The organism is Thermogemmatispora sp. (assembly GCF_019683635.1).
In the GTDB taxonomy this organism is placed as follows: domain Bacteria; phylum Chloroflexota; class Ktedonobacteria; order Ktedonobacterales; family Ktedonobacteraceae; genus Thermogemmatispora.
Genome location: NZ_JADGIA010000002.1, coordinates 1 through 57671, shown reverse-complemented (window position 1 = coordinate 57671; position 57671 = coordinate 1). Strand labels below are relative to the sequence as shown.

The window sequence follows — 57671 nt, the reverse complement described above, 5'->3', positions numbered from 1 at the left end:
AGCGATCTCGCCCCCGCTCAGCAGCAGGCCCTTTTGGCAGCCTTGCGAGCAGCCTGGCAATCTGCCGCCTGGAGTACCACCATCGAACCGGGCGAGCGCTATATTGATCTCAGCCAGCCTGGCTATAGAGGGGTTGCCCAACCCGGTCAGCCATTGCAGGCCACGCTCCAGCTGCAGCTGATGCTGGACCTGAGCGGACGACGGGCCAGCTACCTGGCCTGCCAGACAGGCACTCCTGATGGCGAGAGCGGCGATTGCCCAATCCGTGAGGAGAACTGCTTGCAGCTCTGTGCACTCCCTCCCTGGCAGTGGCAGCCCTCTTCTCCGTCGGGAGCACCCTTCCTACTGAATGGCTGGCATCTTGTGGCTTTGACTACTCTTTCTTGGGATATCGTCCGCCGCGACGGCCAGCCGATCGCCTTGCATCAGCCCCTGGGCCTCTACAGCTTCGCGCCCGAGGCGATTCCGCTCGCCTTCAATATCACCTGGACCGGCTCCCGGTGGCAGGTGCAGCTCTTAACCGGCCCAGCGCTTAGTTCGGCGCTCTTCATTGATGGCCAGCAAGTTACGCTTGATCCAGCCTGTGTAGATGCCCAGCATAGCTTTGCTGAGTTTGATCAGCGGGTTGTTGGTGAGGTCGAGCAGGTTCATTTTTTCTCGTCCAGCAACCCGGCTGAAGGCTGCTTGATGATCTTCAAAGCAGGAGGCCAGACGGTAGCATTCCTGGAGCGCTGCGGCCTCCTGCTGGCTGTCAATCCTCCGGCCCACCACCTGCAACCCGATTGGCCAGTGGCTAACGTCGCCGAGCAAGCCCTGGCGGCCCGCCTGAGCCATCTAGCCGGCTGGAGCTGGTGGCTGAAGCTGCCGCCGCAGTAGCGCCTCAGCATCGGTCGCTGCCGGGCGGTCTATTCGGACCACAGTGATCGGAAACCGCCCGAAGGCAACGCTGCCCGGCAGGCCCCGGCAAGACCAGTAGAGCCGGTCAAACCAGGCTAAGTGGAGCCGGGAGTATCCTGCCCTCGTTCAAACGAGGCGAGAATGGCCCGCCAGGTCCCTTCCCCTCCGATGTGCTGCACCTGGACGCCAGGCATCTTTGTCGCTGGTAACTGGACCTGGCCGATACAGAGGATACAGACAGGATGACCACTACGCTGAAAGCCCTGCAGAGCTGAGATCAGAGCCTCATTGATTGTGCTGGTCACCAGGACCACCGTGGCCCCAAAGGGCAGGCGTGAGCGTTCGGCGCCCATAACGGCCTCAATAGGCTCGCCGTAGCACGGCTCAGCCCGCGCCAGGGCCTCTAAAATGCGCTGACGCTGCCTGGCGCCACTCGCCGGAGGGAGGCGAATCATGCTTGACCGCGGCTCTAGGTCGTCATGCGATTGCCCCGAAGGCAGAGACTCGGGGCCAGCCCCACTACCCGCCAGGCCAGAGAGCATGCCATTACAGTAGAGACCAACGGCGTAGCCTGCCTGCAGTCCCCAGTCGGCCACTGAGGCCGCCGTGCAGATGGCCAGTTCCTTGAGCTCCTGGCTCACCCCCAGCTCCAGCAGTGAGAGAGGCGGCGGCATATTCAGGAACAGCGCCAGCATATAAGTGGCGCTGGCTTCGTAGACCTTGCTCTGCAGGCGCATGGCTCGCGCCGAGGCTTTCCAGTGCACGCGCCTGAGTTCATCGCCCTGGCGATAGTCGCGGATGCCGCTGACGCGCGCAGGATCTTCCAGCAGGCGCTGGGGCATGCGCCGCTCACCAAAAGGATGGCGCGCCGGTAATCCCAGCCGGGTGAGCGGGACAAGTGGAGGGTAGACAAGGATCTGCTCCCGATTGTCCAGTTCCTGGCTCCGGCTGACAAAGCCGAAGAGATCCCCACTCCACAAGACAGTGGGGCCAAAGGTGTGCACTCCGCGCGCCAGACAACGCAGCCGATAGCTGCGCGAGATACGCTCGTACCAGCGCGGACTAAAGAGGCTTTCAATGATGGCCCTCCTGCCGTCCGGAATGAGATGGGGACTCAAGCCGCGGAAGACCAGCGCCAGCGGCACGCGATCGCTCACTCTGACCCAGGAGAGCGGCAGCAGCTTGGCATTCTCCAGTAGCTGGGTCAGAACGATCTCCTCTCCAAAGCTAGCCCGCTGCTGGCTGAAAGAGCGTTGATAGCGCAGGTTCACCAGACAAAAGGTGCCCCAGATATCGATCAAGAAGAGAATAAGGAAGAGCAGCAGCCCACTGATCAATAGCAGTAGCTGATGGATCAGGACACTGACCAGTAAGATGCCGAGTGAAAGAAAGTACCAGCTACGTTTCATGACTCAACAGGCACCGGCACGCTTGCGATGATCGAGGTCATGAGCCTCACCAAGGATTGGCCACGGAGGCTCGTTTGACCCGTGGGGATCAGGCGATGAGCCAGAACAGGTATCGCCAGGCGCTTGATATCATCGGGCAGCACGTAGCCACGCCCTTCGATAGCCGCTAGAGCCTGGGCAGCGCGATAGAGGGCCAGGGTACCACGCGGACTGACCCCTAGCTCGATGGCCTCGTGCTGTCTGGTGGTCCGTACCAGCTCAATCAGATAACCCTCAACGCTCTCTTCAATCTCTACCGTACGAATGATTTGCTGGAAGCGCGTGAGCTGCTCAACACTAAGCACAGGCTGCAGCTCGGCCAGCGGCTGCCGCTGGCGAAAACGGCGCAGAATCTGGCGTTCCTCCTCCGCCGTGGGATAGTCCAGGCGCAGGCGCATAAAGAAGCGATCGAGCTGGGCCTCCGGCAGGGGGAAGGTGCCCTCCAGTTCAATGGGGTTCTGGGTAGCAATCACCATAAAGGGCCGGGGTAGAGCAATGGTCTCGCGCTCGACGCTGATCTGGCGCTCTTCCATCGCTTCTAGCAAGGCGGATTGAGTGCGTGGCGTCGCTCGGTTGATTTCGTCGGCCAGGACGATCTGAGCCAGCAGTGGGCCGGGGCGGAATTCGAACGTACCCTGCTTCTGGTTGAAAAAGGTGATCCCGGTGATGTCGGAGGGTAACAAGTCAGGCGTGAACTGGATGCGCTGGAAAGAGCAAGCCAGCGAGCGAGCCAGAGATCTGGCTAAGGTAGTTTTGCCGGTCCCCGGGACATCTTCAAAGAGTACGTGCCCTTCGCACAGGAGCGCCACTAGCAAGAGATCGATAACTTCTTCCTTACCGACTATGACCTGTCCAATGTTGTGGCGCAGCGTTCTGGCCGCTTCACTTACTTGAATAAGCTCTTCTGATCGAATCATCCTCTTGGTCCTCGGGCTGGCAGTAGGGCCTGCCTTCAGGTTGTCGCAGGCTCGACAGGACCGCCAGCCGAAGAGAAGGTAGCTTCCCCAACAGCTACAAGCGAGGAGCGTCAGCCTGATCTTGGTCCTGCCTTCCTCGACGCTGCCTCGTGCTCCCTATGCGAGCCTTTCCTTCTGGAGATACGCCTGAGCGACGGTAGCTTTCACACATCAGGTGCATCGGGCCAGGCTCCGTCTTGGGTTTGCTTGCTGGCCAGAGGCAAAGTGGCCAGGAAGGCGGGCCAGCGATACGATTCGATTGTAACAGCGCCGCTGGCAGATGCCTGCCCCATCTCACAAAGATGCCAGCAGTCGCAGGCTCCCGCATTTCGGCCTGGAAATACTTGAGGAGGAGCGCTTGTGCTTCGCTGTCTGCTGGCAGCGCTGGCTATCCCTCTGCCACGAGAAGAAGCCGCTAGGAGTGATTGCAGGCGAATCTCTTCCTCCTATTCCACCAGGAAAAGAGCAGAACGGTTATAAGCTTGCTACTACAAGATAGCATATTCAGCAGCAATCGTGAAGCAGGTAAACAGTATTAGATTTTCACTAGCGAGGCGGGCAACAGCAAGATCGGAGCCGCAGGAGCAGGCCAGGTGGAACAGGCAAGAACGAAGACTGTCGACCAGGCTTCGGCTATCTTACTTACGTTAAAGAAGAAAAACGGCTGGCAGAGCGCACTCGCCATCCAAAAGCCAGGCGAGCGAGAGAGCCGCCGGGGGCTGGCGAGAGATGATGGAGAGCAACCTTCTACTCGCCGTTGCGCAGATCACTGCTTGCTCCAGATAGGGACTGGCCTGGCTCACGGCTCGCTCACCCTTTCGGCCTCCGCCGCATCCATCGGGAGCGTGCTCTACCCAGCGTGGCAGGCAAAATTGACCGCTGTGCTCTTCAGGCAACGGCACGGTACGGCAAAGCAGGACAGGCCCCTGGCGGCAAAGCGATCAGTCAGGAGCGAGCAGGTGCCAGAGCTGGGCCTGGCTAATCGGCAGGGGAAAAAGCGCCAGTTGTAATGCGTACCGTCACAGTATTCGAGCTAGCCGCGCCATTGGAGCCGAAAACAGTGGCATGGACACGGGCCTGAGCGCGTCTGCTCACAGAGAAAACCTGCACGTGCCAGGTCAGTGTAGCCATACCGGAAGCATCGGTATTACCATTAACCACAGCAACAAAAGGCGCCACATTATAGGTCACCTGGAGCTGGACGAAGCTGTTCGGCTGATTCGTAATGACAGTGACCGTCACATCGCTATTGTTAGGTACGCTGCCGGGGAGACCAGAAATCTGCACCGCTCCGTTATTGGCGCCGTTATCAGCAGTACGGGTCGGCTTCAGCGCGGGTGTGCTCTGCATGGGGGGCTGGCTGCTCTCATTGCTTCCCTGTCCGCCTGGCGTAGGAAAGGTCGGACGCAGGTCTACTGTGCCCGTCGGTGCCACGCCTGGTGGTGGCGTCAAAGGCACACGAGCCTCCATGCTAGAGTTGCTCTGAATCAGGGTACCACCGATAATGACCGAGAAAATTATCCCCGCGATCAGCACCAACACGCTGGCGAGCATCAGAACCTTGTAGGCCGGGTCCTTCTGCCAGAAATAACTGATCTTCCCCAGTAGCGTCGGCGGCGCGCTCTGCCGCGGACGCCGGATCAGCATCTCTGGAGCGATGTAGGTCGTCTGCTGTTGCGGATCAGCAGCCCACTCTCCCGGCTTCGCACCGGGCGCTGCCGGCAGGATCAGCTTGCCGGAGGGCGGTTGGCCTCTCACTCCTTGTTCATCTCGTTGCTCTTGATCTAGCATCGCGCGTTATCCTCAATTTCAACATTTCAGTATAATCGTGCAGATCGACATCCCTGCGACCGCCGCCGGCAGGGGAGACTACGGGATATTACTCCTTATTTGATAACGATCAAAGCCCTGTTTCTGGCACCGAAGTACCTCGTTTTTGCTCCTCCTCACCCCCAAAAATCTTCCGTAGGGGTCCTCGCCAGCTGCTCGATGTGTTGTACAACTACCTCAACCGCCAGTTGATCCAGTGGCTGGCTTCGCACGGTCACCACCGCAGGCCCGAGAGGACGCCAGACCGCCGGGTCCGTGGGACCAAAGAGCGCAACGGTCGGCACACCGAGCAGGCCGGCCAGATGGCTGAGACCGCTATCATTGCCCAGATAGCAGCGCGCACGTTGGATCTGGGCCGCGACCCGCAGCAGTGGTAGATCGATCAGTACTTTTATCCTATCCGGCGGTGGGGTGGGCAGCACACGCACCAGCGCCGCCAGCTGCTCATGATCGGCAGGCCCGGCCAACACCAGCACTGGCCAATCACGCGCCCAGGCCCAGCGCACCACAGCAGCAAAGTGGGAAGCTGGCCAACATTTGGCCGCAGAGCCACTGCCCGGATGAATGACCAGGGGCGCCTCGCTGAAGAGCGGCGGCTCCTGCTCAAGCACAGCAGAAGGCAGCCGATAGCGACAGCTCTCTGCCTTGGCCAGATCAAAGGCCAGTCCCAGCGTCTGCGCCAGATAGGACGTCGCATGTAGATGGGTCCCCGCCGGCGGGCGGCCAGGGCGGACCGTTGCCGCGCTCACCCCAGCCTCGCGCAAATTGCGCTCTACGAGGCCCTCGGGATCGGCCAGCCAGCATACCACCCGCTCCGCCCGGCGCAGGCGTGCACCCAGTCCAGCCTGGTCCAGACCCCCTGCGGCAAAGAGCGCACTCCAGCCCAGGTCAGCATAGTCCTCAACAGCATCGGCCACCCCAAGCCAGCGCGCCAGCGGCAGCACCCGGGCGTTTCCCACCAGCGTTAGACTGGCGGACGGCGAGGCCGCCCGTAAGGCAGACAAGACCGGAAACGTCAGTAGCGTATCGCCAATCGCCCCGGGGCGAATCACCAGCAGCTCCCCAGGCTGCTCATCTGCCCTGCTCATACTCATGGCTTACCACTTCTTCGCCAGCGAGAGGATCTCAACAAGAACCGCGGCGGCCACAATGGCGAGAGCCGCCATGATGCTCCAGCTATGTAAGGCGCGCAGGATCAAATTGAGCACAATGCAGAGCGATAAGAGAGTCCCCTGACGCAGCGCATGCCGGATCGTCGCCCGGTAGAGACGCGAAGAGATGAAGAGCAAGCCGAAGAGGTAGGCGAGCGGGGCGAAAGTGCAGATGAGCGCCCCCAAAAGGAGCACAAAAAAAGCCACGAAGGCCAGCAACCCTTGTGGTGGAACAAAATAAGTAAAGAGGAGAAAAGCCGCCCAGACCGGCAGGGCCAGCCCACCCAGGAGAGAGAGCGCGGCACGATTGGAGATGCGATAGCGTAGGTGTTGCTTAGCCATAGCTTATTTCAACAGGCTGAACCCCTGGTTGTTCCCCAGCGGGGCCTCCTGGAGGCGGCGGCTCTCGCGAGCCTCCGAGCTGAAATACTTCTGCCAGATATCTGGGGCATCCTTGCTTTCGCCTCCGTGCCGGGTCAGGCGCTGGCGAACACGGCAGATCACCGGCGTATTGACAGCAGCTCCCGCCACAATCACCTGGCCCTTCGAGAGAGCAGGCAGATTATCCAGCAGATCACGACCAACCCCTTCAATAGCAGCGGCAACACTCTTCTGATCGATCTCGTTGACAATGCGCATAATGCACTGCGTCTGGCACTGGCTCAACACATCGGCGTCGAGCTTGCCGGGCCGCTGACTGATAATGCCTACGCCGATGCCGAACTTGCGCCCCTCAGCCAACACCTGCTTGAGAATCTGGGTCGAGACCACCTCAGTGCCGCTCGGCGCAAAGTGATGACCCTCCTCTAGCAGCACAAAGACTGGATAGGGCAGATAGGATTCACCAGAGTGCACTTTGCCGCGTTCGGTGTTCATGCGCGCCTGATAGAGGCGGCGCAGGAGCGTGGCGACAATGACCTGCTGATCGCGTTCATCAACTTCGTTAAGCTGCAGTACCGTGCACTGACCGGGCTTGAAGATCTCGCGCAGATCCAGATGCTGGACATCATCGAAGGTGAAGCTATCGACAAAGCGCTGCTCGATACGCCACATCAAGGCATGCATTGTAGTGGAATCGTCAGCCCCCTCGCCGTCTTCATCGTTCTTGTTGCGCGCCACTTTGCGAATAGCCTCCATCAAGTCCTGCGCGCTCCAGGGCGTACCTCGCTTCGTCTCGTTCACTTTGCGCAAAGCCCGGTTCAGCAGATACTGCTGCTTTTCAGTCATTTCAGGCAGGAGGTGACGCATGTCCCCCATGTTCAGGGTTGAGAGACGGACCTTGACCTGATCGGGGCGATAGATACGCACCTGGGCCCGGTAGCCCTCGACGCCCTCCTCGCCACTCTCCTCAGAGAATTCGGGAAGATTGGGCAATTGATCGAGCGTGCCGTATTCGCCATGCGGATCAACGATGAGCACGCAAGCCTTATTGTAGGGCCGCATCAGCTCCTCGATAATCACGCTGGCCAGGTAGCTCTTGCCGGCGCCGGTGCTGGCAATAATAGCCAGATGCGTACTGACAAAATCCTTGACCGAGAGCACAATGGGCACCGCCCCTGGAGTCCGCGTCAGCAGCGAGCCGATGGTTGCCGAGCCAGGCTGGCCGACGCGCTTGCGGCAGAGAATCTGCGAGAGCATCTCATCGTCCGCCAGAAAAATCTGCTTGCCCGACTGGGGTGGTATCCAGGGATTAATGAAGGAGCCGCTTTCGGGATCATAATAGCCCATGATGGCTACGTGCAGTTCGAAGAGTTCGTTGGCCCGCGCATCGTAGCCCACCATCGCCGCGACCTGGGCCGGCGAAACCTCCGGCTCCGCCAGGAAGGTGTCGGGATAGAGCTGCAGCGGGACACGCTTGATGATACGGCCCAGAACGCGCCGCGCCACCGGCTGAGCGCCGTTTTGGCCCCATTCATCAGGCTCATTCAGCTCATAATAGACATACTCGCCGTTCTTGAGCACCTGCTCATCGTCGCGCGAGACAAAGGTATATTCATGGGCCGACTCACCCGGTCCCTTGGTAATGCCCACAGGCTTGCGACCTGTGCGCCCTCGCGAAACAGGTGGCACATTGGCAGAATCACTTACCATAGCCGCTTAACTCCATCTCAGGTGAGAGATTGCCTCTCCAGAACTGCACACGGACGGCAGACCTGCACTGCCCCAGATCCAGATCCGCCCTGGTCTCGCAGCCTCAACCCTTAGCGGGCCAACCGGTCCCAGCCGCCAGCACCGAGCGCGGGGCGACCTGACCCGGCTCGCCCAGTCCTTCCTTGCTTCCGCCACGCACGCTGGCCCCGGCCTAGCCAGTGGTTTCAACCTTGAGACGCCAGGCGAAGTTACGTTTGACAATTGAGAGCAGAGAGAGATTCTGAGGAAATAGGCGTTCGAGCTGATCGATGATGCAGAGCGCTACCATCGGTAGCAAGCTATTGCGCTGGGCAATGATGTGAGGCAGGTAGCCCATATGGAGATAGGGCGGCTCATCCGGCCTGTCGGGGTCGCTGAAGAAATGGAAAGCCCGCACCTGCTCGTCGTCCATTGTTTCAATCTCGCTGCCCAGCTCCAGCGAGAGCAGAGGAACACCATGCATGATGGAGAAGACCTCGGTCTGGCCCTCGGGAGTGGTTCGCTCCTGCATCATGCCGAGCACCATGACATAGATCAGCACGGCGCGCTCGGCAATGTAGTCCGGCGAGAATAGCTCAACCTGAGTCTCGTTAGAGAGGCGCGGCCCCAGCGAGCCGAAGCTCGGATTGAGCAGGATGGTATCATAAATCACGCCGACGGCGTAGGTTCTCGGCTCCGTACTCATACCCAGCACGCGATGCAGCTCCGCCTCGGGATCATCGCCCTGGCGTGCACGCACAGCAATACGCACAAAGCGTCCGAAGGCATAGTCTTCAGGCGCCGGCTCGACCTCGACCTCGCGTGGGCCATAAATCTGACAGACGTAATTGATATGCGAGTCGGATTTGACGATCTTTCCTATGAACATGCCGATGCCTCGTGTGCGGGCATGGAGTAGCACGCCCTGTATCTATTGTACCTGCTACTTCTCTCTCTTGAGAAATGGTCTAGATTCACCCTCTCCTGAAGAGCGTCTCTTACCCCTGGTCATGGCTCCAGCCAGAAGAAAGGGTCAGCTTCTCGGAAGCGACGGGCGGCAGTGGCCCGTCTCACCTGGCGGCCATTATACCATACTGAGTGTCGCGGGAGGAGGCAAGTTGGCCTTCTAGCTCTGCCGGCTCAGGCCAGACTACAGGCTTCTTGGCCAGATGAGGGTATGGTAGGCAATGAGAGGCCAGAGAGAAGACTTCAGGCCGGGCAGATAAGAAAGAAGGGGCACATCGGACAACGGCCCGGGTCAGCGGGAGTCGCGGCGTAATCGTGTTCTTTGAGGCGCTCCAGACTCTCGACCAGCCTGGAGTAGAGAGTCTGCTCGCGCCGCTGTCCAAGCTTGACAGTCTTGATCTCGCCCGTGGTCAGGTTATCGCTGTGAAGCTCGACCTCCTGCCCGGGATAGTGCTCACGATAAGCATGCATATAGAGTAATTCGCGCGTGTCCGGCTCCGGCTCCTGCTTGCGTCGGCCAAAGCGCGTACGCACGAAGCGCACCGGTTGCTCAGGCTGCCGCGGCATCTCGACGCGATCGACATCGACGCGAATCGTTTGCCCGGCGATCTCAATGGTGAAGCCTCGCCAGAGCTGCCAGCGCTGCGTCTCGGCGCTGTCCAGCAGCTTGCGATGGAGCTGCTCAGCTACCTCGCGTCCATGCCGTTCGTACAGCGAGGCAAAAGGGGATTCGTGGCCGCCAAGCTCGCGCCAGTATCGGCTATAAAGTTCATGCACATCTTCACGCGTCGGCGGGGTCGCTGACACCTGCTGTCCCTCGGCGGTGGCCCGCTGCGCTCGTCCAACCCACTCATAGAGCGTCTCCAGCGTTCTACGCGTCGCCTGAACAAAGAGGGAGTAACCTTCTTGAAGAGGCTGGAAACGATAGATATAGTTGTAGAGATACTTACGCGGGCATTGCTGATAGCATTCGACAGCAGAGGCATTGAGGACTTCCGGCTGCATGGCGCGGATAAATTCTTCGTGGGGCCGGGTCAAAAGAGCAGCCTCAGACTCCCCGCGCCTCTCTTCTTCGTCAGCCGCGGCTGGCTCGTTCTGACCTGGTCCTGGTCCGCGCCATTCTATCCTGATGAGGCGCTCAGGTGGCAGACCGGCCAGCAGTGGCTCCAAAAAGACGGAAGGTTTTGCCGCACGCTTGCCTGGGCGACGGCTATAGCTTAGAACGAGATAATCTCGGGCGCGCGTGACGCCGACATAGAAGAGGCAGGCTTCGCCGATCTCATGGAGGGCGGCCTCATCGCTTTCGAGGGAGAGCATGCCGTCGGGGGGCGGCACGGGATTATAGCGTCGCGTGGCAGGAAAGCGCTGCTGATTCAGTCCAGGCAAATAGATCACGGGAAACTCCAGACCTTTGCTGGCGTGGACAGTCATGACCCGCACCACATCCGCCCCATCCCCCTGGCTCTCCTCAAGACTCTGCTGGCGCGTGCTGCTGTCCTGACGCAGCATCAAAAGGACGCGTAAATATTCCAGGAAGCCACGGACCTGCTCATAGAGAGGACCAGTCTGCGCAGCATCCGCTAGTGGGCTGATAGGCTGATTCTCTGCCGGTGCGGGTTCCTCGCGCAGCTGGCGCTGTTGTTGCAGGTCATAGCGTCGTGCCAGCTGGAGCAACAGGGCATAGTCGGCCAGGATGGCCCGCGCCTGGGGATCATTGCGGGCCAGGAGGCGGCGCACCTGATCGGTTTCGACCAAGAGATATTGAGCGAGCAGAGACCAGATATCGGGAGCCGAAGCCAGGCGCTGAAGCAGCTCGCTGAGCAGGCGCAGTGAGCGCCGCCCGGCATCGCTGAGGGTCTCGGGAATATCGCCACGCAGCACGAGCAGGCCCGGGGCAACCTGCTGCTCACGCGCTGCCAACAGGAGGGCCTCAACATCGGTCTGACTCAGGGAGTACTCCGGCCAGCGTGCCGCGCGGAGCAGCCCCATACCGTTCGGTCCTGCCAGCAGCAGGAGGGGGGCCAGCGCATCCTTAACGTGTTCCTGTTCCAGGGTACCCCCGTTCTCTATGACCGGCAGGCCCGCCGTCGCCAGCGCTTGCGAGATGCGCCGGGCCTGAGCGCGCGTGCGGCAGAGCACAACCAGATCGCGGTAGCGATATCCCTGGCGAGCACGCGCCTGGAGATCAGCGACCAGGCCCGCCAGCTCGGCGGCCTCATCCTCGGCCACCGCCAGCGTCACATACGGCTCTGGCAGCGAGGGGCGTACAGCTTCGTTGCGCCGCAGCGCTGCCTCTTCACCGAAGTGTCCAGCCTCCAGACGCTGAAGGCGAAAGGCTTCTGCCAGCGCGACAATATCGGGGCGCGAGCGATAATTGCGGTTCAGCGAGAGGATTGCAGCCCCCGGATAATCTTCACGGAAGCGGGCGATGTTGGCCGGAGAGGCTCCTCGGAAGCCGTAAATGGCCTGATTCGCATCGCCCACCACCCAGACACGGCGGGCCTCCCCTGCTAGTAGGCGCAGCAGAACGCCACTGGCTCGATTGATATCCTGAAATTCATCGACAAGGATATGCTGGTAGCGATGCTGCAGCTGTTGCAGGAGATCAGGATAGCGTTCGAGGAGCTGCACTGTCAGCATGATCAGGCCGCCAAAGTCGATGTCGCCACGCCGCTCCAGTTCCTCTTGATAGAGGGCATAGACCGCCGCAATTTCACGGGCACGCTCCGCCCGCTCGCGCTCTTCAACGGTCTGGGCCTGCTCCAGCATCCGCTCCGCCAGCTGACGATAGCGTTCAGGGGTCACCAGCTCATCTTTGGCCCGCGAGATGGCCTTGAGGATCTCGGGGAAGTAGAGCGTGGGCTGCGTCAGATGGTGATAATAATAGAGGGGAAGGCGAGGCGTCAGGCTGCGCAGTAAGAAATAGCCCTCGGCGTCGTCAACCAGGGTAAAGTCTGGACGGAGGCCCGCCAGCTCGCTATACTGGCGCAGAAACTCGGCGCAGAACGCGTGAAAGGTGCTCACTGCCGGCAGCTCCCAGGCGGCGCTCTTCGGCCCGGTAGAGGCCCGCAGAGCCTGACTCAGACGCTCCTGCATCTCTTCAGCGGCTTTGCGCGAAAAGGTGAGGGCCAGAATAGAGCGCGGCGCGACGCCGCAGGAGCGGATCAGATACTCGGCGCGCCCGATAAGCGTACTGGTTTTACCGCTGCCCGGCCCGGCGATCACCAGGGCTGGGGTGGACGCAGCAATGGCCGCCTGCTGAAACTCATCGTAAGACCGGCCCGCCCTCGTTGGTGCAGGCGCAGATGAAAGAGCAGGCCCTGGGCGCTGCTGAGGCTCTTCTGCGGGTTGCTCTTCTGGCTGGACTTGTGGCTCCATGACAGGAGGATATTCTTTGAGTAGCCCAGCCAGACGGTTAAGCATAGCGGCCTGTGAGACCCCGAAGCGGTTAGCCAGATAGGCCGGCGGGAGGCCATGCTCCACATAGAGGGCACGCACCGCCTCCAGAGGCATCAGCAGCTCGGCAGCAAAGAGATTAGCAGCCAGCTCGCGTTGGCTGCGAGGGCTATAGGACTGACCAGGGCCGAGCAGCTCCTCGACACTCCCCTCATCAGAGAGTGCCCCGATCTCCTCGCGAATCTCCTCCTCTCCGCAGAAAGCGATCTGGTCTTGCTCCTCCTCAGCAAGCACTGCCAGTCTTCGTTCGAGAGGCTCTAAGATCTCTTCAAGTTCGGGTAGCAGAAGGAGCATCGTCTCATTTAGAGGACGATGGAGGATAACATGACCGAGTTCATGCGCGAGCGTAAAGCGCCGCTGAGGCTCTGGCAGATTACGGCAGATCCAGATCAGATTGTCGCCAGGCTCCAGATAGCCGTAGGTACCTGGGGGGTGATCAGCAGGGTGAAAGGTGGCGATCTCCAGCCCAAGCCAGGCAACCAACTCATCCAGCGGAAGGGCCTCGGCCTTCCAGGATGGCCTGACGTAGCGATAGCGCTGGCGCAAATAGCGAGCCGTCAGCGTGGCCAGCGCGCGGGTCTCTTGTTCCATAGATGGCGCCTCCCTCCCCGCAACTCGTTCTTTGCTTCCTGCCCCTCCTGTCGTCCTGCCATCTCGTTGGAGACCACAGGCCGGTCAGAGAGAGGAAGAAAGAGGAGATCCACAGATTCTGCAGCATTATATCATGATATCATGCCCGTCCGCGGTGGCCAACCAGCGACGAGGCAGAGCCGACAGAGCCGGAAAGATGGCAGGCGTCCGCATGAGGGCCAGCGATCGAGGGCCAGGCCCGGCCCAATCAGGGTTGGCAGGCGCAGCGGAGACCGGGCAGAAACCTTCTGTGCAGTGGCCTTGATTTTGCTATAATTGAGGGAGACAGGCAGGCGGCTAGTCCTACCTGGTGCGCGCGGCGGGCGAGACGGCCAGGCGTAGCGCGGCGGCAAGGGAGCGGACACGCCCTCATACCTATGGGAGGTTCCTGGTCATGGAAGCATCCGAAATATTGACTCGCGCCAGAGCGGGGGAAGAAAAGCCAGATGGCTGGATTGTGCTGCCGCTGCAGCGCGGCAGAGTGATCCTCTCGATCATCGGGTGGCTCTTCGGGGCAGCTCTGGGCCTCATCCTATTTGCAGCAATCTTTCCTATCATGGTACCCGAAAACTACCACAGCGCCTTCGGAGCGATTGCCAGCACGATCTTTCTCGGTATTCTCCTCTTCATCGGTCTTGGCAGCATCTGGTGCCTGATCAACGACGTACGTCGTCTCATCAGAGCGCAGGATTATCTGATTGTCATCACGCCCGAGGACTTTGTGCAGCAAAGCGGGAGCAAGGTCATTCACGTTCCCCTGATCAACGTCCGCTATGTGACAGCCAGAGGCCGGGCCAAGCCGGACCGCACGCCACCCACCAACCAGCTTGCGCAACTTGGCAGCGCCAGCGAAAACATGGTGGGCTTTCTCTTTGGGCGTGGTATGACCCAGTCGCCAGAGGAACGGCGCAAGGCGATGAATTCGCGCGCCCCTACCTCGCTCGCATTCATCGACACACGCACCAATAGCGAGGTCGTTGTCACTACGGATACAGCCTACGGCGATCCCTTCCTGATCGCCGCCTTACTGAAACAATACGCCGCCAGAGCGCAGCAGATCGCCTAAGCGGCGGGATCAGGGAACGAGCCGCCATCTCTCTTGCCCGTAGACCGACCGTGCGCATGCACGCATATACCTCCTTTTGTCTTTTCCACGCCATCCTGTGGCCACCGATAGGAGTGCCCTATGCTGCTGGCTATTGATATCAGCAACACCAATATCAAGTTTGGCCTATACAACAGTGAGGCTCTCAAACATCACTGGACCGTCTCCACTGTGCGCCAGCGCACTGCTGACGAGTATGCGATGGTACTGGGCACGCTCATGAACCATAGCGGGCACGCTTTCGGCGACGTGCATGCCGTTATTTTCTCGTGTGTCGTGCCGCCGTTGACGCCAGTTTTCCAGGAACTGGTTCAGCGCTATTTTCATCAGGAAGCCATCATCGTCGATCACACGCTGGATCTGGGACTGCACCTGCTGGTCGATAACCCGTGGGAAGTCGGTTCAGACCGCATTGTAACGGCCATCGCCGCTCATGAGCTGTATGGTGGTCCCGCCATAGTCATCTCTTTCAGCACAGCCGCCACCTTCGATGTGATTTCAACCCAGGGCGACTTCCTCGGTGGCGCCATTGCCCCAGGGCTGATGATCTCAGCCGAGGCCCTCAGCAATGCCGCCGCGCGCCTCTTCCGCGTCGAGCTGACCCCTCCGCGCTCGGCCCTGGGCAAGAACACCACCGAGAACATGCAGTCGGGCATCATCTACGGCCATGTGGGCCTCGTCCAGGGGCTGATCCACCGCCTGCGCGCCGAGATCCCCGAGGTGTCCGATCAGAACGAAGTAAAGATCATCGCCCACGGAGGCCTGGCCAATTTTATGGCTCCGCTCATCCCTGAGATTCAATACGTGAACCAGTTCCTCCCTCTGGAGGGTCTGCGCATCGCCTACGAGCGTCTGCGTAACGGCTATCGCCAGCGGGAGCGCTAGCGAGAGGCCAGAATAAGCCGGTCCTCTTTTTCAACGGGCTGCCCCAGAGGCTGACTGCGCCTGGCCGCTAGCAGCCAGGCCAGATGCTCCGCTCCCAGAGAGTAAGAAAGGCGAAGAGGGTGAACCTCTTCGCCTTTCTTGCTGCTATGGACCCTGTTCCCACACTTTGTTGCTAGGAGACTAGTTCTTCAGCAATTGGGCAATCTGATGCAGATCGCTGGCGGCCTGATGCAAGGCCGTATGAGCTGTTTTCTCGGCGCTGCGCACCTTCGCGAGGTTGCTGGTGTAGGCGGCGTGGTCCTGGTTATAGTTCTCTGGGGTCAGCGTGGGAAGCGTGCTCTGCACAGTGTCAAACTGGGCTTCCGCCGTTGCGAGCTGAGCTTTGAAGTCGTTATAGAGGCTCTGCAACTGGGCCTGCTTGCTGGCGGGAGCAGCGGCGATGGCCTTCTCGATGGCAGCCTTGGCCGTCTCCATTCTGTTGGCCAGCTTCTGCTCGATATCAAAGTGGAGTTGCTGATAGTCGCGTGGCAGTACAACCGCATAGATGCGGAACTGCCAGAAAATGTTTCTGACGTCCTGGCGGGCAGCCTGGGCCGAGGTCTCAGCGTCGAGCTTGCTCTGCAGCGCTTTCAGGCCGTTCTGGTTAGTGGCGATGTCGGCCTGGAGAGCGCTGGCAGCATCAGCAGTGATGTGTCCAGCCTGCTGCTGCTGCGTCACCCGACTGCTGAGTGTATTCAGGGCATTCAGGCGCGCCGTGATGAGCTGGTTTCCAACGTTGATGACGCATTGGACATCGTTGCGGGCGCACTGTCCACCAGAAGCCGGCGCCGCCTGGGCAATGGCCGGCAGAGCCAGATAGCCTACAAAGCCCGCCACCACGAGGCTGACCAGAGTCAAGAGGGTCAGCTGACCGGGTCGCTTTAGCCCCTTGAATAGTTTCATCATCTCTTTGGCCTCTTACACTTTTCTTGAATGATATGTTACAGGAGAATGGTCAGAAGACAGTACCAGATGCCAACCAGCCAGGCCCCTTCCTAGGGGAGAGAAGCATTATCCTGGCCCTGATCACTAGAGTTGGCGTCGTTTTGGGACTGGTCCAGAGATGGCAACGTACCCTGGACCTGCTGGTCAATCGACTGCACCTGCTGCGCCGGACTGCCGCTTCCCGCCGATGGTGTGCTGCTCTGATTGCTCGTGCTCGCTGGTAGCGACTGACTCTGCGAGCTGGCCGGAGCAGTCTGGTTTTGCGAGCGCAGAGCATGCCCTGCGCAGGCCGTCAGGGCCAGCATCGCCACCAGCAGAGTCAGCAGCAAGGCGAGGCTGAGCAGTGGGCGGATAGCGCCCGCGCCGGGCGCTGTTGACTTTTTGCTCATGTTCTCCATAGACTAGCCTATTCTCTATAGCAGTAATAGCCTGATATCTGATCAGTTATGGCTTTGCGCACGGATCAGGAAAACTTCCCGTCAGGCCAGGACCTGTGGTGCCGTCGTAGTGAGATGACCCATCACAGAATGAAGGCACCTGAGCTTTTCACTCCGCAGAGGAGTATAGCAGAAAAACCTCAAGAATAGCTCAAGGTCAACCAAAGATTTGCTCAATGCTGCCGGCGAGCTGCTCTCTGCGCGTCTGCTTCTTCGGCTCGACAGCTCTCCGTTGTCAGGCTATCGGGTGCAGGCCGGAGCGTAGTGTGGCGGATAGCGGTGAATAAAAAAAGAAGCTGCCAGTCGAGAGATCTCGACTGACAGCCTTCCCTTTTGTTCCGCTGCGGGAACAGGGAGCAAGCGCCGTGCCAGACTACTGCTTCTGCTGGCTCAGCCCCTCGGCGTAGCGGCGCTCGATCTCCTCCCAGTTGACCACGTTCCACCAGGCATTCAAGTAATCGGCGCGGCGGTTCTGATACTTCAGGTAGTAAGCATGCTCCCAGACATCGTTGCCCATCACAGGATAGAGGCCATCCATGTAGGGGCTATCCTGGTTAGCGGTCGAGATCACCTGCAGCTTCCCCTGCTTGTCCAGAACCAGCCAGACCCAGCCCGAGCCGAAGCGCTTCAGTCCAGCATCATTGAACTGAGCCTTGAAGTTCTCGAACGAGCCAAAGGTCTGCTCGATCGCCTTCGCCAGATCGCCACTGGGCTGGCCGCCGCCATTAGGCTTCATGATGCGCCAGAACATGCTGTGATTGGCATGTCCGCCACCGTTATTGCGCACCGCGGTGCGCACATTCTCCGGTACCTCGTTGATGCGCCTCAGCACCTCCTCAACCGGCAGGCTGGCAAAGGGATGGCCCTCCAGCGCGCTGTTGAGGTTAGCAACATAGGTACCGTGATGCTTATCATGGTGGATTTGCATCGTTTGCGCATCAATATGTGGCTCCAGAGCGTCGAAGCTATAGGGCAGAGGTGGAAGTTCAAATGCCATAGACCTTCTCCTTTTTTACACCCAAGAGATTGCCAGGATGGCGCTTCAGAGAGCGAGCTAGCCCTGGCCCGACTCGTTCCACTCGCCTGCGCTAGCGCTAGCTGGCGGGCAAAGGAGAGAAAAGCGAACCGGACCCGGCAGCAGGGCAGCAGGTCCGGCAAGCGGGCAGACACAGATACGCATGTACACGAGCATGCGCGCCCGAGCACATGGGGCAGTCGAGGGACTGGCCAGAGCGTCGCGTCGCGTCAGCCAGCACTAGAGCACTCTCCTGTTTAGTTGTATTCGATAAGATATGCGATTGTCAAGCAGATGCATACCTTTCCGTCAGGCCACACAGGAGCGTCGACCGTCCGCCGACTGTGCTTGCCCCGACATCTCCCCACCAGCCAGATGCGACGCCAACGGGCAAGCCAGGTCAAGCTTGCCTCATGTATTAGTATAGCGTAAAGAGCGCTGGCCGCCTCTGAACGAAAGGACAGTGCCTTGACAGGCAGCCAGTCTTACCCTCAGTCCGTCTCCATAGCCAGCGCAACGCCAGCCAGCAGCCAGCGAGCGCGCTCAGTGCCACCAGGGTAGCGTCAGACCTCCGTAAAGGAGAAGGCCGGCCCCAGCGGCCAATAGCAGAATGACAAAGACATGCACGCGCCGACTCAATGCCAGCAGGCAGGCAGCAGATCCAATGACCCAGGCCCGCCAATCGCTGGCGCTATGGCCGATGATTGTCCAGGTATTACCCACAGTGATTCCAACCACTGCCAGCGAGACCCCGCGCATCAGCGCCTCGACCCAGCGCAGTCCCCCAAGGCGCTGATACAGCGTCTCCCAGATCAGCGCCACAAACGGCGGAATCATGATCGCCAGCAGCGCCAGAGCAGCCCCCAGATAGCCATAGGTCAGGTAACCCAGGGCAATGACCCAGAGACCGTTTGGTCCAGGACTCAATTGGCCAATGACCAGGGCCTGGCTAAAGTCGCTCTCTTCAGCCCAGTGGTTAGCCAGCAAATCCTGATGCAGGCTGAGAAAATTGCTGAAACCGCCGGTTGAGAAGAGCGAGGCTTTGAGAAACAGCCAGAAATAGAGAAAAGGATTCTTCATGGCTGCTCCTTGTTATCAGACTGCTGCTCTGCTGTGGCCAGGGAAGGTGCTCGGACGAAGAGCAATCTACCCGCGAGAGCGGAGGCCACCACAACGAAGACCACAGCGATTTTGCCAACGATAAGCGCCAGGGTCACCAGAGCAATGAAGGCCAGGCTGAGCAGCAACATGCCGATGCCTTCCTGATAGCCCTGTTTCAGTAGTGGGCGGGCAAAGTTGATAGCCACTACCAGCATGATCCCAGCTGTCGCAGGCACTACCCCGCGGAACATGGCATCGACAAAGGCCAGGTGCTGAATCTCCTGAAAGCCGGCGGCGATGAGGGTGGTGATCGCCGCACTCGGTAGCAGCAAACCCAGCAACGAGACGAGGACGCCCCAGCTTCCAGCGAGCTTGCGCCCAATGAGCACAGTGATCGCTACCAGATTGATGCCCGGGGTCATAATACAGAGATTCCAGTCACGGGCAAATTCCTCAATCGTCAGCCAGCGATGCCGTTCAGTAAACTCACGTTGGATCAGCAAGAGTGTCGAAGAGCCGCCGCCGAAGGATTGCAGGCCAATCAAGGCCCAGATACGCAGCAGCTCCCAGACCGATGGCGGCGGCTCCCTCGTCTCCTGGAGAGCAGGCGTCGTGTCCACAGTGACCGGTAAAGGCTGAGTCGATGGCTTCTGTCGATCTGCGTGGAAGTTGTTCATAAGCGTATGGTAGTGTAGAGATGCTACAGGAGGAGTTTGGCAGTAACCAGCTCAGCCTTTATTCTAGCACATAGCTTCAGGGATAAGCCAGCCAGCGGCAGGCCCCAGGCTCTCCTCTCTCGCTCAGGTATTTGCCCCATGTCCCCAAGGAAGTCAGTCAGCAAGCAAGGCGGGTAGCTCTTTTTCTAGAACGACCAGACGCTGCAAGCAGTCTTGGAGGGCCTGACGCTTTCGTTGCACAAGAAACCACTGCGCCCTACCGCAAAGCAAAGCCTGCTCTTGCAGGCAGGTAGCGGCAGCAGCCAGACCGGCCTCGCTTAAAAAGAGGGCGGCGTCGAGCAGGCGCCGGGAGGCGAGAGGCAGAACGAAACCCACAAGCTGGCGCTCCAGCGAGCGCGACCAGCGCTCAGCCTGCAAAGCGACCATCAGACGTTTCAGCGCGGCCACGCCACTATAGAGAACAGGGCCTTCGAAAGACTGGCCCAATTGAGCGCGGATGAGAGACAGGGTGCGAGCGATGAGCACAGCACGCTCAGGAGCTGGCCGCTCCTGAGCCTGGAAGCGCATACGGAGAGTGAAAGGTGCATGAGGGTAGCCGATCTTCTCCGCCCGCCAGGCTTGCAGGAAGTCGCGCACAGGCAGCCAGGCATAGGGATACTTTTGAGGATCGTGCAGCAAGAGATATTCGTCGTGGACTGCCAGCACCAGAGCGAAGTGATCGGCTCCACGCAAGTGGCTATGCTCGGGATGATAAGTCAGCCACCCCAGGTCAAGCGGACCCACCAGGGCCGGTTGCTCCTCGACAGCAGCACGCAAGGTAGCTAGAGCCTGGCGCTCATCAACAGAAGCAGCGTCAGAGGGAGGCCATTCCTGGCAACTCCAGCCAAGAGTCTTCAGCGCCAGCGATATCCCCTGATTGGGGTTAACAGCAGCGTTGGAGAAAAAGACCTGTGGTCCTGTCGGCAGTTCCAGATAGAGCTTACCGAAAGGGAGGGTTGTCAGGCATTCCAGGAAACCTGGTTCAGGGAGCCAGTCGCGCTCGGCGCCTGCCGCCTGCAGCGCCATCGCCAGGCTATGCGCATAGCAATAATCGCTGTTTCCCCAATACCTCACCAGGGGAGGCCGAGGCGAGTCGGACGAAGGGGGTGGGCCGGGGTTCCACTCCGACTCTGGCCTTGAAGTTTCCACAGATTCAATCTCCTTTTCCTCGATGAACTTCTGTTAAAAGTGTAGCCGGTATTTTTACTTTTATCAACCAGGGAAAAGGGGGAAGAAGAGCAGAGCAGAAAAAGGGAAGCCCGGGCGGAAACCGAGGGAAGAACGTGCCCGAGCTTCGAGAAGGAAGAGAGACCGACGCTTGTACGAAGCAGCGAGAAAACAGTTTACAGCTCGCTGCGGAACAGCGACAGATAGACTACCTCAGAGCCGGCGTAGACAATCTGGCCGAGCCACCCGCCGTGGCTGATCGAGAGCAGACGCAGACCGGCATGCTTTTCAGCAGGGCGGGCCTGCTTATGGAGCGAAGTCACTGTACAAAGCTGTGCAAGATGCTCCCCCCGCTCGCGGCGACGCGCCTCAGCAAGACGCTGCCGGAGATCGTCCAGATCGCGCAGGCCCTCCAGATTGAGGGTTGGGCGAGATGGAGCGCGGCGCTGACGCTCGGCCAACAAGGCGGCTGAGCCATAGCAGTAGATCAGTAGCACAGGCAGTAACTCCGCCCAGTAAGCGCTATTAGGAGCCACCTCTACCCCGACCAGCGTGCCAGCCAGGAAGAAAGCTGCGCCGACCTGACCGGGCTGCCACTCCAGCGCCTGGCGGTAGGGCAGCAACTGAGCAAAGTTAGGACGCAGCCAGCGCTCCAGATGGCCACCGTAATTGACTCCATAGCGGCGCGAGTAGGCAGCAATCGCCGTCCAGAGGCGACTAAAATCCTTGACGCCCTGCAGCTCGAAGGCCGCGCGGCGCAGCCCCAGAGGCAACATGCAGAAGCGCTGTTGGGCCTGGCGCAGAGTGCCGCTCTGAGCCTGCTGGATGCAGAAGCAATCGTCTGCCGTCAAGGTCTCGCTGGCATCGAGGAGCAGCACGCGACTGGTTGCGTGATTCTGCACTCCTGGCTGAAAGAAAGCCACGTGCATGGGCAGCACCAGCACACCATCGGTGGCGCGATTGCGCAACACGAGCGTTCCATAGCCAGGCGACCCGACGACCTCCAGGGAGCGCATAGGAGGAACAAAGCGGGCGCGACTCTGCTCCTGCTCAGTGCTGACCGGGAAAAGGCCGACGACCTCCAGCATGCCCCAGGAGACGAGCGGACCAGGGGCCAGGTGGGCCAGCAGCCCTGGAAGAGGAGAGGTTTCCGCCGCCTCCTGCTTGACCTGCATCTCCATCATGGTTATCACCTCTTAAGCAAGAGTTGTTGCACCTGTTCCGCATCAACCGGAGAGATAAACTCAGCCGTGTAATCTAGGAAGAGCCTGGTCAGCACCTCACGCACTCCTTGCTCATGCAACACAGGCAACAGCAGGAAATCGTCGCCCAGATGGCGCTGTTGCAGCCGCTCGGAGCGAGAGTAAACTGGCACCACCTGATAGACAGGCATGGCCAGACCCAGCAGACGCATACCCTGCAGGACCAGGGCCGCGTCGCCCGAGCGCATATTTTCGTAGCCGTCAGTAATCAGCAGAATCGCCTGCGGCTGCGTGCGAGCGGCTTCCAACAAAGCGCTTGCCAGATCGGTTACACCCCGTGGTCTCGGCAGCAGCTCCTCGCTGGCAAGGGCGCTGCCACCTACCTGATAGAGCATCACCGAAGTCACGCGCTGCTGCAACAGATGCACCAGAGCCAGCGCCAGGGCCGCCGGATGATAGGCTCGCTCGCCCGATGAGGTCATCGAGGCCGACAGATCCAGGACCACAGCCAGCCGGCCTTCGATCAGCGGTAGCGAGGCCACCGCCTGCTCGGTACACCGCCACAGCTCCTCAGAGTAATTCTCACTCTTCACCCCCCGATGGAGGGCCTCCCTATAGAGCATAGTCAACGGTCCATCCTGGCACTCGACCCGTGCCTCCGAAGCGGAGAGCGAGCGCACACGGCTGGCAGGCATATCGCGATGATAGATGCCGCGCAGGCCGAAGAGGGTCTCGCGCGGGAGACCCTCCCCGTGCTCTAACTGCTCACGCGCGGCGATGCGCTTTGCCAGCGTGGGGTCGCTTGGATCAAAAGGCACCCCCGCAAGGAAGCAAAGCGTCTCTCGCGCGATAGCCGGATTGGGCGCGTAGTGCAACAGCTCGCGTTGCAAGAACTTCTCTCCGACCTCGCTCGGCTGCGCCAGGAAGCGCCGGACCGAAGACCACGTACGCTCGCCCAGCAGATGCTTTAACAAGAGCGTGACCCGCTGTCGTCGGGCTGCCGCAAGCTGCGGGAACTGCTCATGACCGATCAGCAGCTGCAGGCCGATCTCACGTGCGCGCCGGTTATTGATGCGTCGCTGCCGGATCACATCGGCAACCAGCAGAGCCTCCTCAGCTGGCAACACGCGCAGCTGTTCAACTATACGCTGCCTGGTGACAGTGTGGGCTGCTGGCAGGCGAATCAGATTGGCAAGCATCTCTCGCTTGTGCGAGAGATCTGCAAATGGATCAGCCAGCAGGTACAGGTAGAACTCGGGAGCCGCCTCGCACAGTCTCTGATGCAATGTCACCATCTGCTCCTGTCCGGTCAGCGGAATCTGGCGGCAATTCAGGTACTCGATGAGCAACTTCTTGTCCATAGGCAGCTTCTCCGTCACAATACTACATGACGATAAGATTAAAAAATGCAAGAAGCGCGCAAAATGGGACGAATCACGACGACAGCATGTCGCGGTGGGTCACGCGTGCGCGCGCAGGCAAAGACGGATACAGGAACCAGAGAACACGGGTCGACCGGCGCTGACAGCTTTGGGAGCTACGCCTGCCGCCCTCGCAGAAAGTGCTGATGTGCACAGAGGAGACTTCTGCTGAGGAAGGTGGCGGAAGCGTAGCCCACCAGGCGATTCCAGGCATCCCTCTTAAACGGATATTCCGCCGCAGATGCTGTTTGTAGGTAATCTCCTGGACCCGGTAAATCTTTGAGTATGACCAACATATACGCTTCCTGCCCTGTAGAAGATGGTGAACAACAAAAAAACAGCAAACTGCCTTGTCCCATCAGGAGGGACGGAGCCGGACAGGCAATCAAATCAATAGACTACTCAGGGGAAACAGCGCCGCCAGGCTGGGCTGTCCCAGAATCCATCGCGATAGAGCGCGTAATCACCTTTTTCCGCAGATGATTTGGCTGGCGCAGGAGGGGTCATTTGAATGCAGGATGTCTTATCCAGACTCGTGCTTGTAGGCAACAGGTCCCGTGTAGGGGCCACCGCATCCAAAAAGTTCCTGACAGGCACTATATAACATACTTCTGGCTGTTTGTCAAGTATTTCCTACACCATTTTGAGAGAAGTCCGCCACAAGATTCATCACGAAGAGGGCCGCGAGATCGCAAGAATATTCTCTTGAGGATAGCCCTTTGTCAGGCGGCTGACCTGATTCTTCCGTCCCTGACTGAACAGCAATGCTTTCTTGCCTCAGAAAACACCTCAAAAGAGGTGCTGCTGGGGGAATGGAATCGTTCGCCCAGTTGTAATCACCTATGGAAGCCAGCTAGCAAGCAGTTGTGATACGCTGGCAGCCAGCTTCTACTGGCTCAATTATTCACAAGAGCCACGTTTTTCGCCTGCTTGCGGGCGAAGGAGAGGGTCATGACAACAGTGACAACACCTGGACTGGAACGCTTTCGTGGTCTGGTGAGCGACGCCCTGCTCTCCGAGATTTACGATCTGGCGCGTCCGCTCCAGGGCGTGCATGTTCTACATATTAATACGACGGCGCAGGGTGGTGGCGTGGCTGCTTTGCTGCGCGTGCTACTGCCGCTGGCCAGGGAGCTGGGCATTCCTCATACCTGGCGCGTGGTTCAACTCGACGAGTTCGCCGCTACCTTCATGGCACGGCTGACCGATATGCTGCAGGGAGGCGAGCCGGGTCTGATCACTCCCCAGGACCAGCGTCAGTTTCTGGATTCGCTCCGGTCCGCCATGCAGCCGCTCGTCGATGAACGCGCTGATCTCTACTACGTCCACGATATCCAGCTCGCTCCTCTGGGGCAGCTGTTTCCATACATGCGCCCGGCCCTATGGTTCAACCATATCGATACTGCCCGGCCTGATCCCGCGGCGCTCCAGTACATCAGTCAATTCCTGGATGCCTATGCGCTGTGCACATTCAATACGCCCTTCTCGGTGTTCCCACAGTTGCCTGCCGGGCGCACCGCGGTGATCACGCTTGGCATCGATCCCTTTAGCGAGCGCCATGCCCCCTTGAGCGAGACCGAAGGGATGGCCCTACTGGCCGGCAGTGGTGTCGATCCCACCCGCCCCCTGATTACGCAGGTCTCACGCTTCGGGCGCTGGAAAAACCCGTGGCAGGTGATTGAGATCTATCGCCTGGTGAAGCAGCGCCACCCAGAGGTCCAGGTAGCGCTTGTTGGCGCGCTGGAAGCCAGCGATGACATCCGCGCGCAGGCTATTCTGGCAGATTTACAACAGCGCGCAGGCGACGATCCCGATATTCATCTGCTTTGGGACCCGGCTCAGCTGACCGCGCCGGTGGTTAATGCCTTCCAGCGCTTTTCGCAGGTGATCCTGCAGCGCTCTAGTCGTGAGGGGTTTGGCCTGACAGTGACTGAGGCGATGTGGAAGTATCAGCCGGTAGTGGGGACATCGGCGACTGGGGTACGCTACCAGATCACGCATGGATACGACGGCTTCCTCGCCGATGATACCGAGAGCGCGGCAAGCTATACGCTGCGCTTACTAGAGGAGCGCGAGCTGTGGCGCCAGATGGGTGAGGCTGCCCATCGCAGCGTTCAGGAGCGTTTCTTGCTGCCCATGATGCTGCGCGACTACCTGGCGGCCCTTCTGCGCGTCCGGCAACTGGTCGCTAGCGCCTGAGTCCAGATCTCTGCCCTGTCGCTTCTGCTTCTGATTGGCAGCCTATGGGGCCAGGCTGCCAATCAGAGACGACGACGGCCAGGTCCTGGCCAGGCTGCCCGTCCTGTTCCTACCCCCCTCCTGTTTCTCTCATGTCCTTCCCTTGCCAGGTTACTCACCGCTAACCAGCTCGCTTGCCTTCCCTTGCCCTCCTTGCTCCTCGCCCAAACGAGGGAGCACGTCGGCGTAGACGCCGCGGTAGGAGGCTGGCAAGAGTGCGGCAATGCTGCGCATGACGCGCTCGGTGGCCTCTTCGATCTCCTCACGGGTAATTTTGGGGCCTTGTGGCTTAAAGAGCAGCGGCTCACCGTAGACAATATGAATTTCGGGACGGAACTTCTTGAAGAGGTCCTCGCTTCCCCAGATAGCGACGGGCAGAACCGGCACCCCAGTGCGCAGAGCAATCATCCCCAGGCCGGCATGAGCGCGGGCCAGCGTGCGTGAGCGGCTGCGTGTGCCCTCGGGGAAGATCACCAGCACGCGACCAGCCTTCAGCACGGTCTCTGCTGCCCGCAGAGCCTGACGATCTCCCTCGCCGCGGCGCACGGGGAAGGCGCCAAGGAAACGCGCCAGCCAGCGCAAACGCCCCTGGAAGACCTCTTCTTTGGCCATGTAGACGACCTTCTGGGGCAAGTAGATGGGAATGAGAGGGATGTCGGTCCAGGCGAGGTGATTGGAGGCGACAATATAGGGACCCTGACGCGGAATGTGGTGACGACCGCGCGGGCGCATGCGTGCGATCACGGCCAGCAGGAGCACGGCCAGCGCTCGCAGAATCTCATAGATCAGCGTCGGTGTCTCGTAGGGTTGATAGAGGTCTTTTTCACGCCGGCTGGAGGCCGTGCGCTTCAGTGGCTGCCGGTTCTCCGGCTGTTCCTGCTCGGAGGAGAGGCTGACTTCCTGTTTCATCGCTTTCCCCGAATGTGACAGATGCGTTCTAGAACTTGCGCTACGCTGAGATGATCGGTCTCGATGACAATCGCATCGGGCGCCGGCTGCATGTTATCGCGGTCAATCTCATCGCGGCGTCGAATGTCGGCGAGCACTTCCTCAAACGAGGGAAGGGCCGGGTGATCAGGGCCCAGGCGCTCAAGCAGCTCGGCATAGCGTCGACGCCCGCGCTCCTCCAGGCTGGCCGTCAGATAGATCTTCAGTTCGGCATCGGGCAGGACGACGGCGCCGATATCTCGCCCCACCATGACGACGCGACCAGCGCGAGCCAGCGCGCGCTGCGCCTCGATCAGGACACTGCGAACTTCGGGATGAGAAGAGACTAGCGAGACGGTGCGGGTTACTTCAGCACTGCGAATAGCCCAGGTGACGTCTTCGCCGTTGACGGTCACTGTGTACTGACGTCCATCGTCAATATGAGGATGGCCGATGACGATGCTGGCCTCGCGCGCCAGCCGTCCAAGGGCCTCCCCATCGTGGGGATCAAGACCTCGCTGGAGGGCCAGCCAGGTCAATGCCCGATACATGGCCCCGGTGTCAATATAGAGATAGCCCAGACAGCGCGCTAAGCGCTCTCCTACCGTGCTCTTGCCCGCGCCGGCTGGCCCATCGATGGCAATGCGTTCCGCCTGCTCCATGTGATTTCCGCGCCTTTCGGTCGGCTTGCAAATGTCGCTAAGATTATACCATAGCTCCCCGGCAAGGCAGGCCCTCCTTGACGTTCCAGTCTCCCTCTGGCTCAGCTCCGCCGCTGCCCCTCCTTTAGCTTTCGTTCATTGTAGTGGAGCGTTCTTTCGTCAGAAATGGTATCCTTCTTATGACAAGTGCTGTCCACCTGATTAGAGGGAGCCGTCAGCAAGAGAGGGAGGGACGGCATTGACGCCGGCCTTTCCCCATTCCAGTGAAGGAGGTCGCCACGATGAGCAAGCGGTCCAAACACGTTGAGGTGCAGCGCCCCACGCGCAGCGAGAGCGTCTATGCTCGCTATCTGCGCCTGCCTGAACTGTTATCTCTGCAGAAGTCAGAGGAGGAGCTGGCCCATCACGATGAATTGCAATTTCAGATCGTTCATCAGGTGTTCGAGCTATGGTGGAAGGAAACAGCCTTCGAGTTGCGCAGCATCAGCCGCCTGCTTAAGGAGGCTAATCTCAGCGAGGCTCTGCGCTTGCTGCAGCGCGTGATCCGCATCCAGTACTTGCTACTAGAGAATATGCGCATGCTCGAAACGATGTCTCCCTGGGACTTTCACGCTTTTCGCAAGCTGCTAGCCGGCGGCGCGGGGAGCGATTCGCCAGGATATCGCGAGCTGCAGCGCCTCTCGCCACTGCTCTGGGAGGATTTCCGCACCCTGCTGGCCACTGCAGGTGCTTCGCTTAGCGATATCTATCTTCAGGCCGGGCGCTATCCTTTGTTGCATGCCTTCGCTGAGGCCCTCATCGATTACGATGAGGTAATGCAGACCTTCCGCTTCCGGCACTATAAGCTCGCCGAGCGCATGATTGGCGCGGCAACGACTGGCACAGGCGGCACACCTATGCCCCTCCTCGAACGTACTATTCATGATATGTTCTATCCCGAGCTATGGGAGATACGTGATCGCCTGAGCACACTCGCTCAGGAACAGGGCCAGATCTAGCTCGATAGAAGAAAGCGTTCCTTTCTGGCAGGTCTGGCACAAGTATTGGATTTTGGCTCTTCACATTTTTCGGCATTTGTCATATGCTTTGAACGAGTCTAGCAATCAATCGTTCAACAGTAGAAGGTCCTGGAAAAGGCATATTGACAGTGAGTTCAGAACACGAGAAAGTCACACAGGCGTCTGAAGAGACGCGGACTCAGCCGCAGCCGCCCCCACAGATGGAGCAGAGAGCGGATCAGCAGTCAGTGAGTGGGGAGAAGCCGTTAGAGAGCGGGGCCGCGCCGGCTGCCGAGAGAGGGCAGTCTGCTGTCCCAAGAGAACAGGGTGTCCCTCCGGCGAGCCAGGCCGCCAATGACATGGCCCCTGGCCCGGCGCAGTTCACGTATTGGGAGCATGCTGGCTCAGGCCCGATGCTCCCTGGTGGTAGTGGACCAGCATGGGGCGTCTGGCCCTTACCGCCAGCGTCTCCGTTGCCACCAGCCGCGCCGGGGTACGTTCACCCTCCAGCCTACGGTGGACCGCCCTTTTATCCGGGCTATCCACCTTATCCGAACTATGCCGGTATGCCGCCGGTGCCGCCCTGGCCAGGCCCAGGCTATTGGTATCCAGGCTATCCGCCCTACCCAGGCTACTCAGTCTATCCGCCCTATCCAGGCTACCCAGGCTACCCAGCCTGGCCTGGTTATGCCGCTCACTGGCAGCCTGGCCCTGCTGCTCTCCAGCGTCCACGAGGCAATTACCAGGTGACGCTAGGAATCATTGGCCTCATCTGCTCAGGGCTTGCCCTGCTGGCGGGACTGGGATCACTGGCCCTGGCCGGCATTACTCTGCTGGTTTCCAGCACTTCAAGGTCAACAGGGGTCCTCTACCCCTTGACAGTGCAATCGCTGGTCTATACCTGTGCCGGCCTGCTCGGCGGTGGTTTCTGTCTCTACCACAGCATCCGCTCGTTGTTGGGCAAGCCGAGCCATGTTCTGAAGATGCCGCCGTTTTGGATCTTTCTGATCGGCTACGTGGTCACACTCGCCATCGGGCTGGTTCTGCAGGCCACCCACCAGGCCGTTGCATTTCTGCCGGCGACCACTGTCCTGATCTTCCTCACGGCCATCTTTCCTGCTCTGACTCTCCTCACGCTGGGTATGCATCTTCTGCGCCAGGCTCGCTGGTCGACTACCTGGCGACGCTTCACGCTTGCCCTGACCAGTGGGGCGACGATGGGCATTCTCTTCGCCTCGCTGCTGGAGCTATCGGCAACGCTGCTCCTCGCGGCAGCAGGTCCCAACTTTAACCCAGCCTGCTTGAACGATCCATCGAACCCTGTCTGTCAGACAGGAACGAAGACGCTGCTCATCGTTCTGGCGGTGGTGGTAGCACCACTGGTGGAAGAGACGGTTAAACCGCTGGGCGTAGCTTTGCTCGGTGGGCGCCTGACCAGCGGGATCGAGGCTTTCATCCTGGGAATGAGCGCCGGCATTGGCTTTGACCTGGTTGAGACCATTGGCTATATCAGCATGGGTTATAGCGACTGGGCTCACGTGGCTCTGGTACGGTCAGGAGCAGGGTTGTTACATGGTCTGGGAGCAGGCATGGTGGCCCTGGGCTGGTACCACCTGATCCGCACCAAGCAGCGACGCTTTCGTCTCGGCTTTGCTTGCTGGTTGTACGCGGTACTGCAGCATGCTCTCTGGAACGCGTGCGGCTCGCTCTCATTGCTACCTGCGCCCGTGGGGCCGGCTATCCAGAGCTGGCAGCTGAATCTGGGTTTCATCAGCTTTGGTCTTGATGAGTTGTTGATCCTTCTGCTAACGATCATCTTCCTGGTGCTCTTCATCCTGATCGTGCGCTGGCTACGTGCACATTATCAGGAGCCGATGCCAGCCTCGGCGGGAGCGGCAGATTCTTCCAGTGGGCGATCGGCGGCTGTCGGGGTATAATACCGGCAGAGGCAGGCATTGCAGCCATCCTCACCGCACGGCGTGCGATGCCTGGCGATGCCTGCCACGTTCTGTGTACGTTTTAGCTTGGATGCACGTCTCTCTGTATAGAGACAGGGAGCGGCGGCCAGGGGAGTGGGAGATGAGGGAGCAACTCGGTCTTCCTATGCCAGAGCCAGAGAATGGCGCTCAGAGAAGCCAGCAAAGTAGTAGCAATCGACGGCGCTTCGGCAACTATGAATTGGTGCGTCGCATAGACGTGGGCGGCATGGGCGAGGTCTACCTGGCCCGCCAGCGCACCGCCTTTGGCCGTGAGGTAGCCATCAAGATCATGCGCCCCGATCTGGTGCATGATCCGATCGCGCGCCAGCGCTTTCTACGCGAGGCCGAGGTGAATGCCCACCTGAAGCATGAGCATATTCTCCCGCTGATCGAGTTTGGCGAGGAGCAGGGACGACTGTTCTTCGTCACCCCTTATATCGAAGGGGGAACACTGGCCCAGCGCCTCCAGCATGGCCCTCTTCCGTTATCCGAGGTCTACTCGCTTTTCACTGCTCTGGTGCAAGCCGTGGCCTACATCCACCGACGGGGCGTCATTCATCGTGATCTGAAGCCGAGCAATGTCCTGTTGGATCGCAACAACGATGGCAAGGTCTACGTGCGCCTCATCGATTTCGGCATTGCCACGATCCAGGGGCAGCATGCCGACGCGCCTTTGACCCTGCCCGGCAACGAGGTAGGCACGCTGGCCTACATGGCTCCCGAGCGTCTGCAGGGTGTCGCAGCTGTCAGTAACGACATCTATTCTCTCGGCGTCATTCTCTATCAGATGCTCACTGGTCAGCTACCCTCGCAGGAGCAGCCACGCGTCCAACTCCCCAAGCCGCTGGCCTACGTTGTAGAACACGCAACCGCCGAGCGTCCCGAAGAGCGCTTCAGCAGCGCCGAGGAGCTGCTGGCAGCCTTCGAGCAGGCCTATGGGGCAGTCATAGCAGCAGAACTGGATGGCAAGCGCCCCCAATCAGCTCAGCAGGCGACTGCCCAACCTGTTCCACGTCAACAAGCAGCAGCCGCCCAGCGTGCCGCCTCCCGACCACCGGCCTCGCCGGGCCACACTCCTCCCGAGGTGATGACCTTGCAGCGTTCCGAAGATGCCTCCGACCAGTCTTCCTATACTTCTCCTGCACGGCCACCGCTCCGCTCCACGGGGCGACCTCCCTTTGCCATCTCAGGACAGGGGGGCTTTGCGCAGGAGGACTACGACGCGCCGACGATGGATCTGGGACGTGAAGTCCTTGGCGGTACCAGCGGTCCAAGCGGCAGGTTTGGCAATCGTCCCCCTCGCCGGCGCAAGAATCCTTTGCTGGCCCTAATCTTTGTGACCATCGCCCTGGTGCTCTTGCTCATCGGCGGCCTGCTCTTTCTGGAGGCGCCCGGCCTGTCGACTGCCGCGATTAATATCACACCTCGCACCGCCGCACTCTCTCAGGTCTTTACGATCACCGCCAGCCTCAAGGCCAAACAGGTTGACCCCGCTGGCCAAACTGTCCCGGCTAGAGTGCTCAGCGAAAGCAAGACGCTTTCTCAGCAGGGTGCCACCACGGGTCGTAAGTGCACCTTACTGGTCCTCGACTGCAAACAATCGGTTGATATCGTCGATCAGATCAGACTGGCCAACCAGGCGAAGCAGGTGCTGGTCAACCAGATCTCGCAAGATCTGCAGCGTCAGCTCCAGCAGCAAAATGCACAGCAGGTGGGAGACATCGTCTTCTCCGATGTGGACGAGAAGACCGATCCACCCATTGGGGTCGAAAGCAGTACAGTGACTGTCACCCTGACCGAGCAGGGCAGCGTCGAGTACTTTCTCCTGGGAGATGTGCGCTCGCTCGTGTTGCAACTGCTGGGGCAACAGGCTCAGCAGCAACTGGGTGCCCATGCCCAGCTGAAGAGCACGCAGATCGGCAAAGTGAGGGTGCAGAGCGTCGATAACCAGGGGACCGCTACGCTCAAGGTGCCCGCCGCCGCCTTAGCGCAATACCTTTTCTCCCAGGATGAGTTGGAGAACATGAAGAGCCATATCAAAGGCTTGAAGGTCGGTCAGGCACGCACTTATCTGCAGAAGCTGCCGGGCGTCGATCCAGCTTCGGTCAGCATCCATCTTGCCGGTGGTAACAATGACGTGCTGCCTGATGATCCACAGCGCATCCAGATCATTCCGGTGAATCCCACGAACCTGCCGAATGTCCAGCTGCCCTCGGCCAGTGGTTCTGGCTCGGCGACGGCGACGGCCACAGCCACAGTTTCGCCAACGGTCCGAGCCTCCTCTAATCCATAGGCTCATCAGCGGGATCAGCGGGGTCGACGTCCGCGGCACTGGCACGGCTCTCATGCCAGAGCTGGCGGACGACCCGCTTGGCCGTCTCGTAGCTGAAACCCCGGCGCAGAAGAAAGGCCCCCAGTTGATTGCGAAAGGTCTCATAGTTCTTAGCGGCCCCGCCGCGCAAGAGCACTTGCACCTTCTTGCGTCCAGCCTGTAAGGCTCGCTCTTCGTCATCCTCCTGACTCACTACCTCGGCGGCAATTTCGGGCGCTACACCCCGTGCTCGCAGCTCGCTCTGCAAGGCTCTGGCTCCCTCGGGATGAAAACGCTCGCGTGATTCTACCCAGAAGGTCGCGAAGGCTCGATCGTCGACTAAACCCAGCTCAGTGAGCCGCTCCAGCACCGCCTCGATCAGATCGGGAGCGACTCCTCTCCTCCGCAAGTAGCGGTGCACTTCCTGGCGACTGCGCGGACGAAAAGAGAGATAGTTTAAGGCCCGATCGAGGGCCTGCTGTAAGGCAGCCTCTCGTCGGAGCCGGGCCAGCAGCTCCGGGCTTAACTCCTGACCAACAGCCAGACCCAGGCGCTCGACTACCAGGATATTGACCGTAAGCAGACGCTGACCGTCGACAAAGAGGTTCACCTGCTCGTTTTTATTCGCCTGTGGCTCTATTGCGGTAATCTGCATAGATCTACTATAGCACGTCGCTGAGGATGCCGCAATGTAGTAGTCGGCAGCTTACGCGCACTTCTGGCGCGCCTGAGCCACAGAGCAGGCACAGATCAGCCCGGGCACGCTGAGTCTATACGAAGCCGATCAGCCAGGAAGCGGGCAGCACTGAGAGGGGGACAGCAGGGTTGTGCCCACGATAAATAGCGGAACAAGGGGTCGAAACAGCTGGGATCTTGGAGAGGGCTGATAGCGCGAGGGGAAATCTTACAAACGTTCGATAGACTCCAGGTAAGCAGTAATTCATGTAACCGGGCGGTTACATGAGATGAATTACTGCGCTGCGTTTAGCGAGTGGCCTCCGCGTAGGTCTCTTCGGCCACGGTCTCGGGCAGCAGCTCGATCAGAGGAACTTCGCGCAACTCGGTAATCTGGTTCTGCTCATTGACAAGGACAACGCGCGGCTTGAGCGAGCGGATCTCTTCCTCGGTAAAGTGCGCATAGCTCATCACGATCACAATATCGCCGACGGCATTCAGGCGAGCAGCCGCGCCGTTCAAGCAGATGACCCCCGAGCCACGCTCACCGGGAATAGCATAGGTCTCCAGACGCGAGCCATTGGTCACATTGACAACCTGAACCTTTTCATAAGGATAGATGTTAGCAGCTTCCAATAGATCCTGATCAATAGTGATGCTACCGACATAGTTGAGATCGGCCATCGTGACTGTGGCACGATGGATCTTTGATTTGCACATCGTACGCAGCATACAGAACACCTCTTTCTCTACATTCAGCTAGGTTTGCTCTGGTGCTAACCACGTCCGCCCCTGGAGCAAGCAGGCAGCCGACCACTAGAGCTACAGAGGAACGTCAGGCGTGGACTCTGTTCTACCGCTCTGCAGCTCTCTGCTCAACTGACCGCCTCTCGACTTAGCCCACAGTTGAGCCAGCCAGACGAAAGCTCCTTGCCACCCCTCTTATCGCCAGTATACATAAGGTCCCATCAATTGAGTAGCAGGCAGCCAGATCGGGCGGTCAAGGCGCCAGAGAGGCGGAACGCCGCTCACTGTTTCTAAACGATTGAAGCCCGGCCAGGGAACACTGCCCGGGCGCTTACCCGCCTTTTGGGCGGAGAGGCTGCTGAAGCAGACGGCTGGCTTCGGCAAGCCAGTGCTCTCTCCGGTGAGCCAGCCAGACCCGGCACCTGCAGAGCCGCAAGCAGCCGAGACTCACTCACCTTGGGTGGCCAACGGCGATTGTATTTCTGGTTCCGGTTGATAGCGACCTTCAAGCACAGCCAGCAAGCCGCGGGCATAAGCTTCTGCGACGCTTTGCGCATCGTAGATCTGATCGCGCATTAAGAGACGATAGCGACATTTCCAGCGACGTGCTGGCCAGGGAGCCAGACGGATCAGCGTATAGGTTGGAACATAAGTTTCCAGCGTCTGGCGCAGAGCCACCTCATCACAGGCACTGACACCATGCGTCAGCAGCGCCTGGCGCAAATCATCAGGGAGCACCCGCAGCCACCTTCCTTCTCACTCATGATCAACTCGTGACCTCATTGCTCAACCCAACGGCTAGCCTGCGCTATCTACTGCAGAGCGGCGCGCCAGGCTGCACGCATCTCCTCCACGCTCAACTGTTCCCAGTTCACCAGCGGCAGCCGGCGCGGGACCACCGCGAAGGGGCCGCTCCACTGCCTGGCCTGCTCTTCCAGCCAGGCCAGTACCTCGAATGAGCGCTGGCGCACCTGCTCAACCAGCGGATAGCGTTGAGCGGCTCGATCGAAGACCTCCTGGTCTTTGGTATAGACGCTGAAATCCTCACGAATCACCACATCAACATAGAGGTCCACATAGATCAGCCGTTGAGAGGTACTCGTATAGGGATCGGTTGGCAGCACCACATCGCAGTAGCCGCTCACAAAGTGCCCGTCCTGCTGGTCATAGCCGATATGAATGGTATACCAGGCATGGGGCCAGAAGTAGGTGAGCGAATGCCGCTCTAGAATCCAGGTTCCTGGCCGCCAATGCATTGGGGTACCGACCGGTGTCCAGATCGAGACGTACTCGTCACTCAGCGGAAGCTGGTAGCCTTTCCACGCCCCCCACTCACTGCCATCCACGAGCATCTTCTGTATTTCAACTTCAAGTAACATGTCTGACGAGCATCCTACAGAAAGAATCGATCCATGCTTCGCAGCCTTCAGACTACATTATAGCGAAGAGTAGCCCGCCATGCCAGAGGCTGCCATCGCGAGCGGGCTCAGCGCAAACATCGCTGCCACGTCACAAGGCAGTGATATAATGGACAGGCAGCCACCTGGGGCTGGGCCTGGCCTGTCTCCCCTGTTCTTCAAGAGCAGGGCCAGAGAGAGGCAGCAGGCCGTCGTCAGCCCTGGTGAGCTAGTAAGCGAGAATGACCAGGATTCCATCGAGGAGGATGCTGTGAGCAGCCTGGCAGAAGAAACGCGCATTGAACGCGACTCCATGGGAGAGATGCGCGTCCCAGCGAACGCCTATTACGGAGCCAGTACCCAGCGCGCCGTTCTCAACTTCCCCATCAGCGATCTCCGCTTCCCGCGTGCTTTTATCCGTGCTCTAGGCCAGATCAAACAAGCAGCTGCGCAGACCAATGCCGAGCTGGGCCTGCTTGACGAACGCATTGCAGCCGCCATTGTTCAGGCGGCCCAGGAGGTCATCGACGGCAAACTCGACGAGCACTTCGTAGTCGATATCTTCCAGACCGGCTCGGGAACCTCGACGAACATGAACGCCAATGAGGTCATTGCCAACCGGGCCAGCGAGCTGCTAGGAGGAGCGCGTGGTTCGCGACTGGTTCACCCCAACGATCACGTGAACTTCGGGCAATCCTCCAACGACGTTATCCCCACAGCTATTCATCTCTCCGCCCTGGTGAGTATCGACAAAGAGCTGATCCCTGCTCTAGAGGAGATGCAGCGCGTGCTGCAAGAAAAAGCCGAAGCCTTCTGGCCCATCATCAAGACCGGGCGTACTCATCTGCAGGACGCCACGCCCATCCGCCTGGGACAGGAGTTTCTCGGCTATGCCGGTCAGATCGAGCGCGGTATTGCCCGCCTGCGGCACGCAGAAAACGAACTCTCCGAGGTCGCGCTCGGAGGCACCGCGGTCGGCACAGGCATCAACACCCATCCTGAGTTTGCCGCCCGTGTCTGCCGCCGACTCTCTGAAATGAACGGGGTGACCGTGCGCGAGACCAGCAATCATTTCCAGGCTCAGAGCACGCTGGATAACGCTGTTGAGGCCAGCGGCGCGCTCAACACCCTGGCAGTGAGCCTGATGAAGATTGCCAACGATATCCGCTGGATGGGATCGGGGCCACGCGCTGGCTTCGGCGAGATTGAGCTACCTGCCGTCCAACCCGGCAGTTCCATCATGCCCGGCAAAGTCAACCCAGTGATCGCCGAGTCGCTGTGTATGGTCTGCGCCCAGGTGATGGGCAACCATACCACCATCACAGTGGCCGGTCAGTCGGGCAACTTCGAGATCAATGTGATGATGCCGGTGACGGCCTATAACCTCCTGCAGTCGATCAGCCTGCTCAGCGCCGCCGTGCGGAATTTCACAGAGCAATGCCTGCGCGGCATTAAGGCCACCGAGAAGGGGCCAGAGATGGTCGAGCGCGGACTGGCGATTTGCACAGCACTGGCCCCCATCATTGGCTATGACGCCGCCGCGGAGATCGCCAAGGAGGCCCATCGCACCGGGCGCACAGTGCGCGAGGTTGCCCGCGAGCGCACGCAGCTGAGCGAAGAAGAACTGGCACGCATTCTGAATCCGGAGCGCATGACGCAGCCAGGTCTAGAAGCCGGGCCTGTCGCAGGCTAAGCCCGCAGCCCAGCGCCGCCAGATCAGAGACGAGCGAGGCAGAACCAGCAAAGGGAGCGAAGCAAAAGCCGCCATCTCCCGGCATCCCGGCCTGGTTGGCCCCGCTCGTCCGTCCCCGATGCTGGCATCGCCGTTGTGGCGCCTCAGAGCCAGGAATCAGGGAGCCAGCGCAGAGCCTAGCGCAAAAAGCCCCCACAGTAACGCAGGCGATAGAGCACCGTCCCGGCAGCAGTAATCTCTTCTTCTCCCTGAAAAACCTCCAGGGTACCCTCTACACGGTTGATATAGCGCCAATCCTGCTCTTCCCAGCAAGCAGGACCGCGAAACGGCAGCTCTGCCGACACCTGACGCAATGCGCGGCGTAAAAATGCGTAGAGAGTGACCATTTTCTCCGCCTGGCCTCCAAGCTCCTCTGTCACCCCACCGGCATAGACCATTGACCAAACCGGTTGCGCCCGCCAGGAAACTACTTCCTGTCCAGCAAAGAAGGCCATACCAAAGTAAATATCGCGATAGTGCCAGGCCCTATCACGCCACTCCAACTGTCGAGAACCAGGAAGCAATGGCCTCACTGAGGCCGCATCTCCCAGAGCGGCATAAGTATGACGTTTTGCCTCCAGAAGAAAAGCCAGGAAATCCCCTTTCTCAAACTCTACCATCAAGCGGACCTCCTCTTGTCCAAAGTAGGAACAGACACGATAGCAGTGCTAACTGCAACAGTTAAACTGTAACAGTATCTTGACAGTCTAAGCGGAGTCTCAGCACGAGGGCCGAGAGATAGCCGAACTTACCAAGCGACACGGAGGACAATCCCATTCGAGGCAAAGAACCCGCAGGAGAGGACAAAAGGCTCCTCTCTGCCACAGCCTGGTCAGTCAGGGGAGCAGGAACAGAGAGGAGCACCCATCGTTTTTACTGTCAGGCCAGGAGCAAGTCAGCTCGCCAGGGACAGCCCAGGGGGCATCAGGACTGTCTCAGCACCTCAATACTTTTGCGCACAATTTCCACAAAGTCGGACTTGAGGCTGGCGCCGCCGACGAGCGCCCCATCAATATCGGTCTGAGCCACGTACTCGGCGATATTGGCCGAAGTCACGCTTCCCCCATAGAGGATGCGCACAGCGTTAGCCGTCTCGCTGCCATACATATCGGCATACAGCTCGCGGATCAGGTGGATGGTCCGCTGAGCATCTTCGCCGGGGCAAGCCTTACCAGTGCCAATCGCCCACACCGGTTCGTAAGCGATCACCACATCACAGGCCCGCTCGCTACGGAAATTTGCCAGGCTCTTCTGCACCTGCGACCGGATCACAGCCTCTGTTTGTCCAGCTTCATGTTCCTCCAGGCGCTCGCCCACACACACAATTGGACGCAAGCCGTGATTGAGGGCAGCCTGAGCCTTGCGGTTCACCAGCTCATCGCTCTCGCCAAAATAGGTGCGGCGCTCCGAATGGCCCAGGATGACTGTCGTACACAGCTCGCGAACCATCAGAGGCGAAATTTCACCCGTGAACGCGCCCTTCTCCTCGAAATGCATATTCTGAGCGCCCAGTTCAATGCGCTCGAAGAGCAGAGCGTCGAGCACCTCGCGGACCGCCGAGAGCGAGATGGCCGGGGGGCAGAGAATGCAGAGCAAATACGGATACTCGTTCAGCAACCTGCCCAAAGCTGGCGTGATCTCCAGCGCAAAGCTAGAAGCCATGCGCGGGCCATAGTGCATTTTCCAATTACCAGCAATAATGGCAGTACGCGCCGGGGTAGTTGTCATTATCGATCACCTCACCCTCAGCGATCTTGCAGGGCTGCGACCCCAGGCAGGACGCGCCCTTCGAGGAACTCCAGCGAAGCGCCGCCACCGGTTGACACATGCGTCATCTTGTCAGCAGCGCCCGCCTGCTCGACCGCCGCGGCGGAATCTCCACCGCCGATGATCGTCGTTGCCCCACGGGCGGTGCAGGCTGCCAGAATCTCAATCACCGCATTGGTGCCGCGAGCGAAAGCCGGCATCTCAGCCACCCCAAGAGTGCCGTTCCAGACAATTGTCTGGGCCTTCTCCAGCACCTGGCGGAAAGCCGCCACCGTCTCGGGTCCGATATCCAGAATACGCCAGCCTGGTTCCACCTGATCGCGCGGCACCACACGCCATTGAGCATCGGGAGCAAAGCGGTCGGCAATCACCACATCCACCGGCAGCACCAACTCTAGCTTGCGCTCACGCGCGCGCATCAGCAGATCGCGAGCAACATCGAGCTTGCCTTCCTCGACCAGCGAAGCGCCAACTTCATAGCCCTCCGCCTTCAGAAACGTATTAGCCATACCGCCGCCGATTAACAGGGCATCGGCCAGCGTCAGCAGGCGTTCCAGGACAGCGATTTTATCGGAGACTTTGGCCCCACCGATTACCGCCACAAAAGGACGCCGGGGATTCTCCAGGGCCGCGCCGAGGAAATTCAGCTCCTTCTCCATCAAGAAGCCGGCAACGCCGGGCAGATAGTGGGTCACGCCTTCTGTGGAGGCATGAGCGCGGTGGGCTGTACCAAAGGCATCGTTCACATAGAGATCACCGAGCGCAGCCAGACGGCGAGCGAACCCGGCATCATTCTGCTCCTCCTCGGCATGGAAGCGCAGATTCTCCAGCAGCAGCACCTGACCCGGCTGCAGTGCACGAGCCAACTCCTCGACCTGGGGACCAACGCAATCGGGGGCCAGCTGGACAGGACGCAGCAACAGCTCGCTCAGACGCACAGCCACCGGAGCCATGCGTAGCTTCTCCACCACCTTGCCTTTAGGTCGGCCCAGGTGAGACATCAGAATGACCGCCGCCCCGTGGTCGAGCAGATATTGAATCGTTGGCAGCGCAGCCCGGATGCGCGTATCATCAGTAATGTGCCCCTCTTCATCGAGAGGCACATTGAAATCCACGCGCACCAGCACCCGTTTACCCTCCACCTCGATATCACGAACCGTCTTCTTATTCATGCCAGTGCAGCCTCCATCCAGAAGGGCGGGGCAGGCCCCGCCCTTGCTATGAGCGACCACGCCGAAGCGCCGCCTACCAGCCCTTCTCGGCGATGAAGTGAGTCAGATCGGCCACCCGCGTCGAGTAGCCCCACTCATTGTCATACCAGGCGATCACTTTGACCATATAACCGCCCCCGGTGACCATCGTCGAGAGGCCATCGATAATGGCTGAATGGGTGTCGCCGCGGAAATCGGAGGAGACCAGCGGCTCTTCGGTGTAGTCCAAGATCCCCTTGAGGGGGCCGGCAGCAGCCTCCTTATAAGCCGCATTCACCTCCTCACGCGTAGCAGGCTGGCGCAGGGTTGCCACGAAGTCGACGACCGAGACCGTAGGAGTAGGTACACGGAGGGACATGCCATCGAAACGGCCTTTCAGCTCGGGGATTACCAGCGCCACGGCGCGGGCAGCGCCAGTAGTGGTCGGAATAATATTGAGAGCGGCGGCGCGAGCCCGGCGCAGATCCTTGTGCACCAGATCCTGGATACGCTGATCATTGGTATAGGAGTGGATCGTATTCATGAGGCCATGCTCGATGCCGAAGCGGTCGTTGAGGACCTTGGCGGCGGGGGCCAGACAGTTCGTCGTACAGGAGGCGTTAGAGATAATGTGATGCTTGGCCGGGTCATACATGTGCTCATTGACTCCGAGCACGATCGTGATATCCTCACCCTTGGCCGGAGCGGAGATGATCACCTTTTTCGCCCCACCCTGCAAGTGGGCCTTTGCCTTATCGGCATCGGTGAAGAGACCGGTGGACTCAATCACGATATCGACACCCAGATCACCCCAGGGAATTTGCGCTGGATCACGCTGAGCGAGGACCTTGATGGTGTGGCCATTGACGATGAGAGATTCGGGGGTTGCCTCAACCTGGCCCGGGAAACGGCCATAGGTGGAGTCGTACTTGAGCAAGTGGGCATTGGTGTAGGTGTCGGTGAGATCGTTGACGGCGACGACCTCTAACTCGTGGGGATAACGTTCGAGCATCGCCTTGAAGGATTGCCGTCCGATGCGGCCAAAACCGTTGATGCCTACTCGTGTTACCATGCGGATGTTTCTCCTTCTTGCTACTTGCTGCTACTAGTCATAGATCGTATGACTGAGAAGCGCTGAAGCGGGAGGATAAAGCGCCTCCACAATCCTGAGACAAGACGCCCTACCCAGGTGTTCCACGTGAAACACAGGGAAGCGCTGGACAGAATCTTGTCTGCCCCCTCACACCTCTTCATCGAGGAACGACCGCCGCACCTTATCTGCTGGACACAGCGTTGCCTTGCACGCGCCAGACGCCCTCCTGCTGACTTTCTCAGCTGGCGCTGCTCGTTTTTTCAGCGGCTCACCCACCGCACCGCGCTTGCACGCACGCCATCGCCAGACTCCACGCGGCCACTACTTCGGCGCCGCGGAAGCGTCCCGCGGGCGCCCACACTCAGCTAAAAGAGTATCACCAGTTCCAGTGAGGGTCAAGCAGCGGCCACGCTGGCGCCCTCTCACTTGCGTTATCTTCTGGCAAAGGCGCATGTCACGCACAACCTGCCCCGCTCCGCACTCAAGAATAGTCTCTAGCCGGCGTGCCAGGAGAGAACGGCCCGGCCACCAGGTCAGGACCATTCACACACCGCCGCGGTGGCGAGGGCAAGTGCTCCTCAGTTGCTGGACCTGGTCTTTTGATCTGACCTGGGCCTACGCCCCTCCCAGCTAGCGCCGCGAGGTTGCAGCAACAGGAACAGGAATCACCCCGACAGAGAAGCGCACATACTCATCGGTATAACCGAAGCCGGAGCCTGGTACGCCAGCAATGCCGGTCTTCTCAAACAGAGAAAAAGCATCCTCGCCAGGGCGCAGCTGGCTCCAGTTATAGACAGTGGCATCGTCATCCAGATAGATCTCCGCGAAGAGCTGCAGCTCTCGATCAAGTTGCTGTAGCTGGGTGATGAAGCGACGACGACGCAGACGATAGAGGTTGCGCAGCTTCTCGATCAGATAGGGCCGCTCACGTAACAACTGGAGGTAAGCCATGAAACGTAGCTGCCACTCCGCAGGCAGCGAAGCCATGCTATTAGACCAGCCGGGGGCCAGTGCTGGAGCAAGACGGGCATCGCCGATAGTCACCCAGCCGAAGCGATCACCAGTCAGCGAGAGCGTTTTCGAGAGGCTGCTCACAAAGATAGTCTGTTCCATGTGAGCGGGATCAGCAAAGGTAGCCATGCGCGCCTGATCGTCCTCCGGGCGCCCCGTGCCCACGTAGGCCAGATCAGCCAAGAAGAAGAGCTGGCGCCCGGCCTCGCGCTGGCGCCGAACGACAGTATGCAGAGCAAGCAGCTCCTGTGGAGTAAAGGCAAAGGTTGTTGGATTGTTTGTGACCGTCAGATAGATCAGGCGGATATCGGGCGCCTCTTGCAGCGCCTGCTCCAGCTCCTCAGCGGTCAGTTTGAAGCGATGCTCGGGCCGCGTGTTGACACGATGCAAGCGGTAACCGTAGGCCCGAGCCTGGGCCTCGGGCACGCCGAAGCCGGGGGCAGGGAAGAGCACCGCTCTCTCCTTGATCCCCTGTTCATCGCACATCTGGCGAAAGCCGCGCAGGGTCTTATCGATCCCATCCATCGCCCCCAGGCTCAGATAAACCTGCTCGCCCTTAACCGTCAGGCCCCACTGCTCTTGCCAGGCGGCGGCGAGCCAGTCACGCAGCACCGGATTGCCAATGCCAACAATATCGTAGATGCGCAGATCGATCTTCTGGTCCAGAAGCGAGCGTTCGTAGTCAAGCATCCGATCGCGCAGCCACAGGTAAACCTCACCGGTGGCCGTATAGCCATTGAGATTCTCACCGGGGAGAGCGATCCCCAGCTCATCGGCAAGCATACGGTAGTCGCCTGGCCCACCAGGTTCTCCCTCGCATTCCACAATCCGACGGAGATCGACGTCGCCGATGGTACGATCAACAATTTCGCTGGCGATGATCTCTTCATCCAGTTTGAGATCGCGACAGCGCCTGCTTAATTCGGCGACCATCCGCGCCATCACGCGAATGGGTCCCGCCCCCTGTTGTAGCACAGGTCGATACTGCAGCAGGAGTTCATGGCGCAGGCGCTGGATGATGGCACGCTGCTCCTGGACAGGCAGGTGCGGCTGATTCTCTGCCCGAGATGAATCTGCAGGTGTCCCGTGAGTAATCACCGCTGTTTACTCCCTTCCTTGCGCCGTCCTGGCGCAACCTGGCTAGAGCGAACGATCGACCCTGATCGTCGCCAGCCGTTTCCTCTGAGGAAACGGCTCCTCAGACAGGATAACATATGCCGTTGATGCCAGGCAACCAAGGCACTTGCAGACATGCGCCAGCGCCCTGGAGGAGTGGCAGGTCCTGCGAGCTGAACCATTCTCAAAGGTGTGACCGGCTACTCTGTTACAGCGATCAAGTTGGCAGAGCTGTTTTGGCGCCATCGCTCTTTACTGACAGCAGTCGCCAGGTCCAGGTACAATAGCAGGCAGGCAAAAAAGATAGGCAGTAGCTTGTCTTGCTCGCCAGGTCACGGAGCAGGCGCGACAGGTTACGAGCGGACAGACAAGCTGGTCATAAGCAAGGGAAGGGAGATGCAGTGTATGCGCGAAGGGCGGCCATTCTACGGACGTAGTGTTGTGATCACCGGGGCCGCGCGAGGACTGGGAAGGGCCTTAGCCCTGGCTTTTGCGAGAGAGGGAGCGAAAGTGTTGGTGCACTATGGGCACTCGGAGGCCGCTGCTCAGGAGCTAGTCAGGGAGATTGAGCAGCAGGGCGGCCAGGCGTTGGCCTTGCAAGCTGACTTACGCTCGTCGGAGCAGGTTGAGCGGCTGGTCTCCCAGGCGCACGCAGCCCTCGGTCGCTTCGACGTCTGGGTTAATAACGCTGGAGCCAGCGCCAATACAACTGAGACAGGCGGCCTGAGCGAGGAAGAACGCTTCGAGCGACTGCTGCAAGTTGACGTTTTGGGAACCTGGCGCTGTTGTCGGGCTGCCGTTCCTTTGATGAGAAGCGGCGGTTGCATTCTCAATGTGGCCTGGAATCACGCGCTGGATGGAGCACCTGGCTTCGTCAGCCAGGTCTATGCCACGGCCAAAGGGGCCGTCATCGCTTTGAGCCGCTGCCTCGCGCGCGAGCTGGCGCCACATCTTCGCGTGAACTGTATTGCCCCGGGGTGGATCGAGAACGACTGGGCCCGGTCACGTCCGGCGCGCTTTCGCGAGCGTGTGGCCGAGCGCATTCCGCTGAGACGCTGGGGGCAGGCGGACGATGTGGTCGCAGCAGCGCTGTTTCTGGCATCGCCCGCCGCATCTTTTATTACGGGGCAAGTTTTGATTATCGACGGCGGCGAGGTCATCGGTGCGTTTTAGAGCAGCGATGGATGGTGGCGAGGAGAACAGCGAGCAGAGCAGCGCAGCGGCAGAGAGACCAGGGCACTGATTGGCAGCAGATGGCCTGTTGAGTATCCGCCATCTTACTCTTCTAGCGGAGAGGAGGAGTGGCCCCCGTCTGCTCTGTTTCACGTGAAACCTTGGCTGCTGTGTCTCGTCGGAGCGCCGCCGCCATACCGCCATAGTTTCACGTGAAACAGGAGACAGGTTACTCTTCTGGTAGCCCCGCCAGTCCTGGCCGGCGCTGCCGGGCTGGTTCTCCCGCTTTGTCTAGAGTTGGCCAAACACTCCTTCCCGCACAGCGCGAGTCAGGCGCTCAATATCAGGAGCAGGCGGGCGATCGCGCTCCAGCTTCGGCACATAGGCCCGCACGAGCGCGAAGGCCTGCTCCACACCCTCGCCGGCGCGCAGAGGGCGGCGAAATTCTAAAAGCTGCGCCCCACAGAGCAGTTCGATAGCCACCACCTGCTGCGCCAGTTCCAGGATACGGCGAGCTTTATGCGCTGCCGTCACCCCCATACTGACAAAATCCTCCGTTCCCGCTGAGGTCGGGAGCGAGTCGATGCTCGCCGGATGCGCCAGCACCTTCATCTCATTAACCAGGGCTGCTGCTACATATTGGGTCAGCATCAACCCCGAATTGAGACCAGGCTCAGGCGTCAAGAAGAGGGGCGCCCCCTGGTCATCCCAGTCGTGCGGTCCCATGAGTAGATAGATCCGCCGCTCCGCGAAGCTCGCGAGCTGAGTCAGAGCCAGCGCCAGCACATCAAGTGCTAGCGCCAGGGGCTGGCCGTGGAAATTGCCTCCCGTGAGCACCTCTTCCTCGTCGGGGAAGATGAGCGGATTGTCAGTCACAGCTCCCAGTTCGCGCTCAAAGATCGTTGTGCAGTAGTCCAGAGCATCGCGGACGGCCCCAAAGACCTGGGGAGCACAGCGCAGGGTGTAAGGGTCCTGCACCCGGGGGCAGTCCTCATGGCTGCGTTTAATCTCGCTGTTAGCCAGCAGACGGCGCAGGTGCTCGGCGCTCTCCTGTTGGCCACGCTGATTGCGCAGGCGTTGAATGCGCTCATCGAAAGGTACATGGCTGCCCATGAGGGCCTCAACGCTTAGAGCACAGGCCACTTCTGCCGTCTGGAGCAAGTTCCAGGCGTCTTCCAGGGCAAGGATAGCACTGGCCTCCATCAGATGAGTACCATTGATCAGGGCCAACCCCTCCTTCGCTTCGAGGCGGAGCGGTCGCAGGCCGGCCTCGGCTAGCGCCTGTGCCCCTGGAAGGCGCCGCCCACGATACCAGGCTTCGCCTTCTCCTACAAGGACCAGCGCCAGATGGGCCAATGGGGCAAGATCCCCGCTGGCCCCTACCGAGCCACGCGAGGGCACAATGGGATGGAGTTGGGCGTTGAGCAAGTCTATGAGAAGGCGCACAACTTCCACGCGCACCCCAGAGTGGCCACGGGCCAGGCTGGCTGCGAGGAGAAGAAGCATGGCCCGGGTGGTTTCTTCATCAAGTGGCTCCCCCAGGCCAGCGGCGTGGCTGCGCAGGAGATTGTATTGCAGATCAAGCACTTGCTCGTGCTTGATACGCACGCGGCTGAGATGACCGAAGCCGGTGGTGACACCGTAGACTTTGCGATCTTCGGCTACAATGCGCTCGATAAAAGACCGTGCGCGCTGGATACGGGCCTCGGCCTCTGATCCTAGCTGCACCGGAGCCCGGTGCCGAGCTACGGCAACGACTTCGGCAGGTGTGAGGGCCTGGCCATTGAGAACCAGGGGGGCGCTGTGGAAGTCCGTTTGATGACGGATCGCGTGATTCTTCATCGCTGAAGTCCTTTCTGGCTGCTTTGCCTCCTGCCAGGATTGTAGCAGAAGGAATCTGGAAAGGCAAACGACCCGGCTGAGCGGGTCGCCAGACCTTTCCCTGCTTTGCCAGGAGTGGCTGGTCCGGCCAACGGAGCGGTGGCAGATGAAGCCACATGCTTCAGCGCCGGCCCGGCCTCGCTGTTGATAAAGGAGGCAGTGTTTCACGTGAAACACTGCCTGTAACTAAAGATAGCCAGGATAGCTCACATGGCGCGCTGGCAGGCCCCTGCTCAGGCGCAATGTCGCCTCATTGAACATCTAAGCAGATCTTGCCAGCGGCTAGAGCAGCGTGAGCGTCGACTGTACCAGATTGACCCCAAAATGATAGCCGATCTCGCGATAGTCCTCAAGCTGCCAGAGAGCAAGCTCGCAGCGCTTGCCGATCTCAATGCTGCCAATTTCCCTTTCCAGAGCCAGCGCCTTCGCCCCGTTAATGGTTGCTGCCGTGAGCGCCTCCTCTAGGGACATACCCATCTCCGCCATTGCCAAGCCGATCATCATCTGCATGTTTTCACAATAGGAGGTCCCAGGATTACAATCGGTAGCCAGGGCCACGGTGAGACCCAGGTCTAGCAGACGTCGCGCCGATGGATATGGACTGCGTAGCGTGTAAGAGCAGCCTGGCAGGAGCGTCGCCACCACGCCGGCCTCCCGCAGCGCTTTGAGATCTTCGTCGCTGGCATGATCCAGATGATCGGCAGAGATCGCCCCTAACTCCGCCGCCAGGCGCGCCCCACCCGAGGGACTGAGCTGATCCGCATGGATCTTCAGAAGATAGCCTAGATCTTTGGCCCGGCTCAGAATCCTGCGGCACTCCTCTACAGTGAAGGCCTCCGCTTCACAGAAAACGTCGCAGAAGCGCGCCAACCCTACAAAGGAGGGCAGCAGCTCCTCGACAACCAGATCTAGGTAGTCCGCTCGCCGCTCGCGGTATTCCAAGGGCAGAACATGCGCCGCCAGAAAGGTAGGAACAACGCGCACCTGCTGAGGCACAGAAGACGAGGCCCTTTCTTCCAGGGCCTTGAGATTGTTGATGATGTGCAAGCAGGCCTCTTCGTTGATGCGGTCAAGGCCGTAGCCACTCTTGATTTCGACTGTGGTCGTGCCATGATCCCGCATCAGATGGAGCCGCTTCTGCGCCAGGACCAGTAAGGTTTCGGCATCGGCCTTGCGGGTCGCTTCCACAGTCGTTAAGATCCCTTTGCCCTGCGCCAGCAGTTCAGCGTAGCTGACCCCCGCCCGACGCAGGTGAAACTCTTCGGCACGCTGACCCGCAAAAACAAGGTGGGTGTGCGAGTCGACAAAGCCAGGAGTAACGACTGCTCCCTGGGCATCGACGATGGTGATGCCATCCTGGCGCGTTGACAGGAATAATGGCTCCGCTTCATCGTCAGGCCCAATCCAGACAATTCTGCCGTGGTAGACCGCTAACGCTGCGTTGTTCAGTACCTGCAGCGCTCCGCTGGCTCCTTCAATTGGCTGCTGGGCTACTGTTACGAGCTGTTTGATATTGCGAATGACTGCGCTCGCTCGAATGGGAGGCTGCATTGGTTCGGCCTGCATGAGTTGCTTCTCCTTGTAAGGGCTGTGAGTGAGGCTCGCTATGCTGTTTTTTTATAGCATAGTTGCTCCTCAACGTCGAGGCTTGCGACTCGCCCCCGCATTTGCTACACTCTCCTCGGAAGCAGGTCGCTCTGCTGTTCCGCAACGCCGAAGGCCCTCCACGCGTAGTGGAGGGTGGATAAACCGCGTCGGCTCCCGCTGCCACTAGCCCGGACGGACAGTGTGGAGCGCCCCAGCCAGCAGGAAGGAGCAAGCAGTATGCGGGCTATCGATGATAGCAGCGAGAAATACGCCGCCATCCTGCGCGAGCTACGCATCTGGAAGCATCTGCCAGAAAGCGACCTCTCTCGCATGCTGCGCAGGTATTTCTTGGTAACGGACGATTTCCGTGAGATGGAGGATCAGGGGCTGCTGACGATGACCTTTGTGGGAGATGAGTATATGATTAGTCAGACGACGCTGGGCCAGATCTGGCTGGAGCAGTACGAAGCTGATCAGCGAGAAAAGGAGCAGTACAATGTCCGCTGACGAGTATGAAATGGCGGCCTCTCAGCCCTATCAGACGATCGGCCCCGCGGAGGCCAAAGAGCTGATGGCGCGCGGCGCCCGCGTGATCGATGTGCGCTGGCCTACTGAGTGGCAGCAGGGCCATATCCCCGGTGCCACGCTTCTCCCTCTCAGTGGTATCTATGCGTTCGGCCAGGCCCTGCGGGAACTGCCTCTTTCCCCCTCGGAGGAGGTGATCTTCGTCTGCGCCGTTGGCCAGCGCAGCGCCATCGCCGCAGAGATCGCTTCCCTGCTCGGTTTCCAGCAGGTCTATAATCTGGCTTCTGGCATGCATGGCTGGCTGCTTTCCGGCTATCCTGTTGAGCAGACCTCTTCTTCCTGACCGAAGAGGTTTCATCTCTCTGCCGCTATTATCCTTGGTACATAGCTCATACTGTGGGTGAGTCCCTACCCATAAGGAAGGAGTAAGACCTTATGCCTCTCTTGGAAGGAAAGAACGCGCTTATTTTCGGTGTGGCCAATCACCGCTCGATCGCCTGGGCCATCGCTCAGGCTCTGGCTGCTGAGGGCGCCCGACTGGCTTTGACCTATCAGGAGCGCATGGAAAAGTTTGTGCGGGAGCTGGCCGAGAAGGTGCCAGGTACGCCGCTGATCCCCTGCGATGTGCAGAGCGATGAGCAGCTCGATGCCGCTTTTGCTAAGGCGGCGGAAGTCTTTGACGGCGGTCTCGATATTTTGATCCATTCAATCGCTTTTGCCCCCAAGGAGGATATGGACAATCCCTTCTGGCAGACCAGCCGTCAGGGCTTTTTGACTGCTCTGGATATCAGCGCCTATTCGCTAGTGGCTATGGCCCGGCGCGCAGTGCCTCTGATGCAGGCGCGCGGCGGCGGAAGCATTCTGACGGCTACCTACATTGCCAGTGAGCGAGTGATGCCCAAGTACAATGTGATGGCCGTGGCGAAAGCGGCTCTGGAGTGTAGCGTGCGCTACCTGGCTTATGAGCTTGGCGCTTACAATATCCGCGTCAACGCCGTCTCGCCAGGACCCGTGAATACTCTGGCTGCGCGCGGTGTCCCTGGTTTTACGACGATGCGCGATCATATGACGGAGGTGGCTCCGCTACACCGTAATATTGAACAGAGCGAGATCGGCGATGCCTCGCTCTTCCTCTGCAGCCCGCTGGCACGAGGGATCACGGGCGAGGTGCTCTTCGTGGACGCTGGCTACCATATTATGGGAGCCTAGACAGCTGCGGAGATCTGGATAGATCAAGCCTCGCTTGCGGCGCGTCCAGAGCTTCGAGTCCTCCCAGGAAGGAGCCTGCTAGCTCTGGCTTACCTGGCCTTGGCGCTGATCGATGGCGCAAGAGAGGCAACAATAGAGGCACTCCCCCAGCGAGGGGAGTGCCCTTGTTCTTTTTGTTTTGTGAGTTGGCCCTCTTTCATCTCCCGGTTGCTTGTCTTGTCAATTGCCTCACTGCTCGATCCGGCGCACTGTTGGTGGCGGCGGTGCCGGCTCTCCACAGGTACTGCAGTAGCGTGCGTGGGGGCGATTCAGGTGACCACAGGGCCAGGGACGCAGCTGCTCTGTAGGCGACTGGCTCCCTGTGGCTATTGATGGAGGAGCAGCCTGGCCTCCCGGGGACAGCCGCGGCTGTCCCCTGACGCCGGCGTCTCGTGGAGGGCCGCCGAACGGTACCAGGGTGTTCTCATCCTCCGGCTCTGGCGAGGGATAAGAGGAGGCCGCCACTTTTGCAGCTGGTGGGAGCTGTGACGCTGGCCCGGAGACAGACGGCAGTGCAGCAGACGGGGAAAGCCCAGGGGGCTGGCTGCCAGGACCCGCCGGCCACGAGGCTTGAGAGCCGGGAGCAGCAGATGGTCCCGTGGGGACCGGGGTCCTAGCTGGGGCTTGTGGAGGCTGCGCTCCAGCTGGCATCGAGGGATAGAGAGCAGGAGCCGATGGCCAGGCCGGCGGCGTGCCCTGACCCTGGGCCGCTCTATAGGGATAGCTCTGGCTGCTCGCGGCGTTCACGACTGGGGAGATGCCCGCTGACCGTCTCCGGCGTCTGAGCTGGAAGACGGCCCCCACAAGCAGCGCCACTATGACTACAGCTCCCAAGCCCCCAGCTACTATGAGGAGCAGGGGCGCACCCTGCCCCTGGCTTGCAGTCGTCGATAGCTGCTCATGAGCAGCCTGCTGTCTGGCATAGTCCAGATAGGGTGTCACGGCTTTGAAAGCAGGGTAGCGAGCAGCCAGTGTGGCAAATTCCTGAGCCGCGCGATGCCAATGGCCAGGAGCAGTGGAGGCATAATCGTTGAAGGCCTGGCTCCAGGCAGTCTGGAACGGTCCCGGCGCGGTATTCAGCTGGAGGTTCTGGATCAAAGCCCGCGCGCTATTGCTGGCCTGCAGAAAGCTGGTTCCTCCAGGAGTGCCAAAGCTGACAATACCCACCACCTGGCCTCGACTATCGAGGGCCGGCCCACCGCTGTCGCCTTGCTCTACATTGCCCCCTACCTGGATGACCTGCGCCCCACTGTCGGTTGTCTTGATCGAGCTGACAAAGATGCGATTCACCGATGAAGTCAGAAAGTCCGTCGGACGCATACTGACATCGGCATTGCCCGGAAAACCGATAATGGTCAGGTTGTCCTGGACCTGGACAGCCGAGGAGTCACCGAGTTGGACACTTGGGGTATCCTCCATATTCACGTGGATGATGGCGACGTCCTTCTGATCCGGCGGGCTTTCTTGCTCAACACGGTCAACGCGGGCAAAATAGGCGTCCGGCACATCGCGTAAACGGGTCGCACTCAACGGGCCGCTGTAGTCAGTGCTGAGGTAAACAGCACTGACTGGAGGATCATAGCTAGGCGTAGAGGGGAATTGGCCACTGAGCAAGGCTTGCTCCATCTGATCAGCGCTGAGCTGATTGCCGCGCGCCAGCGTGCTGTTGTAGTAGGTTGCCACATCGGGGGCCGCCGCCTTGATTAGCACAGCATTGAGTTCATCGTTATGGGGAGGATTAACTACATGATCAGCTGTGAGTATATCGCCGTGGGCGCTGATAAAGGTCCCTGTTCCAAGGGCAGCCAGGCCATAGCTGCCTCCATCGAGTGGAAAGGTCACACTGCGCCCACCAGAGAATTGTACCGTGAGCCGTCCGTTTATTTGGGTGACGATGCGCACGACGGCAGGCCGGGCAATATCTACCGCTCTCACCACGGGGTCCTGGACATTGCCCCCTGGCACGCCATCGGCACGCGCTGCCGGCCCCTCCAGGGCTGTTAGCAGGAGCACAGGCCCACAGATGAAGCAGAACATAACAACGAGCAGAGAAGGTAACCCTCGTGAGTTGGCCTTCCTCTCCCGCGGGTGGCTGCCGCTGGGTCCGGCAGAGATAGTTGCATAGCAATTCATAGCAGGCATCCTGTCCCCAAGTTGAATATCATCGCACTGCCATAACAAGGTCTATCATAGCACAGAGATATGCATGGCTCTCGATTTTTTGTCTTCCTGCACGGTCCAGGGCCAACCCTTCCCTTTGTGCCTTTAAGCAGAGGGACCGCGCCTTCTCTATAGATAGAACGCTCTGGCTGCCTGCTTCTTGGCAGCCGGGATCTTTCTTAGGAGCATTATACAAGATAGATAGGCAAAGGGACACAAAGGGATAGAGCTAATACTTGCTGAAGGAGATCCTCATTCTATAAGAGGACGGTAAAGGTCTGGCGAGGAGGAAGCAAAGCACCTGAGAGGTATAGAGCGAAGCGAGGAAGAGCGGTATGCTGGTCCAGCGCCCCATCAGAGCGCAACTCTCGCGTGGCAGCGGCCCTAGACGAAGAGCTTCGACGAGGTATATAATTGACAGATAATAGTTGGTCTTGCATTGCCGGCACAAAGGGGGAGAATACTGGCAGTGAGCAGCCATCCAATACCAGGCTCAGGCAACGGCGCTTCGGCCAGCGGCAGCTCTTTTTCACATCGGCGTGAAGGGCGCACGACGAATGGCGCTACACCAGCGTCAGTGTCACAGAGCGCCAGTGGACGCGGATCTGCTGGTTCGTTTGACCTCAACGGCCTCATTGCGGAGCTACGCGCCCTGTTTGAGCGAGACCGGCAGATAGCCAGCCTGCCCGATAGCACGCGTTGCGGCATCTGCTATCTGTACTATCGCTTGAGCGAGCTGCGCTGGCGAGAAGAAGGCTTCTACATCTGTCGTGAGTGCGAACGCCTTCTAGGCCAGCAGCCGATGCCTATGTTACGCAAGCAGCAACGACAGGGCTAGTCGACAGTGGTTCAGCCAGCCCGGATTGCACCATACGCACCATATAAGCCGGCAGCTCTGCCTTGGACGAGCGCAAGGAGTAATAACAAGGAGGACCCGCGCCAGCATCGACATTATGCCCCTGCTGGTGCAGGTCCTCTCGTCGGCCTTAGACTACCTCTGGTTCCGGCTCTTCGATCTCCCCTTCGCGCGCTGGACGCAGGTCTTCAGGGCGATCGAGGCGATCCAAAAAGAGGATGCCATCCAGGTGGTCAATCTCGTGCTGCAGAATACGGGCAAACCAGCCCTCGGCATGAACCTTGATCGGTTTGCCCTCGACGTTCTGGCCTCTGACTACCACCTTTTCGGCTCGCCTGATGTTATCTCCTACATAACCCGGAATGCTGAGGCACCCCTCGGTTCCCAGCGTCTCCCCCTCGGCTCTGATGATCTCTGGATTGAAAACCGCCACTTTGTGGTCCTCGTACTCTGCGACGAAGACGCGGATCGACAAGCCGATCTGGGGAGCGGCCAGGCCAACCCCATGCGCGGCGTGCATGGTGTCAAACATGTCCTCCACCAGCCGCTTCATGGAGGCATCAAAGCGATGCACCTTCTTGGCCTTTTGCCTCAAGATGGGGTTTTCAGCCGTAATGATCTTGCGAATCGCCATAGCTCTTTTCCCGAGATGTATCCCGAATGAATTGCCACACAGCCACAGTCTGGCAGTCAATGTTATATAATTTGCGTATATATCCTATCACATGAGCATGCGATTATCCATAGACGGCGGAGGTGGGACGTGGTATCCGCGCCAGCCAGCAGTGAGTGGCTCACGGCCAGGGTGGCCGCCTACATTGCTCGTCATGGCCTGCTTCCTCCACAGAGTGAGATTGTCGTTGCTGTCTCGGGCGGAGCTGATTCGCTCTGTCTGCTCCACCTGCTGCGCTCGCTCTGTGGCGAGGGTAGGCCCTTTCCCACGGTGCGCCTGTTTGCCGCTCACCTGAACCATCGCCTGCGCGGCCAGGCGAGCGAGCGGGATGCTCTCCATGTTGCCCGTCTGGTTTCAGCCTGGGGCATTCCTCTCACCATCGGCAGCGTGGATGTCCCGGCGCTGGCGCGACGTGAGAAACGCTCCCTGGAGGAGGCCGCTCGTCTGGCTCGTTATGCTTTTCTGCGCGATGTAGCCCGGGGGCGCCTCATTGCCGTCGCCCATCAGGCCGATGATCAGGTGGAGACGATTCTGCTCCACCTCCTGCGCGGCAGTGGCCTGGCGGGCCTGGTCGGCATGGCTCCGCGTCAACAGGATATTATCCGTCCCTTACTGGAAGTGAGCCGGGCGGAGATTCTCGCTTACTGTCAGCAGCAGGGCCTCAAGCCCCTGGAAGACGAGAGCAATCGCGACCCGCGATTCTTGCGTAATCGTGTGCGCCACGAGCTGCTGCCACTCCTTGAGCAGCTCAATCCGGGCATTCGCGAAACGCTGCGTCGCAGTGCCGAGGTCTTGCGCGTCGACCTGGAATGGATAGAAAGTTGCGTCTCGCAGAGTTGGTCAGCGGTGGTAACCAGCACCAGTGCAGAGGAGGTAGTCATAACCCTACCGGCGTTGCTCGCACAGCCGCTTAGTTTGCAGCGACACCTGCTACGCCGCGCCACGGCTTTGCTCTGCGGAGGCCAGTCTCCGTTAGAGCCGCGTCACTATACTCTGCTAGAGGCCTTCCTGCAGCAGGCGCAGCGCTCACGGGCGGAGCGCTCGTTAGATCTCCCTGGTCGGCTTCAGCTGCAGGTAAGTGGGTCAACGCTACGTCTCTTCCACAGCCCTCAGAATCGACAGACGCGGGACACGGCTTTAGATGATGAGGCGCTCCTCTTGCCTGTCCCCGGGGAAGGCCAGGTTCCTGGCACCCCCTGGCGCGCTCGGGCAACGCTCCTGGCTCCTGATGTCGAGCAGGCAGCCCTGGAGGCTCTGGCGCGTGAAGACTGGGAGGCGGTCTGGCACCTTCTGCCACGGACGCGCTATGTTGTATATATCGATGGTGAAGCCGCTGGCCCGCTGTTGCAGGTGCGCACGCGCCGGGCGGGCGATCGCATTCAGCCACTGGGCATGCAGCAGAGCCGTAAGGTCCAGGATGTGCTCGTCGATGCCCACGTCCCGCGCTCAGAACGGGATACCCTCCCGCTCTTCTTCGCCGGCTCGCGCTGCATCTGGATCGCTGGCCTCTGCCTGGCTGAGTCCGTTCGCCTCAGCCGTACTACCCGCCGCATTGTTCAGCTCAGCATCAGCCGCTAGAGCAAGCGGCACTTTTTCATTGCTACTCTTCGGGAAGGGGAAACTATGCACGAGGATATTGAAGAGATTCTCGTTACACAGGAGCAGATCAAGGCCAAGGTCAAGGAACTGGGGCACCAGATCACCCAGGATTACCAGGGCAAGAACCTGCTGCTCCTGGGGATTCTGAAGGGGGCCATTCCCTTCATCGCTGATCTCTCGCGCGCGATTGATATGCTGCACGAAATCGACTATATGGCCGTCTCTAGCTACGGCAATGCCACCCAGTCAAGTGGCGTGGTGCGCATTCTCAAGGATCTGGAGGGGCCAATCGATCAGAAGCATGTGCTGATCGTCGAGGATATTGTGGATAGCGGCCTGACGCTGCATTATATGCTGGATCTCCTGCGCCAGCGGCACCCGCTGAGCTTGCGCGTCTGTACCTTGCTATATAAGGAGCGCGAACGCGCTAAGCCCCTGGAACTGGCCTATATCGGGTTTCGCATCCCCAACCTGTTTGTGGTCGGCTATGGTCTCGATTATGCCCAACGCTATCGCAATCTGCCCTACGTCGGCGTCTTGAAGCCCGAGGTTTATCAAAACAACCAGCAGCCAGAGCGCCAGCATCAGAGTCCAGCAGAAGGTAGCTAGCGCTTCCTTTCTCTCCCAGATCGCGATCGATCGCTAAAATAGCGCACGCTTGGTGCAGAGGGAGCTTGCTTTGTGTTATAATTCCTCATAGGACCAGAAGGGCGTTCGAGGAGGAAGGCGATGCAGATCACTGTTTGTAACCTCGGCCCATTGCGACGGGCCGAGATCGTCATGAAGCCCCTGACGGTCTTTGTTGGGAAGAACAATACGGGCAAAACCTGGCTGGCCTATACGATCGCAGGCTCCCTCGGGCACTATAGCTGGAGCCGCTACCTCAGCGCCTACTTGAGTGGGCAGACGCGCCAGAAGTATCGTCCCCTTGATCAGCTGGTACGACGCGTTGCCGAGCAGAGCAGCGGGTTCCTTGACCTGCTGGACTTCGCCGAGGAGCACGCCGAGCATTTCCTCAATGACCTGCTCCTGGGCGTACGGGAATGGCTGCCGCTGTTCTTGGGCAGCGACCACGCGCGCTTCGAGGAGCTGACTCTGAGCATCGATATCGCAGCGTTTAAGCCGGAGCTCCTCCGACGGCTGCTCCAGGCCAGTGTCAGCGACTATATCGGGGGAGACAAGGAGGATGCCCCTTTGAAAGCCTTGAAGGAGAGTGGGGAGGCCCGCCTCTATTTCTACCCAGGCCAGAATGTGAGCGAACGCCTTCCCCGTCGAGAAATCGCGGGCTTTGTCAATGGCATCGTCTTCCGCGAGATCCTCCAGGCTTTCTGGCGCAATATCAGCTATTTCCCGACCGAGCGCAGCAGCATTATCTACGAGCGCTTTATCTCTTTACCTCCTTCAGTGAGAAACAAACGAGGCCACCGGACAACCGATACCAGAGGTTTGTTGGAGCGCTTGCTGACAGCCCTCTCAGAGCAATCACCGCGTCTCGTGCCTGTGCCCATCGCCGACTTTGTCGAGATCGTCTGGCGCTTCCATCGCCAGAGTAGCCTGAGCCCGAGCCAGGTACAGAACCAGGCTGCAGCCAGTCGCAGCCCTTATGTGGAGCTGGGCGCTCTTCTGCAAGAGGAGATTCTGGAGGGAACGCTCGACTTTACCCCCGCCGAAGCTGGAACGGCGCGCGAGATTCTGTTTTGCCCTACACCAATGGCCGCCTCTCCAGAGCCTACGACCCGAACAGAGCTGGAATTATCCGTCTCCTCCTCGATGGTGAAAGAGCTTTCCTCGCTGGCCCTCTATCTGCGCTATCTGGCCCGCCCGGGCGAGCTGCTCGTCATCGATGAGCCGGAAATGAACCTCCACCCGGAAGCTCAGGTCAAAATGATCGAGCTACTGGCTATGCTGGTGAATGCCGGCCTGCATATCATGATGACCACCCACAGCACTTATATGATTGATCACTTGATCAACCTGCTGGCCGCCGCCAGACACCCGCAGGAGCGGCACGATGAGCTGGCCTCGCTCTTTTTCCTTCAGCGCAAAGAGGCCTTTCTCGCTCAGAAGCAGGTTGCCGTCTACCACATCCGCGACGATGGCGAGGCTGTCAATATCCTCGATGAAGAGGGCATTATCCACTGGCGCACTTTTAGCGAAGTGACGCGCCTCGTCGAGCGCATCCACTTCGAACTGGCCGATTAAGGTGAGGGCGATCGCCCTTTAGGAAGGAAGCTGAGCAGCTATGCCGTTCACACGTCTGCTGCTGATCGGCGCGACCTCTTCAAAATGCATCAATGGCGAAAAGGGAGATAAGGTCATTATCGCTCCTAAAAATCAGAAGGCGAAGGCGCATCTTGGCCATCTGGACGATCCTTACGCCGGCGAGGTCATTCTCTGTTTCCAGCTCGATGACGGGAGCGAGCAGGCTCGTGAGCTGCTCCGCAGCCTGGGCATTAGAGACGGCGATCGTCGCTGCGATGGCATCATCTTCTACAGCCGGGATGGCTCCCCAGAACGCACCGTCTGCCTGGTTGAGCTGAAGCATAGCCGCTGATCGTCAATCTGCTGACATTGGGCCATTTCTGCGCGGAGAAAGCGAGCAGCGTGTTTCAGAGGGTCGGCGGGCCAGGAAGCGCGAGCGCTAGCCAGA

At 59.7% G+C, this 57671-nt stretch carries 48 protein-coding genes (1 of these 48 running past the window's edge); 17 read left to right on the top strand and 31 right to left on the bottom strand.

The window, feature by feature from the left end; genetic code table 11:
• Positions 1–876, top strand: the 3' portion of a protein-coding gene (locus IRZ31_RS00610; RefSeq protein WP_297148432.1) for a hypothetical protein. The gene continues 549 nt to the left of window position 1, outside the view; the window shows 876 of its 1425 coding nt (coding positions 550–1425); its start codon lies off the left edge, out of view; the stop codon is at positions 874–876.
• A 116-nt stretch (positions 877–992) separates the two neighbouring features.
• On the opposite strand, the gene IRZ31_RS00605 is transcribed toward IRZ31_RS00610, so the two are convergent.
• The 8 genes from IRZ31_RS00605 to IRZ31_RS00570 form a co-directional block, all read right to left on the bottom strand.
• The gene (locus IRZ31_RS00605) at positions 993–2306 is read right to left on the bottom strand and encodes a DUF58 domain-containing protein (RefSeq protein ID WP_297148430.1); all 1314 of its coding nucleotides are present in this window, start codon (positions 2304–2306) and stop codon (positions 993–995) included.
• Complete coding sequence (locus IRZ31_RS00600; protein WP_297148429.1) at positions 2303–3262, bottom strand: MoxR family ATPase; 960 nt, start codon at positions 3260–3262, stop codon at positions 2303–2305. Before IRZ31_RS00600 ends, IRZ31_RS00605 begins: the two co-directional genes overlap by 4 nt.
• 1017 nt (positions 3263–4279) lie before the next feature.
• On the bottom strand, positions 4280–5092 hold the full coding sequence (locus tag IRZ31_RS00595) for a hypothetical protein (RefSeq protein WP_297148427.1): 813 nt from the start codon (positions 5090–5092) through the stop codon (positions 4280–4282).
• A gap of 155 nt (positions 5093–5247) precedes the next feature.
• On the bottom strand, positions 5248–6225 hold the full coding sequence (locus IRZ31_RS00590) for a glycosyltransferase family 9 protein (protein WP_297148425.1): 978 nt from the start codon (positions 6223–6225) through the stop codon (positions 5248–5250).
• 3 nt (positions 6226–6228) lie between these two features.
• Positions 6229–6624 (bottom strand): hypothetical protein, encoded by a 396-nt coding sequence (locus tag IRZ31_RS00585; protein ID WP_297148423.1) that lies wholly within the window; start codon positions 6622–6624, stop codon positions 6229–6231.
• Positions 6625–6627: 3 nt separating this feature from the next.
• Positions 6628–8373 (bottom strand): ATP-binding protein, encoded by a 1746-nt coding sequence (locus IRZ31_RS00580; protein ID WP_297148421.1) that lies wholly within the window; start codon positions 8371–8373, stop codon positions 6628–6630.
• Between the two features lie 211 nt (positions 8374–8584).
• The gene (locus IRZ31_RS00575; protein WP_151729196.1) at positions 8585–9280 is read right to left on the bottom strand and encodes a hypothetical protein; all 696 of its coding nucleotides are present in this window, start codon (positions 9278–9280) and stop codon (positions 8585–8587) included.
• Between the two features lie 320 nt (positions 9281–9600).
• On the bottom strand, positions 9601–13404 hold the full coding sequence (locus tag IRZ31_RS00570) for a UvrD-helicase domain-containing protein (protein ID WP_297148418.1): 3804 nt from the start codon (positions 13402–13404) through the stop codon (positions 9601–9603).
• Positions 13405–13837: 433 nt separating this feature from the next.
• Here IRZ31_RS00570 and IRZ31_RS00565 point away from each other — a divergent pair, with 433 nt between their 5' ends.
• Positions 13838–14509, top strand: coding sequence for a hypothetical protein (locus tag IRZ31_RS00565; RefSeq protein WP_297148416.1), 672 nt, complete (start codon positions 13838–13840; stop codon positions 14507–14509).
• A 120-nt stretch (positions 14510–14629) separates the two neighbouring features.
• Positions 14630–15433 (top strand): type III pantothenate kinase, encoded by an 804-nt coding sequence (locus IRZ31_RS00560; protein WP_297148414.1) that lies wholly within the window; start codon positions 14630–14632, stop codon positions 15431–15433.
• A gap of 180 nt (positions 15434–15613) precedes the next feature.
• Here the strand turns inward: IRZ31_RS00560 and IRZ31_RS00555 are convergent, their stop codons facing one another.
• The 8 genes from IRZ31_RS00555 to IRZ31_RS00520 form a co-directional block, all read right to left on the bottom strand.
• Entirely contained in the window at positions 15614–16378 is a 765-nt protein-coding gene (locus IRZ31_RS00555; RefSeq protein ID WP_297148412.1) for a hypothetical protein, read from the bottom strand.
• A gap of 89 nt (positions 16379–16467) precedes the next feature.
• On the bottom strand, positions 16468–16806 hold the full coding sequence (locus IRZ31_RS00550) for a hypothetical protein (RefSeq protein ID WP_297148410.1): 339 nt from the start codon (positions 16804–16806) through the stop codon (positions 16468–16470).
• Positions 16807–17227: 421 nt separating this feature from the next.
• The gene (locus IRZ31_RS00545; RefSeq protein ID WP_297148408.1) at positions 17228–17851 is read right to left on the bottom strand and encodes a superoxide dismutase; all 624 of its coding nucleotides are present in this window, start codon (positions 17849–17851) and stop codon (positions 17228–17230) included.
• Between the two features lie 561 nt (positions 17852–18412).
• On the bottom strand, positions 18413–18949 hold the full coding sequence (locus IRZ31_RS00540) for a chromate transporter (protein WP_297148407.1): 537 nt from the start codon (positions 18947–18949) through the stop codon (positions 18413–18415).
• Complete coding sequence (locus tag IRZ31_RS00535; protein WP_297148404.1) at positions 18946–19647, bottom strand: chromate transporter; 702 nt, start codon at positions 19645–19647, stop codon at positions 18946–18948. The genes IRZ31_RS00540 and IRZ31_RS00535 overlap by 4 nt, the downstream gene beginning before the upstream one ends.
• A gap of 153 nt (positions 19648–19800) precedes the next feature.
• Positions 19801–20835 carry a hypothetical protein gene (locus tag IRZ31_RS00530; RefSeq protein WP_297148403.1) on the bottom strand — a complete coding sequence of 345 codons (1035 nt, stop codon included), beginning with the start codon at positions 20833–20835 and terminating at the stop codon, positions 19801–19803.
• Between the two features lie 194 nt (positions 20836–21029).
• Entirely contained in the window at positions 21030–22037 is a 1008-nt protein-coding gene (locus IRZ31_RS00525; RefSeq protein WP_297148400.1) for a hypothetical protein, read from the bottom strand.
• A 5-nt stretch (positions 22038–22042) separates the two neighbouring features.
• The gene (locus IRZ31_RS00520; RefSeq protein ID WP_297148398.1) at positions 22043–23416 is read right to left on the bottom strand and encodes a vWA domain-containing protein; all 1374 of its coding nucleotides are present in this window, start codon (positions 23414–23416) and stop codon (positions 22043–22045) included.
• Between the two features lie 1011 nt (positions 23417–24427).
• Here IRZ31_RS00520 and IRZ31_RS00515 point away from each other — a divergent pair.
• The gene (locus tag IRZ31_RS00515; protein WP_297148396.1) at positions 24428–25675 is read left to right on the top strand and encodes a glycosyltransferase; all 1248 of its coding nucleotides are present in this window, start codon (positions 24428–24430) and stop codon (positions 25673–25675) included.
• 150 nt (positions 25676–25825) lie between these two features.
• Here the strand turns inward: IRZ31_RS00515 and IRZ31_RS00510 are convergent, their stop codons facing one another.
• Together IRZ31_RS00510 and cmk are read right to left on the bottom strand one after the other, a co-directional pair.
• Positions 25826–26623 carry a lysophospholipid acyltransferase family protein gene (locus IRZ31_RS00510; RefSeq protein WP_297148394.1) on the bottom strand — a complete coding sequence of 266 codons (798 nt, stop codon included), beginning with the start codon at positions 26621–26623 and terminating at the stop codon, positions 25826–25828.
• Complete coding sequence (gene cmk, locus IRZ31_RS00505; RefSeq protein WP_297148393.1) at positions 26620–27303, bottom strand: (d)CMP kinase; 684 nt, start codon at positions 27301–27303, stop codon at positions 26620–26622. Before cmk ends, IRZ31_RS00510 begins: the two co-directional genes overlap by 4 nt.
• Before the next feature lie 281 nt (positions 27304–27584).
• On the opposite strand from cmk, the gene IRZ31_RS00500 reads away from it, so the two are divergent.
• The 3 genes from IRZ31_RS00500 (at position 27585) to IRZ31_RS00490 (ending at position 32573) form a co-directional block, all read left to right on the top strand.
• Positions 27585–28301: a tryptophan 2,3-dioxygenase family protein gene (locus tag IRZ31_RS00500; RefSeq protein WP_297148391.1), complete on the top strand. Its 717-nt coding sequence runs from the start codon at positions 27585–27587 to the stop codon at positions 28299–28301.
• A 221-nt stretch (positions 28302–28522) separates the two neighbouring features.
• Complete coding sequence (locus IRZ31_RS00495) at positions 28523–30238, top strand: PrsW family glutamic-type intramembrane protease (protein ID WP_297148389.1); 1716 nt, start codon at positions 28523–28525, stop codon at positions 30236–30238.
• Between the two features lie 142 nt (positions 30239–30380).
• A complete protein-coding gene (locus tag IRZ31_RS00490; RefSeq protein ID WP_297148387.1) occupies positions 30381–32573 on the top strand; it encodes a serine/threonine-protein kinase in 2193 nt (730 codons plus the stop codon).
• Here the strand turns inward: IRZ31_RS00490 and IRZ31_RS00485 are convergent.
• The 4 genes from IRZ31_RS00485 to IRZ31_RS00470 form a co-directional block, all read right to left on the bottom strand.
• Entirely contained in the window at positions 32563–33246 is a 684-nt protein-coding gene (locus tag IRZ31_RS00485; protein WP_297148385.1) for a RecX family transcriptional regulator, read from the bottom strand. The genes IRZ31_RS00490 and IRZ31_RS00485 overlap by 11 nt on opposite strands.
• A gap of 329 nt (positions 33247–33575) precedes the next feature.
• On the bottom strand, positions 33576–33998 hold the full coding sequence (gene panD / locus IRZ31_RS00480; protein WP_297148383.1) for an aspartate 1-decarboxylase: 423 nt from the start codon (positions 33996–33998) through the stop codon (positions 33576–33578).
• Positions 33999–34460: 462 nt separating this feature from the next.
• A complete protein-coding gene (locus tag IRZ31_RS00475; protein ID WP_297148381.1) occupies positions 34461–34751 on the bottom strand; it encodes a hypothetical protein in 291 nt (96 codons plus the stop codon).
• A 74-nt stretch (positions 34752–34825) separates the two neighbouring features.
• Positions 34826–35392 (bottom strand): DUF402 domain-containing protein, encoded by a 567-nt coding sequence (locus IRZ31_RS00470; RefSeq protein ID WP_112430430.1) that lies wholly within the window; start codon positions 35390–35392, stop codon positions 34826–34828.
• A 298-nt stretch (positions 35393–35690) separates the two neighbouring features.
• On the opposite strand from IRZ31_RS00470, the gene IRZ31_RS00465 reads away from it, so the two are divergent.
• The gene (locus tag IRZ31_RS00465) at positions 35691–37103 is read left to right on the top strand and encodes a class II fumarate hydratase (protein WP_363325617.1); all 1413 of its coding nucleotides are present in this window, start codon (positions 35691–35693) and stop codon (positions 37101–37103) included.
• 176 nt (positions 37104–37279) lie between these two features.
• Here IRZ31_RS00465 and IRZ31_RS00460 read toward each other — a convergent pair whose 3' ends face one another.
• From IRZ31_RS00460 to IRZ31_RS00440, 5 genes are all read right to left on the bottom strand, one after another.
• Positions 37280–37762 carry a DUF5680 domain-containing protein gene (locus tag IRZ31_RS00460; RefSeq protein WP_297148376.1) on the bottom strand — a complete coding sequence of 161 codons (483 nt, stop codon included), beginning with the start codon at positions 37760–37762 and terminating at the stop codon, positions 37280–37282.
• Between the two features lie 304 nt (positions 37763–38066).
• Positions 38067–38870 carry a triose-phosphate isomerase gene (gene tpiA, locus IRZ31_RS00455; RefSeq protein WP_297148374.1) on the bottom strand — a complete coding sequence of 268 codons (804 nt, stop codon included), beginning with the start codon at positions 38868–38870 and terminating at the stop codon, positions 38067–38069.
• 17 nt (positions 38871–38887) lie between these two features.
• Entirely contained in the window at positions 38888–40081 is a 1194-nt protein-coding gene (locus tag IRZ31_RS00450) for a phosphoglycerate kinase (protein ID WP_297148372.1), read from the bottom strand.
• A 73-nt stretch (positions 40082–40154) separates the two neighbouring features.
• Positions 40155–41171: a type I glyceraldehyde-3-phosphate dehydrogenase gene (gene gap / locus IRZ31_RS00445; RefSeq protein WP_151729218.1), complete on the bottom strand. Its 1017-nt coding sequence runs from the start codon at positions 41169–41171 to the stop codon at positions 40155–40157.
• Positions 41172–41822: 651 nt separating this feature from the next.
• The gene (locus IRZ31_RS00440; RefSeq protein WP_297148370.1) at positions 41823–43301 is read right to left on the bottom strand and encodes a pyridoxal phosphate-dependent aminotransferase; all 1479 of its coding nucleotides are present in this window, start codon (positions 43299–43301) and stop codon (positions 41823–41825) included.
• A gap of 423 nt (positions 43302–43724) precedes the next feature.
• Between IRZ31_RS00440 and IRZ31_RS00435 the strand changes: the two genes are divergently transcribed.
• Entirely contained in the window at positions 43725–44492 is a 768-nt protein-coding gene (locus IRZ31_RS00435) for an SDR family oxidoreductase (protein ID WP_297148368.1), read from the top strand.
• Positions 44493–44783: 291 nt separating this feature from the next.
• Here the strand turns inward: IRZ31_RS00435 and hutH are convergent, their stop codons facing one another.
• Entirely contained in the window at positions 44784–46334 is a 1551-nt protein-coding gene (gene hutH / locus IRZ31_RS00430) for a histidine ammonia-lyase (RefSeq protein WP_297148366.1), read from the bottom strand.
• A gap of 321 nt (positions 46335–46655) precedes the next feature.
• Positions 46656–47939, bottom strand: coding sequence for an imidazolonepropionase (hutI, locus tag IRZ31_RS00425; protein WP_297148364.1), 1284 nt, complete (start codon positions 47937–47939; stop codon positions 46656–46658).
• Between the two features lie 258 nt (positions 47940–48197).
• Between hutI and IRZ31_RS00420 the strand changes: the two genes are divergently transcribed.
• The 3 genes from IRZ31_RS00420 (at position 48198) to IRZ31_RS00410 (ending at position 49694) form a co-directional block, all read left to right on the top strand.
• Positions 48198–48467, top strand: a complete 270-nt coding sequence (locus IRZ31_RS00420; RefSeq protein ID WP_297148362.1) for a hypothetical protein — start codon at positions 48198–48200, stop codon at positions 48465–48467.
• A complete protein-coding gene (locus IRZ31_RS00415; protein ID WP_151729223.1) occupies positions 48457–48828 on the top strand; it encodes a rhodanese-like domain-containing protein in 372 nt (123 codons plus the stop codon). The genes IRZ31_RS00420 and IRZ31_RS00415 overlap by 11 nt, the downstream gene beginning before the upstream one ends.
• 92 nt (positions 48829–48920) lie before the next feature.
• Positions 48921–49694 carry an enoyl-ACP reductase gene (locus tag IRZ31_RS00410; RefSeq protein WP_297148356.1) on the top strand — a complete coding sequence of 258 codons (774 nt, stop codon included), beginning with the start codon at positions 48921–48923 and terminating at the stop codon, positions 49692–49694.
• A gap of 228 nt (positions 49695–49922) precedes the next feature.
• On the opposite strand, the gene IRZ31_RS00405 is transcribed toward IRZ31_RS00410, so the two are convergent.
• Positions 49923–51866 carry a trypsin-like peptidase domain-containing protein gene (locus IRZ31_RS00405; RefSeq protein WP_297148354.1) on the bottom strand — a complete coding sequence of 648 codons (1944 nt, stop codon included), beginning with the start codon at positions 51864–51866 and terminating at the stop codon, positions 49923–49925.
• Positions 51867–52362: 496 nt separating this feature from the next.
• On the opposite strand from IRZ31_RS00405, the gene IRZ31_RS00400 reads away from it, so the two are divergent.
• Positions 52363–52731 carry a hypothetical protein gene (locus tag IRZ31_RS00400; RefSeq protein ID WP_297148352.1) on the top strand — a complete coding sequence of 123 codons (369 nt, stop codon included), beginning with the start codon at positions 52363–52365 and terminating at the stop codon, positions 52729–52731.
• Positions 52732–52879: 148 nt separating this feature from the next.
• On the opposite strand, the gene def is transcribed toward IRZ31_RS00400, so the two are convergent.
• Positions 52880–53383: a peptide deformylase gene (gene def, locus IRZ31_RS00395; RefSeq protein WP_297148350.1), complete on the bottom strand. Its 504-nt coding sequence runs from the start codon at positions 53381–53383 to the stop codon at positions 52880–52882.
• Between the two features lie 129 nt (positions 53384–53512).
• On the opposite strand from def, the gene tilS reads away from it, so the two are divergent.
• From tilS to IRZ31_RS00375, 4 genes are all read left to right on the top strand, one after another.
• On the top strand, positions 53513–55000 hold the full coding sequence (gene tilS / locus IRZ31_RS00390; protein ID WP_297148347.1) for a tRNA lysidine(34) synthetase TilS: 1488 nt from the start codon (positions 53513–53515) through the stop codon (positions 54998–55000).
• A 45-nt stretch (positions 55001–55045) separates the two neighbouring features.
• Positions 55046–55630, top strand: coding sequence for a hypoxanthine phosphoribosyltransferase (gene hpt / locus IRZ31_RS00385; protein ID WP_112430460.1), 585 nt, complete (start codon positions 55046–55048; stop codon positions 55628–55630).
• A 120-nt stretch (positions 55631–55750) separates the two neighbouring features.
• Positions 55751–57223, top strand: coding sequence for an AAA family ATPase (locus IRZ31_RS00380; protein ID WP_297148343.1), 1473 nt, complete (start codon positions 55751–55753; stop codon positions 57221–57223).
• A 40-nt stretch (positions 57224–57263) separates the two neighbouring features.
• Positions 57264–57575 (top strand): hypothetical protein, encoded by a 312-nt coding sequence (locus IRZ31_RS00375; RefSeq protein ID WP_297148341.1) that lies wholly within the window; start codon positions 57264–57266, stop codon positions 57573–57575.
• Positions 57576–57671: the final 96 nt, after the last annotated feature.

Bases quoted from the DNA above. Each gene is read 5' to 3' on its own strand.
- IRZ31_RS00605 (WP_297148430.1), bottom strand. From the start codon at position 2,306: ATGAAACGTAGCTGGTACTTTCTTTCACTCGGCATCTTACTGGTCAGT.
- cmk (WP_297148393.1), bottom strand. From the start codon at position 27,303: ATGGAGCAGGCGGAACGCATTGCCATCGATGGGCCAGCCGGCGCGGGC.
- IRZ31_RS00495 (WP_297148389.1), top strand. From the start codon at position 28,523: ATGGAGCAGAGAGCGGATCAGCAGTCAGTGAGTGGGGAGAAGCCGTTA.
- IRZ31_RS00470 (WP_112430430.1), bottom strand. From the start codon at position 35,392: ATGTTACTTGAAGTTGAAATACAGAAGATGCTCGTGGATGGCAGTGAG.
- IRZ31_RS00460 (WP_297148376.1), bottom strand. From the start codon at position 37,762: ATGGTAGAGTTTGAGAAAGGGGATTTCCTGGCTTTTCTTCTGGAGGCA.
- IRZ31_RS00380 (WP_297148343.1), top strand. From the start codon at position 55,751: ATGCAGATCACTGTTTGTAACCTCGGCCCATTGCGACGGGCCGAGATC.
- IRZ31_RS00450 (WP_297148372.1), bottom strand. From the start codon at position 40,081: ATGAATAAGAAGACGGTTCGTGATATCGAGGTGGAGGGTAAACGGGTG.
- IRZ31_RS00525 (WP_297148400.1), bottom strand. From the start codon at position 22,037: ATGATGGAGATGCAGGTCAAGCAGGAGGCGGCGGAAACCTCTCCTCTT.
- IRZ31_RS00600 (WP_297148429.1), bottom strand. From the start codon at position 3,262: ATGATTCGATCAGAAGAGCTTATTCAAGTAAGTGAAGCGGCCAGAACG.
- IRZ31_RS00565 (WP_297148416.1), top strand. From the start codon at position 13,838: ATGGAAGCATCCGAAATATTGACTCGCGCCAGAGCGGGGGAAGAAAAG.
- IRZ31_RS00560 (WP_297148414.1), top strand. From the start codon at position 14,630: ATGCTGCTGGCTATTGATATCAGCAACACCAATATCAAGTTTGGCCTA.
- IRZ31_RS00500 (WP_297148391.1), top strand. From the start codon at position 27,585: ATGAGCAAGCGGTCCAAACACGTTGAGGTGCAGCGCCCCACGCGCAGC.
- IRZ31_RS00535 (WP_297148404.1), bottom strand. From the start codon at position 19,647: ATGAACAACTTCCACGCAGATCGACAGAAGCCATCGACTCAGCCTTTA.
- IRZ31_RS00490 (WP_297148387.1), top strand. From the start codon at position 30,381: ATGAGGGAGCAACTCGGTCTTCCTATGCCAGAGCCAGAGAATGGCGCT.
- hpt (WP_112430460.1), top strand. From the start codon at position 55,046: ATGCACGAGGATATTGAAGAGATTCTCGTTACACAGGAGCAGATCAAG.
- IRZ31_RS00570 (WP_297148418.1), bottom strand. From the start codon at position 13,404: ATGGAACAAGAGACCCGCGCGCTGGCCACGCTGACGGCTCGCTATTTG.
- def (WP_297148350.1), bottom strand. From the start codon at position 53,383: ATGGCGATTCGCAAGATCATTACGGCTGAAAACCCCATCTTGAGGCAA.
- IRZ31_RS00550 (WP_297148410.1), bottom strand. From the start codon at position 16,806: ATGAGCAAAAAGTCAACAGCGCCCGGCGCGGGCGCTATCCGCCCACTG.
- IRZ31_RS00540 (WP_297148407.1), bottom strand. From the start codon at position 18,949: ATGAAGAATCCTTTTCTCTATTTCTGGCTGTTTCTCAAAGCCTCGCTC.
- hutI (WP_297148364.1), bottom strand. From the start codon at position 47,939: ATGCAGGCCGAACCAATGCAGCCTCCCATTCGAGCGAGCGCAGTCATT.
- IRZ31_RS00485 (WP_297148385.1), bottom strand. From the start codon at position 33,246: ATGCAGATTACCGCAATAGAGCCACAGGCGAATAAAAACGAGCAGGTG.
- IRZ31_RS00420 (WP_297148362.1), top strand. From the start codon at position 48,198: ATGCGGGCTATCGATGATAGCAGCGAGAAATACGCCGCCATCCTGCGC.
- IRZ31_RS00375 (WP_297148341.1), top strand. From the start codon at position 57,264: ATGCCGTTCACACGTCTGCTGCTGATCGGCGCGACCTCTTCAAAATGC.
- IRZ31_RS00435 (WP_297148368.1), top strand. From the start codon at position 43,725: ATGCGCGAAGGGCGGCCATTCTACGGACGTAGTGTTGTGATCACCGGG.
- IRZ31_RS00405 (WP_297148354.1), bottom strand. From the start codon at position 51,866: ATGAATTGCTATGCAACTATCTCTGCCGGACCCAGCGGCAGCCACCCG.
- IRZ31_RS00595 (WP_297148427.1), bottom strand. From the start codon at position 5,092: ATGCTAGATCAAGAGCAACGAGATGAACAAGGAGTGAGAGGCCAACCG.
- IRZ31_RS00410 (WP_297148356.1), top strand. From the start codon at position 48,921: ATGCCTCTCTTGGAAGGAAAGAACGCGCTTATTTTCGGTGTGGCCAAT.
- IRZ31_RS00580 (WP_297148421.1), bottom strand. From the start codon at position 8,373: ATGGTAAGTGATTCTGCCAATGTGCCACCTGTTTCGCGAGGGCGCACA.
- IRZ31_RS00515 (WP_297148396.1), top strand. From the start codon at position 24,428: ATGACAACAGTGACAACACCTGGACTGGAACGCTTTCGTGGTCTGGTG.
- gap (WP_151729218.1), bottom strand. From the start codon at position 41,171: ATGGTAACACGAGTAGGCATCAACGGTTTTGGCCGCATCGGACGGCAA.
- tpiA (WP_297148374.1), bottom strand. From the start codon at position 38,870: ATGACAACTACCCCGGCGCGTACTGCCATTATTGCTGGTAATTGGAAA.
- IRZ31_RS00590 (WP_297148425.1), bottom strand. From the start codon at position 6,225: ATGAGTATGAGCAGGGCAGATGAGCAGCCTGGGGAGCTGCTGGTGATT.
- IRZ31_RS00520 (WP_297148398.1), bottom strand. From the start codon at position 23,416: ATGGACAAGAAGTTGCTCATCGAGTACCTGAATTGCCGCCAGATTCCG.
- hutH (WP_297148366.1), bottom strand. From the start codon at position 46,334: ATGAAGAATCACGCGATCCGTCATCAAACGGACTTCCACAGCGCCCCC.
- panD (WP_297148383.1), bottom strand. From the start codon at position 33,998: ATGCTGCGTACGATGTGCAAATCAAAGATCCATCGTGCCACAGTCACG.
- IRZ31_RS00545 (WP_297148408.1), bottom strand. From the start codon at position 17,851: ATGGCATTTGAACTTCCACCTCTGCCCTATAGCTTCGACGCTCTGGAG.
- IRZ31_RS00555 (WP_297148412.1), bottom strand. From the start codon at position 16,378: ATGATGAAACTATTCAAGGGGCTAAAGCGACCCGGTCAGCTGACCCTC.
- IRZ31_RS00575 (WP_151729196.1), bottom strand. From the start codon at position 9,280: ATGTTCATAGGAAAGATCGTCAAATCCGACTCGCATATCAATTACGTC.
- IRZ31_RS00585 (WP_297148423.1), bottom strand. From the start codon at position 6,624: ATGGCTAAGCAACACCTACGCTATCGCATCTCCAATCGTGCCGCGCTC.
- IRZ31_RS00415 (WP_151729223.1), top strand. From the start codon at position 48,457: ATGTCCGCTGACGAGTATGAAATGGCGGCCTCTCAGCCCTATCAGACG.
- IRZ31_RS00510 (WP_297148394.1), bottom strand. From the start codon at position 26,623: ATGAAACAGGAAGTCAGCCTCTCCTCCGAGCAGGAACAGCCGGAGAAC.